We start from the raw sequence: 57,261 nt of genomic DNA, 5'->3' as shown, positions 1-57,261 counted from the left end.
ACCGAAATGCGCACCGAACGCTGGCCGGTATCGACCGAACCTGCCGGGTCGACATTGTTCTGGCCCCTGATCGCATTCTGCAGGTCGGTCAGCGTCAGGCCGCGTTCGGCAAGTACCTTGGATGAAACATCGATGTAGAGCTTTTCCGGCTGGTCGCCGATGATCACGGCCTTCTCGACGCCGGGCGTCGTCAGCAGCATGTCGCGTGCCTGGATGGCGAATTTCTTCAGCTCGGGATAGCTGTAGCCGTCGCCGCTGATCGAATGCAGGGTGATGAATGTGTCGCCGAATTCGTCGTTGAAGTAGGGCCCGAGCAAGCCCTGCGGCAGTTCATTGGCGATATCGCCGACCTTCTTGCGCACCTGATAGAACGCATCCGCGACCTGCGCCGGATTGGTGTCGCCCTTGACCTGCAAGGTGATGATGGCGCTGCCGGCGCGGGTGTAGGAGCGGACGAAATCGAGATGCGGCGTTTCCTGCAGCTTGCGCTCGATCTTATTGACGACCTGGTCCTCCATCTCCTTGATCGAGGAGCCTGGCCAGATCGCCTGGACGACCATGACGCGGAAGGTGAAATCGGGATCTTCCTTCTGGCCCATGCGCATCAGGCCGAGCGCACCGGCGACGATGATCAGCCCGAACAGGAAGCGGGCAATGCTCGGATGACCGATTGCCCAGCGCGAAAGATTGAAAGACCGCTTTTCATTGGTGTCGATGGTCATCGGCGTCAGTCCATTTCAATTTGATCAACAGCGCACGCGCTTGGCATGCCTACGGAACTTCCGATGTGGGCTTCCGGACGGCGAGGCCTTACCGAGTTGAGAGATCTACATCGCGGTGGGACGCGAGGACCGACGTGGGGGTTACATCGACCTGAGATCTCGAAAATCGGGGGCGCTTGCCGCCCGGAAACCGTGAATTGCCTGGCCGTCAGCGCAAGCGCCTTGCAGCGTCGTCATCGGCCGACGCCGACTGTTGCGCTGCATCACCGGTCAGCTTGACTTTCAGATTCTCGGTCATGAACTGCGTCCCGGCGGCGACGACGACGTCGCCCGGCTTTAGCCCATCGGCGACACTGACGCCGTCTGGGGTGAAGGCGGCAACCTTGACCGGATGCGCATGGACGGTCCCGCCATTGCGATCCACCGTCCAGACGATCGATTGGCTGTCCTTTTGCGCCAACGCGGCCAGCGGGATCGACACCAGCTGCTGCCGGTTGTCCGCCGCGGCTTCGATGGAGGCGGTCATGCCTAGCAGCACGCGAGGATCGTTGGGCAGGCTGACGCGAACGGCAAAGGTGCGCGACTGCGGATCGGCGCTGCCGGCGACTTCGCGGACCTTGCCGTCGAGCGTCAGCGCCTCATCGGACCAGAAGCCGGCCTTGACGGTCTTGCCCGGCTTGAATTCGGCGATATCGGTTTCCGGAACAGCGATCAGCACTTCCTTCTCGCCGTCGATGGCAACGGTCACCACCGGCGTGCCGGAGCCGACGACCTGGCCGACATCGGCGGCAACGGCAGTGACGATCCCATTCTTGTCCGCCTTGAGATCGGTATAGCGAACCTGGTTCTGTGCCTGGGCAAGCTGCGAGCGGGCGGAGTCTCGCGTGGCGACCGCCTGATTATAGGCGAGCGTCGCCTGCTCGAGCTGCGACTTCGGCGCGAAATTCTTGGCGTAGAGCTGTTCGGCGCGCTTGCGCGTAAGCTCGACTGTCTCGACCTGACGGTCGGCAGCATCGAGGCTGGCCTGAGCGCTTCTCACCGAAAGCTCGTAGTCGGTGGGATCGATGCGGGCGAGAACGTCGCCCGGCTTGACGCGGTCACCGATGTCGACAAGGCGCTCGGTGATCTTGCCGTTGATGCGAAAACCGAGATTCATCTCGGTGCGGGCACGCACCGATCCGGAATAGGAAAGCTGACGGGTATCGCTCGCCTTAGCGATCTCGACCACCTTGACCGGGCGGATGATCTCGGTGACCTCGGCTTTCTCCTGCGAGCAGCCGGCGAGGCCGAGAGCGGCAACGATAATCAGTGCCAGGCCGGCGGCCGGTCGCCTGTAGGTGATGGACTTGGACAAAGACACTTTTCGTACTCCCGAACTGTGGGGATGAATTGCCGACATCACCGCCCGACGGGCGGCAACGGTCATTTCTTCAAGGCTCTGATGGCAAACTCGGTAAGCTCGTCCGGTGTCGCCCGGTTCTTCTTGGCGAGGCACTGGGCCATCATCTGCGGATGACAGAGGCTGATAATAGCAGCACCGAAACACCGGGACGCGATCACCGGATCCTGATCGACGAACTCGCCGGTGGCGATGCCCTCGCGGATCACTTCCGCAACCAGTTCGTGGATGCTGTCGATGTGCTTTTCGATGACATGCCAGTCGCGCTCGATGGCGACGATGACCATCTCGTGCACCTTCTCCTGGTCGATCATGGTCTCGAGCGTCCACTGATAGTGCGTATGCACGTAGCGGCGGAGCTTTTCGCTAGCGGTGCCGGGACTATGGCAGGCTTCGTAGGTCAACCGGTAGCAGGTCTCAAGCATACGGCCGCAAACCGCCTGGTGGATTTCCACCTTGGAGGCGAAGAAGCGGTAAATGTTGGCGGTCGACATGCCAAGTTCGCGCGCTATGTCGGCGACGTTGGTCTTGCCGTAGCCGTAGTGGCGGAACAATCGCTCCGCGCAATCCAGGATGCGCGTGACATTTTCCTGGCGGGCGGAATCGGCGGTGGTGTCTAGGGTTTCAAGCATCTCGTTGGCCAAATTTACGACTGACGAATTTAGAATTTCGTCACTCGTAAATTGAAAACCATCACCTGTCAAGACGCGATTTTGACCAGCTGGCGCCGCTGATGACAGATGGTGACATCTCTGGACGGAGTTGGCCCATGAAGCGCATGTGGTTCCCGCCGGGCGCGCCTGCAACACCGCGCGTCTTTTGGACGCAAGGGATTTTGCAAATGATGCTTTCCGAAATCGGTTCCGATTTCAGATCAGATGTTAAGGCTGCTTCGTCATCTCCCGCAGCCGGAACTTCTGGATCTTGCCCGTCGAAGTCTTCGGGATTTCGGCGAAGATCACCGCTTTCGGCACCTTGAAGCGGGCGAGCAGCGCGCGGCAGTGCTCGATTACCTCCGCCTCGGTCGCCGCCTTGCCCGGCTTCAGCTCGACATAGGCGACCGGCACCTCGCCCCATTTGTCGTCGGATCGGGCGACAACGCCGCAGGAGCCGACGGCGGGATGCTTGTACAGTGCCTCCTCGACCTCGATCGAGGAGATGTTTTCGCCGCCGGAGATGATGATGTCCTTGGAACGGTCCTTGAGCTGGATGTAGCCGTCCGGATACATGACGCCGAGGTCGCCCGAATGGAACCAGCCTCCGGCAAAAGCCTCGTCGCTCGCCTTGCGGTTCTTGAGATAGCCTTTCATGACGATGTTGCCGCGGAACATAACCTCGCCGATGGTCTCGCCGTCGGCCGGTGTCTCTTGCATCGTCTGCGGGTCCATCACCGTCAGGCCTTCGAGCGCGGCGTAGCGTACGCCTTGCCTGGCCTTCTTCGCCGCCCTCGCCCCCTTCTCCAGCCGGTCCCACTCGCCGTGCCATTCGTTGACGACGGCCGGGCCATAGGTCTCGGTCAGGCCGTAGAGATGGGTGACGGCAAAGCCCGCATCGGCCATGCCCGACAGCACCGCCTCAGGCGGCGGCGCCGCGGCGGTGTTGAAGCTTACGGTCTGCGGGAACTGCCGCTTGTCCTCGTCCCTGGCGTTGATCAGCACCGACATGACGATCGGTGCACCGCAGAGATGGGTGACGCCGTGATCGGCTATGGCGTCGTAGATCGGCTTCGGCCGCACCCAGCGCAGGCAGACATGCGTGCCGGCCTGCACGGCAAGCGTCCAGGGAAAGCACCAGCCGTTGCAGTGGAACATCGGCAACGTCCACAGATAGACCGGGTGCTTGCCCATCCCGGCATGGATGGTGTTGGCATAGGCCATGAGTGCCGCACCGCGATGGTGACAGACGACGCCCTTCGGATTGCCTGTCGTGCCGGAGGTGTAGTTGAGCGAGATAGCATCCCATTCATCGTCCGGCATCGACCAGGCGAAATCCTCGTCGCCGTCGGCGACAAACGCCTCATAGTCCAGCGTGCCGATCCGCTCCCCCTTGGGATAGGGCGCATCGGCGGCATAGTCGGGATCGTCGTAATCGATCAGCAGCGGCTTGACCTTGGCCAGCGTCAGCGCTTGCCGAACCACGCCGGCGAATTCGCGGTCGACGATCAGCACCTTGCTTTCGGCGTGATCGAGCTGGAAGGCAATGACCGCAGCGTCGAGGCGGGTGTTGAGCGAATGCAGCACCGCCCTGGTCATCGGCACGCCGAAATGCGCTTCCAGCATCGGCGGTGTGTTGGACAGCATGACGGTGACGGTGTCGCCCTTGCCGATATCGCGCTTCGCCAGCGCCGAGGCAAGCCTCAGCGAGCGCTTCCAGAAATCGCGATAGGTCGTGCGGTGGGGGCCATGGATGATGGCGGTCTGATCGGGAAAGGTTTTTGCCGCCCGCTCAAAATAGGTCAGCGGCGTCAGCGGCTGATGGTTGGCCGCGTTCCTGTCGAGGTCCTGTTCGTAGGGATTGTCCATCCCGTCCTCCGCAATGTCTTATCAAGCCTTCTTACCACCTGGCTTTAAACATGTTGTAGGATTCGTGCTCCGCCGGTCTGTTGCGACCGTCTTAGCGCGATGCAAGCGCCCGCTGTTGGTGAATATCTTATCGAGGCCACCTCAGCGGTATGCAGCTTCGCCTGTTTACCTGAGCGCCCCTTCACCCTCTGGCCACAAACCATCGATGTCCCGATGCCTTCCACAATGTTCGCCACCTCGAAGAAATCGCCATTGTAACGGAAGAAAATCACGTATCCCCTGAAAGCGAAACTCCGGACGTCCGGCCGGAGTTCGGGACGAGCACGACCGATCGTCGCCGGCAAGCTCGCCAGATCGCGGCATTTCTGGCGCAGCGCATCCACAAAGCGACGGCCAATCAACAGGCTGCCGCTTTGGCCGGTGATGTATTCAAGGATATCGACCAAATCTGTCTGTACCGACGGCAGCATGCGCAGCCGCGGCACTCCTAAAAACCTTCCTTTGCGAGCTGCTTGGCCTTGGCTTCCAAGGCCGCGTCGATATCTTGCTCCGAGGCTTCGCCGCCTTCGGCAAACGACTTGTCCACCATGGCACGCAGCGCCTTCAACTTTTCCTCGCGCTCTTCGACCAGGCGCAGGCCCTCACGCACGACTTCGCTGGCAGAGCCGTAGCGGCCGCGTTTGACAATATTGGACACGAAGGTTTCCCATCGCTCTCCCAATGATACATTCATTCTCGGATTTCCTGTCCCGACCAATGGTACCCATAATAACAACAAATGCACAATTACTGACATCGGCAATGCTCCCCACGCCAACTATCTCGCTTCCTCCCAATTTGACTTTTGTCGAGAGCCGTGAATAATGTCAGCGAGGAGATGGCATGGCGATCCGACCGGCAGAACAGCTTATCCACAAGGCCGCCTGGCTTTACTACGCACACGGCCTGCGCCAGGACCAGGTGGCCAGCCAGCTCAAGATTTCCCGTGCCTCGGTGGCGATGTATCTGCGCAAGGCGCGCGAGACCGGCATCGTCAACATCTCGACCTCGACCCAGCTTTTCACCGACGACGTGCTGGCACGCAAGCTGGAAGACGCGCTGAGGCTCGACGCGGTCTGGATCGCGCCGGAAAACGGCTATATCGCCGACCCCTCGACCGATATCGCGGTGCTCGCGGCAAGCGTCTTTCTCGAGCTGATCAGGAAGGGCGACCGCATCGGCGTCGCCTGGGGACGGACGATCTACACCATCGCCGACATCATGTCCTATGCCGATCTGCAGGACGTCACTGTGGTGCAGCTCTGCGGCAATCTGGGCGCCCCCTATTCGTACCGGCCGGACCAATGTACGATGGAAATCGCACGCCGGCTCAATGCCAAGGGGCTGAATTTTTACGCGCCGCTGGTGCTGACGACGGAAGAACTGGCTCGCGGCCTGCGCGCCGAGCCGGTGATCCGCGAGCAGTTGTCGGGCATCGGCGAATGCGACCTGGCGCTGTATTCGGTAGGCTCGGTGGACACCGACAGCCATCTGGTCAAATGCGGCGCGCTGACGCCAAGCGAAATGGCTGTATTGCGTAAATCGGGTGCGGCCGGCGTCATTGCCGGGCAGATCATCGACGCCCAAGGCCAGGCGCTCGACTGCAGCTACAACCGCCGGCTGATTTCGGCAGAGCTGTCATCGCTGCGCCAGATCGAAAAGCGCCTTGTGGTGGTGCAGGAAGAGAGCAAGTTCGAACCGCTCGTCGCGGCCATCGCCGGCGGGCTCTGCACCCATCTCGTCGTCGGCGCGCGCATGGCGCGACGGCTGCTCGACAATGCCGGAGCGGCAGCAGAAAAGGTCGCCTGATAGTTAATTCCAGCCGCCGGTGCATTGTCATCAAAGCGTCGCGGCATTCCTGTTCACAACAAAGAGAAATCGGACGAAGCTGACATGAAGAACCTGTGGAATGACGGCGACGCGGAGAAGCTGGTCGCCGACTATGCAAAGAAGGACTATGCAAAGAAGGGTGTGGCCCGCGACCTGGCGCTGCGCGTCTACACGACCAGGCTGCTGGGCGGCGAGCCGCGGCTCGTCCTGCATGGCGGCGGCAACACCTCGTGCAAGACCAGGGCCACCGATCTTGTCGGCGACGAATGGGACGTGCTCTGCGTCAAGGGCAGCGGCTGGGACATGGGCGTCATCGAGCCGCAGGGCCTGCCGGCGGTCAAGCTCGGCGCGCTGTTGAAGGCGCGGTCGCTCAAGAAGCTCTCCGACGAGGACATGGTCGCGCTGCAGCGGGCGAACCTCATCGATCCGTCCTCGCCCAATCCGTCGGTCGAGACGCTGCTGCACGCCTTTCTGCCGCACAAATTCGTCGACCACACGCATTCGACCGCAATCCTCGCCATCGTCGACCAGGAGGACAGTGAGGTGCTGAGCCGGAAGGTGTTCGGCGAAAAGATGGGCTTTGTGCCTTACATCATGCCGGGCTTCGATCTGGCGAAGGCGGCCGCTGATGTTTTCGACGCCGATCCGACGGTCGAAGGCCTGATCCTCGACAAGCATGGCATTTTCACCTTCGGCGACGATGCCAGGCAGGCCTACGACCGGATGATCCATTACGTGAACGTCGCCGAGGATTTCATCGCCAGCCACGGCAAGCCGCGCACCGAAAAGGTGGCACTGCCGGCCAGGCTGGCGAAGCCCGCGGAGATTGCTCCGATGCTGCGCGGCGCGGTGGCAGTGGCGCGCGGTGAAGGCCGCTTCGACCGCATGATCAGCGATTTCCGGACCTCGGATGCGATCATCGATTTCATCAATTCGGCAAAAATTGCCGACTATGCCGGGCGCGGCGTGTCGACACCCGACCTGTCGATCCGCATCAAGACCGGACCGATGGCACTGCCGGCGCCCGACGCTGACAAGGTCGGCGACTACAAATCCGTCATCCGCCAGCATGTCGAGAAATTCGCCAAGGACTATCGCGCCTATTTCGAGACCAACGACGCGCTCGACGATGTGAAGCGCACCATGCTCGACCCGATGCCGCGGCTGACGCTGGTGCCCGGCCTTGGCATGTTCGGCCACGGCCGCACGCTCAAGGACGCGAAGATCGCCTCCGACGTTGGCGAAATGTGGATCGAGGCGGTGCGCGGCGCCGAAGCCGTCGGCGATTTCCGCCCGCTCTCCAAAGCCGACCTGTTCCCGCTCGAATACTGGTCGCTGGAACAGGCCAAGCTCGCCGCCAACAAGCCGAAGCCGCTGACCGGCCAGGTGGTGCTGGTCACCGGCGGCGCCGGCGCAATTGGTGCTGCCACGGCAAAGCTGTTCGCCGACAACGGTGCCCATGCCATCGTCGTGGATCTCGATGCGGCAAGGGCTGCCGAGGCGGCAAAAAAAGCCGGCAACAATTCGATCGGCATTGGTGCCGACATCACCGATCCGGCGCAGATGCGCGCCGCCTTCGACAAGGCGGTCGCCGTCTACGGCGGCCTCGACATTCTCGTCTCCAATGCCGGTGCTGCCTGGGAGGGCCGGATCGGCGAGCTCGACGACGTCACCTTGCGCAAAAGCTTCGAACTCAATTTCTTCGCCCACCAGTCGGCGGCGCAGAATGCCGTGCGCATTATGCTGGAACAGGGCACCGGCGGCGTGCTGTTGTTCAACACCTCCAAGCAGGCGGTCAATCCGGGGCCGAAGTTCGGCGCTTATGGCATTCCCAAGGCGGCAACGCTGTTTTTGTCCAGGCAATATGCGCTCGACTACGGCGCGAATGGCATCCGCTCCAATGCCGTCAACGCCGATCGCATCCGTTCTGGGCTGTTGACCGACGCCATGATCGCCAGCCGCTCGGGCGCGCGCGGCGTGTCGGAGAAGGACTACATGTCCGGCAACCTGCTCGGGCAGGAAGTGACGGCCGAAGACGTCGCCCAGGCCTTTCTGCATCAAGCGCTGGCCGAGCGGACAACCGCCGATGTGACGACGGTCGACGGCGGCAACATCGCGGCGGCGTTGAGGTAGATCTAAACACCGGACCAACAAAAAGAGCGGCCCGCGAGCCGCTCTTTTCTTTGCCGATAGCGAAAGACTACTTCGCGTTCGGGTTCGGCATCCAGGCCGGCATCGCGACGTCGGCATGGGCGAATTGCGGCAGCTTGGCCGAGAGGTCCTCCATGTTCTTGATGTTCTTGTCGATCAGATCCTTCTGAGTGATCAGCGTCGGCGGCACGATGACGTTGTGGCCCGGGTCTTCGCCGGCCAAGAGCTGCGCCAGCGCACGCACCGAGACCTGGCCGACGACGGCCGGGTTGGTGGCGGCGGTTGCCGCCCAGGCGCTGTCCGGCTCGCGCATCGCGGCGATGTCCGAGGTCGAGATGTCGGCCGAATAGATCTTGATGTCCTTGTTCAGCCCGGCCTCGTCGACGGCGATCTTCACGCCCTTGGCGAATTCGTCATAGGGCGCGAACATCACCTTGATGTCGGGGTGGGCCGACAACACCGAGCGGGCCTGGTTGGCGACCGAATTGGCGATCGGGTTGTCGAGCGTGCCGAACATGGCAACTTCGTCGATGCCTGCATACTTCTTCTTGAATTCGACCCAGGTCTCGTTGCGGCGGTCGAGCGGCGCGATGCCGGCGACATAGACATAGCCGGCCTTCCAGCTCTCGCCATTGTCCTTGACCGCCTGTTCGAGCGCCAGGCGCGCGAGGTCGCGGTCGGATTGCTCGATCTGCGGGATCTTGGGGTTTTCGACATTGACGTCGAAGGCGACGACCTTGATGCCGGCGTCGACCGCGCGCTGGGCGGCGTCCTTCATCGATTCCGTCAAGCCGTGCTGGATGATGATGCCCTGGACGCCGAGCGCGATGGCCTGGTCGACCATGTCCGCCTGAAGCGCCGCGTCCTGGCGGCTGTCGAGCACGCGCAGGTCGACGCCGAGTGCCTTGGCCTGCGCCTCGACGCCGGACAAATACGCCTGGAAGAAGTCGCCGGTCGAGAGATAGCGGACCAGCGCTATCTTGACGGCGCCCGGCTTGTCGAACGGCGCCGGCCTGTCCTGCGCCATCGCCGGCAACTGCATCAGCAATGTTGCGCCGGCAAGCCCGAGCGCTGCCTTCCCCAAAAGTCTTCTTGTGATGTTCACGTTGCTTCCTCCACTTGTTGAACCCAAAATGTAACCGGTCGAAACCTATCTCCTGCCCCTGCCGGACAGGGCGAAGGTGAAGACAAGGGCGACCACGAGAACCACGCCCTTGACGAAATCCTGCGTGTAGTAAGGCGCGTTCATCATCGTCAGGCCCTGCAGCAGCACGCCGACAAACACCGCGCCGACGGCCGTGCCGAAGGCGTTCGGCTTGGCGGCGCCGAGAACCGCGTAACCGATGAGTGCCGCAGCCACCGCGTCGAGCAACAGATTATTACCCGAGGCGATGTCGCCGCGTCCAAGCCGGGCAGCGAGCAAAATGCCGCCGATCGAGGCAAAAACTCCCGAAATCACATAGGCCCAGATTTTGTATGCCTTGACAGGCGCGCCGGCGAGTTCCGCGGCGCGTTCGTTGCTGCCGACCGCATACATCATGCGCCCGAAACGGGTGTATTCGAGAAAGAACCAGATCAGCACCGCCAGCACGAGCAGGACGACGACCGACACCGGAATGAGGTTCGGGATGAAGAAATCGAAGCGATGACGGCCAAGCGCCAGGAACGCGGCGCCGAAGCTGCCGTTGGCGACCGAGCCGTCGGGCATGGTCATTCCGGTGGCGATCGAACGGCCCTCGGTCGGTATGCGCTGCAGACCGACAAGCAGGAACATCATGCCGAGCGTCGCCAAAAGATCCGGCACCCGCATATAAACGATCAGCCAGCCATTGATCAGGCCGACCACGGCGCCGATCACAAGACAGACGACGACCGCCACGACGGCGTTCTGTTCCAGCACCACCATGACATAGGCAGCCGCCATCATGGCGCTGGTGGCGACAGAGCCGATCGACAGGTCGAAGCCGCCGACGACCAGAGTGGCGGTGACGCCGAGGGCCAGAACGCCGGTGATGGCGACCGACTGGAAGATGAAGACAGCACTTTGCGGCGAGACGAAGCCATCGGCGGCGACGGCGAAATAGGCGATCAACCCGAACAACAGGACGATGAAGCCATAGCGGATGGCATTGTCGCGCAGGATCATTCAGCGCTCCCGCATGCTGGCACCGTCTTTACCCAACCTGAACTCATGCCCTCTCCATTCCAATTCTCATCGTCTTCCCGCCCTCAGGCTGCGCTGTGCAACGGCCCGCCCGCCACTTCGGCCAGCAGACGCTCGAGATCGATATCGGTGTTGCGGTGCTCGCCGACGATCGTCTGCTCCGACATCACCAGAATGCGGTCGGCCGTCTCCAGGGCCTCATCGAGTTCGGTGACGAACAGCAGCGTCGCGCGGCCGCTGGCGCTGGCCCGCAGCTTGCCGGCGATGTCGCGCCTGGCCGAAATGTCGACGCCCTGAAACGGCTCGTCGAGGATGAAAAGCCTTGCGCCCTGCGACATCCAGCGGGCGACCATCACCTTCTGCTGATTGCCGCCGGAAAGCGACGACATTTCGTCCTTCTCCGAGCGGCAGACGATGCCGAGCTCCTGGATCTGCTGGCGGGCAATAGCGCGTTCGATACGGCGTTTGAGAACACCGAGACGCGACATGCGGCTGTGGAACGGCAGGCTGATGTTTTCCTGGATATTGAAGTCGCCGACGATGCCGTTTTCGCCCCGGTCCTTGGCGACGAGAAACACGCCGGCGGCAATCGCTTCGCCGGTCGACGCCGGCGCATAGGGTTTCCCGTTCAGCATCATGGTCCCGGACAGCGGCTTGCGCAGGCCGAACAGCGTCTCGGCGAGCGCGGTCTTGCCGACGCCGACGAGGCCGGTGATGGCGACGACCTCGCCGTCGCCGAGCGTCAGCGAAATCGGCCTGGCGCCTTCAGCAATCCGCAAGCCGTCGGCAGTAAAAATTGCTTTGGCCGAATTCCTGGCGACGATGCGCTCGAGCTGGATCTTGCGGCCGAGCATGGCGTTGACCGCACCTTCGTAATCCAGCGGCTTCTTGTCGAAGATGCCTGAGATGACCCCATCGCGCATCGAAATGATGCGATCGGCAAGCCGCCTGATGTCAGACATACGGTGCGAAATGTAGAGAATGGCCACGCCTTGCTGGCGGAGCCGGTCGAGCAATGCGAACAGCCGGTCGGCTTCGGCACTGGACAGTGAGGAGGTCGGCTCGTCTAGGATCAGCACTTTCGGCCGGTGCGCCATGGCGCGGGCGATCGCCACCATCTGGCGGTCGGCCAGAGAGAGATCGCTGATCCGGGCCTTGAGGTCGATGGCCAGTCCCATGCGGCCGGCCACCGCCTTGGCCTCGCGACGTACCCGGCCTGGATTGAACAGGGTCGGCACGCCGCTGCCGCTCAACCTGTCGAGGGTAAGATTGGTGGCGACGTCAAGGTCTGCGACGACACCGTCATTGATGTTCTGGTGGACGGTAACGACACCGGCGCGGATCGCCTCCGCCGGCGTTTTCGGGTCGAAGTCATGACCGGCAAGCGACATCGAGCCGCCGCCATGGTCGTAGACGCCACTGATGATCTTGACGAGGGTGGATTTGCCGGCACCGTTGGCGCCCATCAGCACGGTCACTTCGCCGGCATGCAATTCGAGCGAGACGCCGCCAAGCACCTCGATATGGCCAAAGGATTTCCTCAGGCCGTCGACGCGGAACACGGCATCATTGCCCATTCGTTCCTCCCTGACCGTGACGCTATGGGCTATATCGGCAATTGTCAACACGATTGACAATTGCCAGAAGGCTTCCTAGCTTGGCCCGACCGCGTTGGCTCCGCTATCATCGGAGCACATGAGCGGGAGGTGAGGATGACTGGGAAATCGCCGTTCGAAGCACTGTCGGTCGAGACGCTGGCGGGCCGTCTCGGTGCCAACGGGTCCCTGTGTTCGCAGATCGGCAAGAATACGAGCCAGTGGAAGGTTCGCGAAGTCGGCGACGGCAATCTAAACCTTGTGTTCATTGTCGAGGGTGCTGAGGGTGCGGCCGTGGTCAAGCAGGCCCTGCCCTACGTCCGGCTGGTCGGCGACAGCTGGCCGCTGCCGTTGAAGCGTTCCTTCTTCGAATATCATGCGCTGACGCGGCAACAGGCACGGGCGCCGGGTTCGGTGCCTGAGATCTACCACTTCGATGAAGGCCAGGCGCTGATCATCATGGAGTATCTGTCGCCGCATATTATCTTGCGGCGGGCGCTGATCGAGGGCCGGCAACTGCCCAACATCGCGAGAGACATCGGCTTGTTCATGGCCCGCACGTTGTTTCGCGGCTCCGACCTCAGCATGGCGACCAAGGACCGCAAGGCCGATCTGGCGCTATTCGCCGACAACGTCGAACTCTGCGACATCACCGAGAACCTGGTTTTCTCGGATCCGTATTTCGATGCCAAGATGAACCGGCACACCAGCCCACAGCTCGATGACATCGTCGCCGAGCTGCGCGCCGACCGCGACCTCAAGGTCGAGGCGCAGCGCATGAAGCACATCTTCGCCGCCAATGCCGAGACGCTGCTGCATGGCGACCTGCATTCCGGCTCGATCATGGTCACCGACACCGAAACGCGGATGATCGACCCCGAATTCGCCTTCTACGGGCCGATCGCCTTCGACGTCGGCATGCTGCTCGCCAATTTCTGGATGGCGTTCTTCTCGCAGCGCGGCCATGAACAGGGCGGCAGCCGCGACGCCATGCGCGACTATCTGCTCGGCGTTACGGTCGAGACATGGTCGGTGTTTCGCGCCGAGTTCTCGCATCTGTGGCGGACCGAGCGTACCGGCATGCTCTACCAGAAGAGCCTGTTCGAAGATCAGGACGACAGGCTTGGCGCCGAGCAGGCGCTAGACCACATGCTGCAGTCGATCTGGACCGATCTGCTCGGCTTTGCCGGCGTCGAGGTTCACCGGCGCATTCTCGGCCTTGCCCATAATGCTGATTTCGAGACCATTGCCGATCCGGATCTGCGCGCCAGATGTGAAGCAAAGGCGCTGAAATTCGGCCGTCACCTCGCCGTCAACCGGCGCCAGATCCACAGCATCGACGAGGTCAACCAGTTGGCCGCGCTGATCGAACGGGAGAGCAAGACTTGAACGTCGGCGACCGCCACTACCGCACCATCTGGCCGAGTGACGACGGGCGTTCGGTGGAGATCATCGACCAGCGTTGGCTGCCGCATGATTTCCGCATCGAAAAGATCGATACCGTCGCCGGCATCGCCACGGCAATCCGCGACATGTGGGTGCGCGGAGCACCACTGATCGGCGTCACCGCCGCCTATGGCGTCGCCATGCAGATGGCCGACGATCCGTCGGATGCAGCACTCGACGCGGTCTGGGCAACCTTGCACGAAACGCGCCCGACGGCGATCAATTTGCGCTGGGCGCTGAACGAAATGCAGCGCTTCCTGCTGACGCTTCCCCTGGCAGAACGTGCCGCGGCTGCCTATCGACGTGCCGGCGAGATCGCCGACGAGGATGTCGGTCTCAACCGCGCCATCGGCGCCCATGGGCTCGAAATCATCAAGGCGATCGCGGCGCGCAAGCAGCCGGGCGAACCGGTCAATATCCTGACCCACTGCAACGCCGGCTGGCTGGCCACCGTCGACTACGGCACCGCCACCGCGCCGATTTATCTGGCGACGGAAGCCGGCATTCCAGTCCATGTCTATGTCGACGAAACGCGACCCCGCAACCAGGGTGCCCAATTGACCGCCTGGGAGATGGCCGGCCACGGCGTGCCGCATACGCTGATCGTCGACAATGCCGGCGGCCATCTGATGCAGCGCGGCCAGATCGACATGGTCGTCGTCGGCACCGACAGGACCACCGCCGACGGCGATGTCTGCAACAAGATCGGTACCTATCTCAAGGCACTGGCCGCCGCCGACAACGACGTGCCGTTCTATGTCGCGCTGCCGTCGCCGACGATCGACTGGACGGTGGGCGACGGGCTGGCCGAAATTCCGATCGAACAGCGCTCGCCCGACGAGGTCTCGCTGGTCTGGGGCAAGACCGCCTCCGGCGAGATCGCCCAGGTCCGCGTGTCGCCGGAAGCGACGCCGGCGGCCAATCCGGCCTTCGATGTGACGCCGGCGCGGCTGGTCACCGGCTTGATTACCGAACGCGGTGTCGCTACGGCCTCGCGCGAAGGCCTGAAGGCGATGTTTCCCGAGCGCGGATGATCCGCTTTGCCGGGAGGGCGCTGGATTTGCCTGATCTCACGATTTCTTGAACACGGCACGGTTAAAAACGCCCGTTGCCTGTCCCACATGGACGGCCGTATGCGTAGCGGCGGGGCGGCGCCCAGCGCTCGAAGCCGGGGTCGACCACGGCCCGGCGAGTGAACCAGCGGGTTACCGCGATGTCATTCAGACCGTTGCTTGGTGACGGACGGGTTCGGAGCCAGGACGAGAAGTCGGAGCCCCTGCAAACCGCGTCATGGGTCAGCTCCTCGATCGTCTTCGACAACCGGCGGTGGGCGTGCCGGGAGGCGGAGCTCCGCTGGACAGCCCCTCATCATCTGATCGTGCTGACCGAAGAAGGCGGCACGTCCCATACATCCATCCGACACGAGGCACGATCCCTTTGCGACGGAATGGACCGTCCCGGAGCCCTCACCTTCGTCCCGGCAGGCGCGGAACGACAGGGCTTCTATCGCGATGTAAACCTCTCCTACTCAGCCCTGTGGATCGATCCCGATATCAGGCTTCCCGGATGCGAACGCCTGAGGAACCTGCCGATCCTGGTGAACAAGAAGGACGCGGTCGTCGCCACGCTGCTGAGTTCGCTTCGCGACGAAATGGCACTCGGCCACAAGCCAGACACTGCCTATGTCGAGCATCTGGTCACCCTCGTCAGCCTCCGCGTGGCCAATCTGAGCCGGGAGCAACAGCGGTTTGTACGTCACGGCTGCCTCAGCCGCCGGGCACTTGGTCGCGTTCGGGATTACATCGATGCGCATATGAATTCCGACATTTCGCTAAGCGAGCTGGCAGCCGTCGCGGGCATGGCCGTCGACAGTTTTGCGCGCCGATTCAAGGCGACGACCGGCCTTGCACCCTATGCCTATGTGATCGAGGAACGGGTGCGGCGAGCGGAGATGCTGCTGCGCGAAACGGGTTTGTCGATCGGTACCATTGCCTTTCGGCTCGGCTTTTCAAGCCAGAGCCACTTCACCACGACCTTCCGGCGTCTAAGGGGCATGACGCCTCGTGCCTATCGGGTGAATTCTTCTCCAGAATCCTGATAGTGCCGCCGGTTTCTTGAAAGAAAGCCGCCACGCGCACTCCCACCTCCAGTGTCGTTAGGTGACAGAACCCGAGGGTTCGCTATCGGGTCAAGTTGCCGTCTGTGTTCTTCATTACGACTGGGAGATCATGCATGGCCAAAACGGACAACAGGAGCGGGCCGACGCGTCGGATGGTGTTGGAGGGCGGTGTTGCGACCGGGGTGCTCCTTGCTACGGGGATACCGGTTGGCGCCGAGCCGGCCGAGACCGTCACGGTGGCTGCGTCGTCCTCACCGCTACCGACGATGCCGATATCGTTGCGGATCAACGCGAAGGATCTTACCGTCGAGCTCGACCCGCGGACGACGCTGCTCGACGCTCTGCGCAACCATCTTGGCCTCACCGGCTCGAAGAAGGGCTGCGACCACGGCCAGTGCGGCGCATGCACGGTGCTCGTCGATGGGCGCCGGATCAATTCCTGCCTGACGCTTGCCGCAATGCATGAAGGCGACGAGATCACCACGATCGAGGGCCTTGCCGAGGGCGACCGGCTGCATCCGGTCCAGGCCGCCTTCATCGCCCGCGACGGTTTCCAGTGCGGCTACTGTACGCCAGGCCAGATCTGCTCGGCGGTTGGTATGCTGGGCGAGGCGCGGGCCGGCTGGCCAAGCCATGCGAGCGCCGACGTGGCAGCGGCTTCCGTCGCTCTCACCGATGCCGAGATCCGCGAGCGGATGAGCGGCAACATCTGCCGTTGTGCCGCCTATCCGAACATTGTCGCTGCAATCCGCGACGCGGCAGAGGAGGCATGAGCAATGCAGTCCTTCACTTATGAACGTGCGACGAGTGCCCAGCAGGCGGCCGCCGCGGTCGCGGCCCGGCCGGACGCCAAGTTCATCAGCGGCGGCACCAACCTGCTCGACCTGATGAAGCTCGAGATCGAGCGCCCAGCGCATCTCATCGACATCAGCCGGCTGCCGCTCGATCGGATCGAGGATACGGCGGAAGGCGGGCTCCGGGTCGGCGCCCAGGTCCGCAACAGCGATCTCGCCGCCGATCCGCGGGCGAGGTCGCGTTATCCGATGCTCACGCAAGCGCTGTTGGCGGGAGCGTCCGGCCAGATACGCAACAAGGCCTCGACCAGCGGCAATCTCCTGCAGCGGACGCGCTGCCCCTACTTCTATGACCGCAACATGCCCTGCAACAAGCGCCAGCCGGGTTCGGGCTGCGCGGCACTTCAGGGCTTCAACCGTATGCACGCCGTACTCGGCGCGAGCGAAGCCTGCATCGCGGTCCATCCTTCGGACATGGCGGTCGCCATGTCCGGGCTCGACGCCAGGATCGAGACCGTCTCGCCCGGCGGCGAGACCCGCACGATCCCGATCGGCGATTTCCATCGATTGCCCGAGACGATGCCCCATGTGGAGACCGTGCTCGGCCACGGCGAAATGGTCGTCGCGGTTGCCCTGCCGCCGCCACCGCCCGGCCGGCAGGTTTACCGCAAGGTGCGCGACCGTGCTTCCTACGCCTTCGCGCTAGTGTCGGTGGCAGCAATCGTCGAGAAAAGCGGCGACCGTATCCGAAGTGCTCGGATCGCCATGGGCGGCGTGGCAGCGAAGCCCTGGCGCGCGACGGAGGCGGAGCGCACGCTCGCAGGAGCGTCGGCGTCCGACGGTGCCTTTACCGACGCGGCCGAAGCCGCGCTCGCAGGGGCGGTCGGGCATGGCGGCAATGATTTCAAGATCCCGCTGGCGAAACGGACGATACGGCAGACGCTCGCTGCTGCCGTCGAGAGTGCGTGAGGTGACACGATGACGGAGACGAAGACCCGCGAGAACCGTGCGTCCGAACCACGCAATGGCATCATCGGGCGGCCGATCGACCGCATCGACGGTCCGCTCAAAGTGACGGGCGGCGCCACCTACGCTTACGAGAATGAGCTGGATGGTACAGCCTATGGCTACATTCTCGGCGCCGCCGTCGCCAAAGGCCGCATCGCCGAGATCGACACGACCGAAGCCGAACGGGCGCCGGCGGTGTTGCTCGTCATGACGCACCGCAATGCGCCGGCCCAGCCGGATTTCGGCCCATCGGTCACGCCGACGGTGCCGGAGGTCTTCACCCGCGCCCGGCCCGCGCTCAACAGCGATCGGGTGCGGTATTACGACGAGCCGGTCGCGCTGATCGTTGCGGAGACGTTCGAGGCGGCACGCGCTGCAGCGGGCCTCATCAAAGTGCGTTACGACGAGGAGCCGGGCGTCTACGATCTACCGGGACATATCGCCGACGCCTACGCGCCAAAGCGGACCAATGCCGGCTTCGAGACCGACAGCGTGGTCGGCGACTTCGAGCGCGCCTTTGCGACGGCGCCGATCAAGATCGATGCCACTTACGGGACCCCCTTCGAACATCACAATCCGATGGAGCCGCATGCGACGCTTGCTGCCTGGTCAGGCAACGAGCTGACGATCCGTACATCGGCGCAGACCCTCGCGAACTTCCGGGCCGGGGTCGCCAGCACGCTTCGCATCCCGCCCGAGCGGGTACGCATCGTGAGCCCCTTCATCGGCGGAGGCTTCGGCTCCAAGCTGATTGCCCATGCCGACACGATCCTGGCCGCACTTGCAGCGCGGGTGCTGCAGCGCCCCGTGAAGATCGCGCTGACGCGGCAACAGATGTTCGCCAATGCCGGTCACCGCGCAGAGATGGTCCAACAGGTACGTCTCGGCGCGGACACCGACGGGCGGCTCACCGGGATCGCGCACGATGTCTGGTCCGCAACGTCCAGCTTCGAGGAGTACTGCGAACAAACGGCAGTTTTTGCGCGCTCGCTCTATGCGGCGCCGAACCGTCTCACTCGCCATCGCCTGGTTCCGCTGGACATCAACCGCGGCGAATGGATGCGCTCGCCCGGCGAAGCGCCCGGCATGCTGGCTTTCGAATGCGCCATGGATGAGCTCGCCGAGCAGGTCGGTCTGGACCCGATCGAACTCAGGATCCGCAACGAACCGGCACAGGATCCCGAGCGCGGCGTGCCGTTCTCCACCCGTAATCTCGTCGCCTGCATGGTGGAAGGCGCCCGCCGTTTCGGCTGGGAGCGGAGAAACCCGACACCGGGCCGAACCCGGGAGGGCCGCAAGCTTATCGGCCACGGCATGGCGGCAGCGATCCGTCCGAACTACATCGGCGCGGCGACGGCACGAGTTGCGATCGACCGGGACGCTCGCGTTACGGCGCGGCTCGACATGACCGATATCGGGACCGGCACCTATACGATCCTGACCCAGATTGCCGCCGAGAGCCTCGGCCTGCCGATCTCGTCCGTCAAGGTGGAGCTCGGCGACAGCCGCTTCCCGCGTACCGCTGGCTCCGGCGGGTCCTGGGGCGCAGCAAGCGCGGGTTCGGCCTTGTATAATGCGTGCAACGTCCTCAAGAAACAGATCCTGGAGGCGGCGCAGTCGAGCGAGGCCTCGCCGTTGCGCGGCGCGAACGCCACCGAGGCAAGCTTTGCCGACAGCGAGGTCAGGATCGGCCAGCGATCGGCGAGCCTGGCCGATCTCATAGGGAGGGTCTCTCCCGACGGGTTCGAGGCCGAAGGCTCCGTAGCCGCGGGCGCCACCACCCAGTCATACAAGACTTATTCGCAGCATTCCTATGGCGCGCATTTCGCCGAGGTCGCTGTCGATTGCGATACCGGTGAAATCCGCATGCGCCGGATGCTGGCAGTGATCGGCGCGGGGCGTATCCTCAACGCCAAGACCGCGCGCTCGCAAATCATCGGCGGCATGACCTGGGGGATCGGTGCAGCGCTGATGGAGCAGACGGTGCTCGACCCGGGCTACGGCCACTTCGTCAATCACGATCTTGCCGAGTATCATGTGCCGGTCAATGGCGACGTCCCCGCGATGGAGGTCGTCTTCCTCGAGGAAGACGACGACAAGGCCAATCCGCTTGGCGCGAAGGGTCTCGGCGAGCTCGGCGTGTGCGGTGCGGGGGCTGCTGTCGCCAACGCCGTTTACAACGCGACCGGCGTGCGAGTGCGTGAATTTCCCATCACCCTGGACAAGGTGCTGCCGGCCTTGCCGGTGATCGCCATTTGACGCTGCAACTTATCAGCGCCTCCCTTGCCCTCAAAGGCGGACAGGTCGGAACGGATCGCTATTTCTGCGCCATCCGCGACGACGTCGGTGGTTGACAGCGCTATCCGGCCCTTCCATACAAACGCCGTCAATGTTCTCAGGGCGGGGTGAAAGTCCCCACCGGCGGTAAGGGTCTCGGCCCAAGCCCGCGAGCGCTTTCCGGTTAGCCGGAGGGGTCAGCAGATCCGGTGTGATTCCGGAGCCGACGGTCAAAGTCCGGATGGAAGAGAACGAATGGAAGACGATCCGCTTTCGCGGTTCGAACTCCGTATCGTGCGTCCTGATTCTGGTTCGAAACGGAAGGATGGACCCATGAATCAGCATTCCCACAACGACTATGAAACGATCCGCGTTGCCGTCATTCGGGCGCGCTGGCACGCCGATATCGTCGACCAATGCGTTGAAGCATTCGAGGCGGAACTGGCGGTTCTCGGAGAGAAACGCTTTGCCGTCGATGTCTTCGATGTGCCGGGCGCCTTTGAGATTCCCCTGCATGCAAAAACGCTTGCCGAGACCGGCCGCTATGCCGCTATCCTCGGCGCCGCGTTCGTCGTCAATGGCGGCATCTACCGGCATGAGTTCGTGGCGAGCGCGGTCATCGACGGCATGATGAACGTGCAATTGTCAACTGGCGTGCCGGTGCTGTCGGCGGTGCTGACGCCGCACAACTACCATGACAGCGCTGACCATCACCGCTTCTTTTTCGAGCATTTCAGGGTCAAGGGCAAAGAGGCGGCCAGCGCCTGCGTGCAACTGCTCGCGACACGCGAACGCATCGCGGCGTGAAATCTCCGTCGCCGGGTGGAAATCCCGGTAAGGCGCTGTAGTATCTCACGAAAACCAGGGAGGATGCCGGTGCAGACCAAGAAGATCATCAATGACGGCAACCGCTCCGTCGACGAGATGCTGGAGGGCATTCTGGCCGCGCATCCGCGCCATCTCAGAAGTGCGGACGGCAGCCCCCGCTCCATCATCGCCCGCGACGGGCCACGCCCCGGCAAGGTCGGCCTCGTCATCGGTGGTGGCTCGGGCCACGAGCCGACCTTCCTCGGCTTTGTCGGCAACGGGCTTGCCGACGCGGCCGCGATCGGCAATGTCTTCGCCTCGCCGCCGCCGGACCCGATCCTCGAATGCGCCAAAGCGGCCAGCGGCGGTACCGGTGTGCTGTTCATGTACGGCAACTATGCCGGCGACGTTATGAATTTCGACATGGCCGCCGAAATGGCGGCGATGGACGATATCGAGGTGCGCACCGTGCTGACCACCGACGATGTCGCCTCGGCGCCCCGCGACCAGAGGCAGAAGCGGCGCGGCGTCGCCGGCAATTTCTTCATCTTCAAGGCTGTCGGTGCCGCATGCGACCGGATGCTGACATTCGATGAATGCGAGCGTATCGCCAGGAAGGCCAACGATCAGACCTTCACTATGGGCGTGGCGCTTTCGCCCTGTTCGCTGCCGCAGACCCGCCGGCCGAATTTCGAGATCGGACCGGACGAGATGGAGATCGGCATGGGCATCCATGGCGAGCCGGGCATCGCACGCGGAAAACTAAAGACGGCCGACGAGATCACCGACGAGATGCTGGACAAGATCCTAGACGAGATGGCGCCGACGCGCAGCGACAAGGTCGCCGTGCTGGTCAATTCGCTCGGTTCGACGCCGCTGATGGAGCTCTACATCATGAACCGGCGGGTCAAGCAGAGGCTCGACGACATCGGCGTTTCCGTCCACGCGACCTGGGTCGGCAATTATTGCACCTCGCTCGAAATGGCCGGCGCCTCAGTGACGCTGATGCATCTCGACGGCGAATTGCAGGAGATGCTCGACCACCCTTGCGACTGCGCCATGTTCCGCGCCGGCTGAGAAAGCATCATGACCTCGATCGACTCAGCCGGCTTGAAAAGAATGTTCGATGAGATCGCGGCGGCGATCGACGCCGACAAGGACAGGCTCTGCCAACTCGACGGCGTCATCGGCGACGCCGACCACGGCATCGCCATGGCGCTCGGCTTCGGCGCGGTACGCGAGGCGCTGGCGCAACTCGACCTCGCGGCGACCGGACCGACGGCGCTGCTCAATACCGCGGCAAAGTCGTTCCTCAACGCCGTCGGCGCGTCGTCAGGCCCACTCTATGCGACCGCCTTCATGCGCGCTGCCGCCGCCGTCAAAGGCAAGGCAATTCTGGAGGATGCTGACATCATCGCCATGCTCCGGGCGATGGCGCAAGGTATCCAGGATCGCGGCAAGGCCGAGCTCGGCGAAAAGACCATGGTCGACGCCTGGCTGCCGGCAGCACAGGCAGCGGGCGCCGCGCAGGAAGCCGGCAAGACCCTGTTGGAGAGCTTGGAAACTGCACTCGCCGCAGCCGAACGGGGCGCCGAGGCAACCAAGAACATGATCGCCGCCAAGGGCCGCTCCTCGCGGCTCGGCGAACGATCGCTCGGGCATATGGATCCCGGCGCCGCGTCGGCCGTGACGATCATCAATGCGATGTGGAAAAGCCTGGCGTAGAGCGGGATACATTTAAATTGAATCGGGCATCCGCTCTATTTGATTTATCCGTATTTGTGCGACGCCAAGTGAATCCACTTGGCTGCAAAATGCTCTGGATCTAAGATGCCTGAGTCTGTGTGGTTTATGAGTTTGCGGTAAATTGGCATTGGCTGCTTTCCACCCATTGCAGCCATGCGTCACTTTTCGCGTAGTGCCTGCTTCAACTGAGCTAGCGGTGCAGTTGGGAAGGGGTATTTCCACTGTTTCATATAGCCCTCTTCGCCGTGGGCAATAAGAAGTTGTTGACCGGCTGCTAGCACCGCTCCGGCGAACGTGCGCAGGCGGCAGTCCGCATCGAAGGATAGATAGCCACTCGGATCTTTTTCTCGCGCAAAAGGATCGTCATAGGTGGTGATCTTGATGTTGAGGAACTCGCCCGAAGGCGTCAGGCGCCAACGGTATGTGCCCGGCTCGTCGTTAAAGACGGCGGTTTCAATGGTTCCGTGGGTGAGCGCGCTTAACGCAGCTCGAACAAGATCGTCAAAAGCGTCGGAGAGGTAGGAGACTTGCATGAGCATTTCGGCTCCATCTACTTCGATCGAGCAATCTGCCCAGCCTCTGCCTGCGAGAACGTAAGAGAAGGCAAGGCTCATGCAGGACCCGCGATTCTGAAACTATGTGCGTATAAAGCAGAATCGAAGACCGCTTTCCACCATCTCGGCCATTGGCGGCAGCCAGCTGATTGAGTTTCGACCTAAAGCTGCTTCGCCGCGTCGAGCCTATCGATGGCCTGGACATTGCCGGCCGACGGTCCCTTCTCGTCGAATTCCGATGCGAGCCATGCATCGACGATCGACTTGGCCAATTCCGGGCCGATGACGCGCGCGCCCATGGTGATGATCTGGGCGTTGTTGGATTTTGCAGCGCGCTCGGCCGAATAGGTGTCATGGGTGAGTGCGGCACGAATGCCGGGCACCTTGTTGGCGGAAATGGATACGCCGATGCCGGTGCCGCAAAACAGGATGCCGCGATCGTTCTCGCCGTCCAGGATGGTCTGGGCGAGCTTCTGCGACAGGTCGGCGTAGTAGCCCGCCTGGCTGAGGTCGCTGACCGTGAGGCCGGGCTTGGTGGCGAGGTGAGCGGCAATGACGTCGAGCAGCGGCTTGCCGGCGCTGTCGGCTCCAATGGCTATTTTCATGTTCGGTTTCCTTCCTGTTCGATGCTTCAGATCGCCGCCGAGGCGCATTTGAGAATGTCTATATAGCCGTCCGCCTGCCAGGCGGAACGGCCGATGAACAAGCCGTCGATATGAGACTGTCCGATCAGTTCGGCGGCATTTTGCGGATTGACGCTGCCGCCATAAAGCACCGGCGGCACTGCCGGCAGCAGTTCGCGGGCGATTTTCTTGATCAACGCCTGCTGTCTGCCGGCATAGTCCGAGCTTGCCGGAATTCCCTTGTCACCGATCGCCCAGACCGGCTCATAGGCGAACAGGATAGTCGCCGCCTTGGCCGCGCCTTCGAGAAACTGCAGCGCGCCGTGCACCTGCAAGGCCAGCACCGCATCCGCCTGCCCGCTGTCGCGTTGAGCCAAGGTCTCGCCGACGCAGATGAGTGGCACGAGACCGTGCTTCACCGCCGCCGCAGTCTTCAGCCCGACAGCCTTGTCGGTCTCGCCGAAATGCTCGCGCCGTTCGCTGTGGCCCAACTCTACCATATCAAGTTCGCAGTCTTTCAGCATGACCGGCGAGATCTCGCCGGTCCAGGCGCCGGCGTCGACCCAGTGCATGTTTTGGGCGCCGACCTTGATGCGCGTCGGCGATAGCGCTTTCTTGACCTCGCGGACTGCCGTGAAGGGTGGGATGACGAAGGGCTGGATGCGCTCGTCGAAACCGGGGACGAACTCGGCCAATGCCTCGGCGAAAGCCATCGCCTCGGCGAGCGTCTTGTTCATTTTCCAGCTGGTGCCGACCCAGTAAACCATGCGTGCTCTCCTACTCTGCGATCACTGTCAGCGAAACGCCAGCGCCATCTAGCGCCGCGCGCATCTGCGGCTGCGGCTCGCGGCCGGTGAAGACGGTATCGAAAGCCTTGAGATCGGTCAGGAAATGCAAGGCGGTGCGGCCGAATTTGCCATGATCGACCAGCAGATATTTGCGCGCGGCTGCGGCCATCATCAGCCGTTTGGTCTGGACCACTTCCTGATCCTGATGGAAGGCAGAGGCACCATGTATGGCCGATGACGACAGGAAAGCGACATCGGCGCGCAATGATTTCAGCGTGTCCTCGGCGAGCAGGCCGAAGAAGCCGTGGAACTTCTTGCTGTACTGGCCGCCGAGCGCAATCAGGTTAATCCCGGCAACGCCCGCCAAATCCTGGATGACAGCCAGGTTGTTCGAGATCACCGTCAGCGGACGCAGATCGGCAAGGTGCCGAGCAACGCCGCCCGCGGTTGAGCCGTCGTCGATGATCACTGTCTGACCCGGTTCGATCATCGTCACGGCGGCGGCAGCGATGCGCTGCTTTTCATCGCCGGCCAGCCGCTGGCGGTAACGGAAATCGCTCTCGAAAAGGCTGCTCGGCTGGATCGAGGCGCCGCCGCGCACCTTGCGCAGAAAACCGCTTTCCTCGAGCTCGTCGAGATCACGGTGGACAGTCATCTTGGAGACGCCGAAGCGCGAGGCAAGATCGTCGACACTGGCGGTGCCGGTGTCCATCAGAAAATCCATGATGCCTTGCCGGCGGCCGTCGCTCTTCATTTCCGCGGCTTCCTCGTGCAACCCGAACGCACGTTCCGAGATATAACAGAAAACGTCGCACAGCCACCAAATTTTTTGTGATAATGTTATATATCTATGAGATATCATGACGCTTCTGGTCGCGTGCTGTAACAAGAATTGCTGCCGGCCGAGCGCCCAGCGGTTGCGGTGCCGCGGAAATCCGGCCAGAAGCATCAGGGGCTCGACGACAACCGAACAGCCCGCAAACACTGGCTCGAAACCGGATACGGGAGACTACTGAGTGGCTCGCATCACACTGAGACAATTGCTCGATCATGCCGCCGAATACGGATATGGCGTGCCTGCCTTCAACATGAACAATATGGAACAGGGCCTCGCTATCATGGAGGCCGCCGAGGAGACCAAATCGCCGGTTATCCTGCAGGCGAGCCGCGGCGCGCGGGCCTACGCCAACGATGTCGTGCTGGCCAAGCTGATCGATGCGCTGGTCGAAATCCATCCCGATATCCCGGTCTGCATGCATCTCGACCACGGCAACAACGAAGCCACTTGCGTCACCGCGATCCAGCACGGCTTCACTTCGGTGATGATGGACGGATCGCTGAAGGAGGACGGCAAGACGCCCGCCGACTACGCCTATAATTCCGGCATCACCCGCCGCGTCGTCGACATGGCGCATTGGGGCGGCGTGTCGGTGGAGGGCGAGATCGGCGTTCTCGGATCGCTGGAGATGGGCGGCGGCGAACAGGAAGACGGCCATGGCGTCGAGGGCGTCATCAGCCACGACCAGCTGCTGACCGATCCGGTGCAGGCTGAACAATTCGTGCGCGACACCCGTGTCGATGCGCTGGCAGTCGCCATGGGCACCAGCCACGGCGCCTACAAGTTCAGCCGCAAGCCGGACGGCGCTGTACTGGCCATGAACGTCATCGAGGAAATCCACCGCCGCTTGCCTAACATGCATCTCGTCATGCACGGCTCGTCCTCGGTGCCGGAGGAGTTGCAGGAGATCATCAATAAATATGGCGGCCAGATGAAGCCGACATGGGGCGTGCCGGTCGAGGAGATCCAGCGCGGCATCAAGCATGGCGTGCGCAAGATCAATATCGATACCGACAACCGCATGGCGCTGACCGGCGCGATCCGCAAGGTGCTGACCGAGAACCCGAGCGAATTCGATCCGCGCAAATATCTGACGCCGGCAATGGCAGCCATGCGGAAGCTGTGCAAGGAGCGCTTCGAGCAATTCGGCACCGCCGGCAACGCTCCCAAGATCAAGCCGCTGCCGCTGCCGGAAATGGCCAAACGCTACAAGTCCGGAAGCCTCGATCCGAAATTTGGCTGACATATTCCGGTTCTGAGCAGGAGCCGCCTCGGCTCCTGCTCATCCCATCATGCTCGCGGCAACAGATCGGCCCTGCCGGTCTCGATGAAGGGCGCCCAATAGTCGACCGACTCGCGGATCATGGCGACGACCTGATGGTCGACCGGCTCGCGCTCGCGGAACGACAGTTCGAGGCAGATCTCGTTGTCGATGCCGCCGCCCCGGCGAATCGTCTCCAGCAGCTTTTCCGGCGTGATGCGGCCGTCTTTGTTGTGGGCGGCAATGAACGGCCAATGGCCACCCTTGTTCATCGACGATTGCTTGATGTGGATGATCGGCGATTCCTTTGGAAAAGCTTCGGCCCAGGCATAAGGGTCGATGTCGTCCGGATTGCTCGACGTCACGTCGCCATGGTCGATGTCGACCATCATCTTCATGGGGACGGCCATGCCGGCCGCCTCGATCTCGCGCTGCAGTGCCCGGCAGCTCTCGATCGTATGGCCGAATTCGCGGCCGACCGACATCGGCTCCCAGAACAGGTAGGTCAAGCCTGCTGCTTTGGCATGCTCGGCGACCTCGCGCCAGCATTCCAGCGCGATCTCGAAAAGCCGCGCGCGACGCTCGGGATCGTCGTAGTCACGATGGGTGAAGATCGCGAATTGCGTGCCCATGCCGGCAGCGCTGAGTTCGGCCGAAATTTCGGCAAAGGTCTTGAACCAGTCGACGTAGTAGCGGCGCACCTCGGCATCGGGATGGCCGAAATGATTGAGCCGGCCGTAAGGGCCGGTCATCGCGGAGGTCACGCGCACGCCGGTTCGGTTGAGAGCGGAGCGGAACAGGCGGATGAATTTGGCGATCGTCGCCGCCGGCCAGCCGGGATTGACGAACTCGTGCGTGAGCTGCACGTCGCGGATGCCGATGTCGTAGGCGATCGTATCGATCAGGTGGTCCGGCTCGGCAAAACGGTTGACCAGCGGATTGGTGTTGAGGGACAGCGTAAAATCCATCAGCCGGCCTTCGCCAGCCGGCTCGAGCACCAGTCCTCGAAGGCGGTTCTTTCCGCGGCGGACAGATGCAGGCCGTGCTTGGTGCGCCTGTCGAGAATATCGGCGGCGGTCTCGGCCCATTCGCGCTCGAGCAGGTAGTTGGCTTCGCGCTCGAAAAAATCCTTGCCGAAGCGCCGGCCCAGTTCGGCGAGCGAACCGGCCGCGCCGACCAGATCACGCGTCCTTGTGCCGTAGAGTCGGCCGTAATGCTTAGCCAGCGATGCCGGCATCCAGGGATATTCGTGGCCGAGGTCACCGAGGAACTGCTCGAAATCGGCATTGGCGATATCGCCGCCCGGCAGATGCCCTTTCGACGTCCACGGCTTGCCCATCTTGGGAAAGAACGGGGCGACGCGGTCCAGCGCGTGCTCGGCCAATTTGCGGAAGGTGGTGATCTTGCCGCCAAAGACGGAGAGCAGCGGCGCCTGCCCTGCCGAAGCGTCGAGTTCGAAAATGTAATCGCGGGTCACCGCGCTCGGATTGTCGGCATTGTCGTCATAGAGCGGCCTGACGCCGGAAAACGAGTAGACGACGTCGCTTCGTGCGAGCTGGCGCTTGAAGTAGCGATTGACTGCCTTGATCAGGTAATCGATCTCGCTCGCATCGGCGGTCACGTCCTCCGGCCGCCCTTCATAGGGAATGTCGGTGGTGCCGATCAGCGCGAGGTCGTTCTGATAGGGATTGATGAAGATCACCCGCTTGTCGCTGTTCTGAACGAGATAGGCCTGCCGCCCTTCCCAGAATTTCGGCACGACGATGTGGCTGCCCTTGACCAGGCGCACGTTGCGCCTGGAGTTCTGGCCAGCGACGCGGTTGATGACGTCATTGACCCAAGGACCGGCGGCATTGATCAGCGCCCGTGCCCGGACTGTGGTCCTGACGCCGGTTCGACCTTCGCGCATCTCCACCGACCACAGGCCGTTTTCGCGACGGGCGGCTATGCAGGCGGTGCGGGTGAATATCCTGGCACCGCGCTCGGCGGCGTCGAGCGCGGTGATGACGACCAGGCGGGCGTCGTCGACCCAGCAGTCGGAATATTCGAAGCCGCGCTTGAAGGCGTCCTTGATCGGCGCGCCTTCGGGTGCGGTGCGCAGGTCGAGCGTACGCGTGGGCGGCAGTCGCTTGCGGCCGCCAAGATGGTCGTAGAGGAACAGGCCGAGCCGGACCAGCCAGGCCGGCCGGTCATCGGGGCTGTGTGGCAGCACGAAGCGCATCGGCCAGATGATGTGTGGCGCGGATTCGAGCAGCACCTCGCGCTCGATCAGTGCCTCCCGTACCAGGCGGAACTCGTAATACTCGAGATAGCGCAAACCGCCATGAACGAGCTTTCCCGATCGTGAACTGGTGCCCTCGGCGAGATCGTCCTTTTCGCAGAGGATGACCGACAGCCCCCGGCCCGCCGCATCGCGCGCGATGCCGGCGCCATTGACGCCGCCGCCGATGACGAACAGATCGACGATTTCGGTGTCGCCGCTCATCTCGCTCTATGCCCTGCGGTCAGCATGGGTTGACCGGCGGCAGGCCGGCGATGAAGCGGCGCACTTCCTCGGCCGCCTGCTCGGCCGCGTAGGTCACGGTGCGTACCGACGCGCCGGCGATATGCGGCGTCAGCGTCACGTTCGGCAGCTGCAACAGCGGCCAGTCGGCAGGCACCGGCTCGACGGCGAACGTCTCCAGCATGGCACTGCCGATGTGTCCCGAGACGAGCGCCTCATAAAGCGCATCGTAGTCGACCAGCGGTCCGCGCGCGGTGTTGACGAAGATTACCCCGGGTTTCATCCGGGCGATGGCGTCCTTGCCGATCAGACCGCGCGTCTCTTCGGTGACCCGGGAGTGCAGCGTGACCACATCGGAGCGCGACAGCAGATCGTCCAGCGCAACCAGCTCGACGCCGGCATTGCGGTCCTCGGCGCTCAATTGCACATAGGGATCGCAAACCAGGATGCGGCAGCCGAACGCGCGCAGCAGCCGAACCAGCCTGGTGCCGATATTGCCGTAGCCGATGACGCCGACGGTCATTTCGTTGAGCTCGCGGCCGGTGCGGTCGGCGCGGTAGAGATCGCCGCGCCACTCGCCCTTGCGCAAGGCTTCGTGGCCGACGCGGATCAGCCGCGTCTCGGCGAGAATGGCGCCGATGGTGAACTCGGCCACGGCGCTGGCATTGCGACCGGGCACATTGACCACCGTGATGCCATGGGCCTTGGCGGCCGCCATGTCGATGTTGATCGGCCCGCCGCGCGATACCGCAACCAGCTTGAGCGTCGGCAGGCGCCGCATCATGCTTTCGGAGAGCGGTGCAAGCTGGGTAACGAAAATTTCGGCATCGCCGATGAAATCCACCACCTCGTCCGGATCACCGAAATATTCCTTTACCTTGTCGAGGCCGAGCGCAGGGTTGCCGAATTGCATCGGCTCGTCGGGCCAAGCGGTCTCAACGGTGCGGATGTCGAGATTGTCGCCGCAGGCCGCCTCGATTTTCTCGCGAAACACGTCCGGAAGCATGAAGCGGTCACCGATGATCGCAATTTTTTTGCGCATGCTCTTCTCAATTCACGTCAGTTTGTCTGGTCACGTCAGTTTGCCTGGATGCGGCCATCGAACGCCAGACCGGCCGCAGCGCCTCATGCGCCAATGCGTAGGACGGAGCAATCGCCTCATAGGCGGCGGCAAGTTTCCGGTCGCTGGGCTCGGCCGCACGGAGCAAAGGCGTGACCCATTCACTGACGCAATCGTCCATCGATGCGTACTGGCCGACGCAGACCGCAGAAATCATTGCAGCGCCCGCAGCACCGGCCTCCTCGCGCTCGCTGGTGCGAATGTCCGCGCCGACCGCAGCACCCAGGATCTTGCGCAGCGCCGGGCTCCTGGCCGCTCCGCCGGTCAGGCGAATTTCCTTGGGCAGCGGCCCCATGGCGGCGTAGCAATCGCGTGCCGCGAAAGCCAGCCCCTCGAACACCGCACGAACCATGTCGGCATAGCCGTGCCTGGACGAAATGCCAACGAAGCCGGCCCTGGCATTGGCATCGACGAACGGGCCGCGCTCGCCGGCCTCCGAGACATAGGGCTGGTAGAGCAGCGAGCCTGGCTCGGACGACGATATCCACTGGTCGACCAGCGCGATCATCTCGCCATTGGTCCGCGTGATACCTTGCGAGGCGAGAATGCCGGAGGCGAGGCCAAGGACCCAGTCGATATTGAGCGTTGCCGCCATGTTCGACTGCATCTGCGCAAAAACGCCCGGTGCCGGCATCGTCATCGTGTAGCCGGTTGCAGCCTCGTTGAGCAGCACCTCGTCCGGCGTTTCGGCAAGCCGCATATGCATTCCGGTGGAGCCGATGATCGAGCATCCCGGCTTGCGCTCGCGATCGAACAGGCCGGCGCCGAGTGCCGTGCAGGCGACATCGACATAGGCCAGAACGACCGGTGTGCCGGCGAGCAGGCCGGTTGCATCGGCTGCTGCCGCCGACAGTGCGGTGCTTTGCCTGGTGCCATCGACGATGGGCGGCAGTAGATGCCGGAGATCGGTGACGCCGAGTACCTCGAGCACATCATCGCAATAGCCGCGCGTGCGGAAGTCGCCGAAGGTGAAGGTTCCCTCGGACGGGTCGGTGGCGCGGTGACCGGTCAACTTGAAATAGAGCCAGTCCTTGCAGTGGAAGGCCGTCGCTGCATTGGCAAGCATCGCGGGCATGTGGCGCTTCATGAACACGAACTGCGATCCCTGCTGGCAGGCAGCGAGCCCGCTGCCGGTCTTTTCGAAGCGCAGCCGGTCCTCTGGCCGCGCGCGGATCTCCTCGACGACCGCGGCAGCGCGCGCGTCGAGCCACAGCCAGCCCTTGGCTACCGGCTCGCCATCCTTGTCGATCAGCCAGGTACCGTCGCCCTGACCGGTCACGGCGATGGCAATGGTCCGGCTGGCGAGATCCGGCACCTTGTCGGCAAGCTGGCGCAAGGTCGTCGCGGTATCGGCCCAGGTGCGTGTCAGGTCCTGCTCGGCGCCGCCGCCCGGCAGTGTCTCGTATTTATTGGGCAGCGCGGCGGACGCGATCTGCCTGCCCGCCGTGTCGAAGGCGACGGATTTTATGACAGACGTGCCGGCGTCGATGCCGATCAGCACATCCTGCATCAAGCAAGCTCCGTGCCGTGCGAAATGGCATTGCCGCTCGCCTGATCGAAGACGTGAAGGTTTTTCGGATCGATGCTGATCTTGATCGGTGCACCGAGCTCCAAGCGGGTTCGGTCATGTTCGACCAGGACCAGCGAACCGCCGGCGAAATCGGCGGCGATATGGGTCTGGTCGCCGAGCCATTGATTGGCCGAAACCGTCGCCGGCACACCATCCTTCGAGCGGCGGACCGCATAGGGCCTGACGCCGATGACGACGCGCTGGCGGTTGAGCAATTCGTCGCGAACCGGGCCGCTGAACGCATCCTTGTCGTAGTCGAGCGAAAGCCCGTCGGGCAGCTTGAGACTGATCTTGCCGTCAGCTGTGCCGACATAGGCCTCGAAGACATTCATCGGCGGCTCGCCGACGAAGGTGCCGGTAAACAGGTTTGCCGGCCGCTCCTTGAGCCTGTCAGGCGTGTCGAACTGCTGCAGCACGCCGCCCTCCATGACGGCGATGCGGTCGGCAAGCGCATTGGCCTCAGTCTGGTCGTGGGTGACCAGGATCGCGGTCAGGCCGCGCTCCTTGATGAAATGCTTGATGCGGCCGCGCAGCACGGCACGAAGCTGCGGCTCGAGCTGGCCCATCGGCTCGTCCAAAAGATGCAGGTCGGCCTTGCGGATCAGCGCCCGGCCGAGGCTGGCGCGCTGCTGCTGGCCACCGGAGATGGAGCTGGGGTAGCGTTCCAGAATGTCCTCGATCTCGAGCAGCTTGGCGATGCTGGCAACTTTCGCATCTACTTCGCTCTTCGGCAGCCTTGCCGCCTTGAGGGCGAAGGCCATGTTTTCGCGCACCGTCAGCGGCGGATAGAGCGAATAGCCCTCGAAGGCCATCGCGACGTTGCGCTTGACCGGCGGCAGCATGTGCACCTTGCGGCCGGCGACCGAAATCGTGCCTCGCGAGACCTCTTCGAAGCCTGCGATCATGCGCAATGTCGAAGTCTTGCCGCAGCCGGACGAGCCGAGCAGCGCCACGATCTCGCCCTTGGCGATTTCCATCGTCACGTTCTTGACGGCGTGCACGCCCCTGTCGATCGGTCCGTAGAACTTGTCGACGCCTGAGAGGGTGATTGCGCTCGGGCTCATGCCGCTTCTCCACTGCGCAAATTGACGACGTTTTTCGAGCCAATACGCTCGCCGCTTGTCCGATCGAACAGCAGGGCGCTTTTGCTATCGACGGCGATATGCGCCCTGCCCTCGGATTGGCCCGGTGTCCCGGACGGACGCGAGACCAGGATTTCACGGCCGCGCACGGTGCGCACCAGCGTGACGATCTTCTCGTTGAGCGGAGTCTCTGCCTCGACCGTCACCGGAATGGCGCCCTGAGTGCCTTCCTCGACGAAGGCCAGCGCCTCCGGCCGCAAGCCTATCACGCAGTCGCGGCCGACCGCCGCCTCATGCGCCCCGGCCAGATGGACCTGGACATTGGAGAGGCCGACATAGATGCCCTTGGCGTCCCGGGACGGCTTGACGTCGAGCAGGTTGATGGTCGGGTCGCCGAACAGCCGGGCGATCTCGACGTTGGCCGGCTCGCGATAGATCTGCTCGGGCGTGCCGAGCTGTTTGACGACGCCCTGCGACATCACCGCGATGCGGTCGCCGAGCGCCATCGCTTCCTTGTAGTCCTGGGTGACGTAGATGACGGTCGCGCCGCGATCGGCGAGCAGCCTTGGCAGTTCGAGGCGCATCTCGAAGCGCAATTTGGCATCGACGTTGCGCAAGGGGTCATCGAGCAGCAGAAGCGGCGGCGAGCCGACCAGCGCGCGGGCAAGCGCGGTGCGTTGCTTCTGGCCGTTGGACAGCGCCCGCGGCTTGTGGCTGAGCACATGGCCGATTTTCAACAACTTGGCGACGCTCTCGACGCCGGTCTTTATCGTTCCTTGCGACGAGTGCTTCGCCTGCAGCGGCGTCGCAATGTTGTCGAACGCCGTCATATGCGGGAACAGCGCGAAGTTCTGGAATGCCATGCCGACGCCGCGGAACTCGGCGTCGAGATCGGTCATGTCCTCGCCGCCGATGAGGATCTTTCCCTCGTCGGGGTCGATGACGCCGGCGACCAGCCGCAATAGCACCGTCTTGCCGGCGCCGGACGGTCCGAACAGGACCAGCGTTTCGCCGTCGGCGACGGTCAGCGACAGATTGTCGAGAACGGTCTGGCTTTTATAGCGCTTGACGATGTTTCGCAGTTCGAGGCTTGCCATCGGACTATCCTTTCACCGCGCCAAGCGACAGGCCTTCGACGAGATAGCGTTGCGCATAGAGCGCGAGCGCCAGCGTCGGCGTGATCGACAGCACGATCGCCGCCGAGATCTGCCCATACTGGATGCCCGAGGACGTGATGAAGGCGAGTGCGCCGACCGTGACCGGCTGCTTGTCGGCCGAGGCGAGCACCAATGCAAAAACGAAGTTGTTCCAGGCAAAGATGAAGGCGAGCAGACCGGCAGCGGCGATTCCCGGACCGGCGAGCGGGAGCGCGATCTTGCGAAAGGTGGCAAACCAGGAATGTCCGGCAATGCGGTAGGCGTATTCGATGTCGGCCGGGATATCCTCGAAATAGCCGCGCACGATCCACAGGATCAACGGCAGGCAGATCAGCTGATAGACCCAGATCAGCCCGATATAGGTGTTGGCCAGCCCGAGCTTCTGGAAATAGAGGGTGAGCGGCAGGAGCACCAGCAGCGCCGGCGCGAACCGGAACGACAGCAGCGTGAAGGCAATGTCCTCCGAGCCGCGGAATTTGTGCCGCGCAAAGGCGTAGGCCGCCGGAACGCCGAGCAGCAACGCGACGGCAACCGAGGTGACCGACAGAAAGACGGAATTCCACAGATTGCGCATGAAGGCGATGTCGAGCGTGCCGGCTGCCGTCATCAGCTTGCCGGTGATCAAGGCAGTGTAGTTGGCGAGCGTCGGCTCGAAGACAAGCTGCGGCGGAATCCGCAGGATTGTCTCGTTGGTCTGGAACGACATCATCAGGATCCAGACGATCGGGAACATGAAGAAGATCACGACCAGCGCCAGGGCAATGCCGCGCAGGATGCGTTCGAGAAGGGAGGTGTGTTCCATGCCAGCCTCCTATGCCTGTCCGCGGGCGCGTTCGCGGAGCCGCAGCCAGTTCTTGATGAAAATATTCGAGAGGAAATAGGTGATCGCCCACAGAATGATCATCAGCGCTGCCGAGCGGCCGACATTGGTCGACTGGAAGAAGTTGAGATAAGCCTCAACCTGGAACACGGTCAGCGTATCGCCCGGACCGCCCTGCGTCATGGCATAGATGATGTCGAACTGCTGGATGGAATCGAGCAGGCGGAACAATGTCGCCGTCAGGATATAGGGGGTCAGCATCGGCAGGGTGATGCGGAAGAAAACGAAGCTCCTCGGCACGCCGTCGAGTGCTGCCGCCTCGAATGGCTGCGTGGGCAGGCTGCGCAGGCCAGCAAGCAGCAGGATCATGATGAACGGCGTGTAGACCCAGATGTCGACAAGCACGACGGTGAGCAGTGCCGTCGACGGGGACGAGGCCCAGCGGAAATCCTGCAGCCCGATCAGGCTGGCGAGATAGCTGAGCACGCCAAAGCCGGGATTGGTCATCAGCTTCCACATCAGCGCGGCGAGCGCCGGCGCGGTCATCAGCGGCATCAACAGCATGATCGAGATAAAGTTGTTCAGCGTCGAGCGCTTTTGCAGCAGCATGGCGATGCCGAGACCGAGAAGCAGCTCGAGCCCAACGGTGATGCCGGCGTAGAGCAGCGACACCTGCAGCGTGTTCCAGAACTTCGGGTCAGTGAAGAACGAGATGTAGTTGTCGCCCCAGTTGAACTGCCGCGCCCAAGGCTGGCTCAATCGGTAGCGCTGGAAAGAATAGACCACCGATGTGAAGAACGGGATCAGGATGCCGATGCAGACCAGCAGGGCCGGCAAGCTGAGGAGATAGGGCAGCACCCGCTTGCTGATCCTGAAGCCCGACGGCCTGTTTCTTTGTGTTGTCGCCGCAGTCATCTGCTGCTCCGTCATCCTGTTGCTTCGCCGTCCCGGCCGCCCAAGGGAGCAAGGCGGCCGGTCGGGCGAGCAGGCGGTACCGCTCGGCACCGCTTCGCAAACGTGTCACATCCTAAAGGCTGGCCCGCGGGACGGGCCAGCCCTGGCCGCGGCTTAGCCGAGCCCGGCTTCCTTGAGCTGGCCGTTGATGCTCTCGGCCAACTTGTCGAGGCCCTCGTCGACTGGCACTTCCTTGGCCACCATCTTCTGCAGCGTCGCCGCCCATTCGGTGGTGAGATCGAAGAACAGCGGCTGCGGAGTGAACTTGATGCTGGCGCCTGGCGCCGACACGTCGAACATCTCGACATAACCCGGATAGCTCTTGTTCAGTTTGTCGCGGAACATCTGGTCGTTCCAGACCGACTGACGGACCGGATTGACGAAGTCCATCTTGGTCGCACCGAACAGACCGTGCTCGGGTCCGGATGCCCATTGCATGAAGTACCAGGTGGCGTCCTTGTCCTTCGAGAAATTGGACATCGACAGCGACCAGATCCAGATATTGGGCGTCGGTGCCTTGGCGGCGGGATTGGCCTTGAAAGCGGAAAAGGCGAGCTTGCCGGCCATTTTGTTGTCGCCGCCATTCATGAAGTAGCCGAGGATATCGGCGTCGAAAATCATCGCCGAGGCGCCGGCACCGAGATCGGTGCCGACTTGGTACCAGGTGTAGGTCGACCAGTCCTTGGGGCCGCTCTCCTGGATCATCTGGACCCACTGTTTGTGGAAAGCCTTGGATTCGGCGGTGCTCATCGCGGCCGACAATTTGCCGTCGGCCGAGACGTTCAGGTCCTTCTGGTCGAAATTGGCGTAAGCCGACAGGAAGCCTGGGTGGATCGTCGCCCAGGAGCGCGAGCCCCGCACGCCGATGCCGTAGACACCGCCACCGACGTCCTTGGTGAGCTTCGCTGCCGTAGCTACCATCTCATCCATATTGCCGGGAACGCTGACGCCGACTTTGTCGAACATGCCCTTGTTGTAGGTGATGTTGTTCTGCTCGAAGCCCCACGGAATGCACCATTGCTTGGCGTCTTCCGACCCGAGCACGCCGCCGGGCTGCCCGTTCCAGGCGCAAGAACTCCTGACGCCAGGCAGGAAGTCGTCCCAGGCATATTTCGGGTTGGTCTTGGCCGGATCCTTGATCCATTCGTTGAGGTCGGTGATCCAGCCGGCCGGACCGTAGGTCCAGGTCATGTAGGCGCCGGTCATGAAGGCATCGTATTCGGGCGAGCTGGCCGACAGTGCCGCGGTGACCTTGTCGAAATAGACATCTTCCGGAAATACGTCGTAGACGACTTCCATGCCGGTCAGCTGCTTGAAGTTGTCGAGGTCGGCAATCATCGCATCGGCGTAGGGATGCTTGTTGAGCAGCAGCTTGATGGTCTTGCCCTTATGGGCCTGCCAGTCGAAATCAGCCGCCAGGGCGCGGGTCTGCCCGAGGTTGAGCAGGGTGCCGGCGGTGCTGGCGGCAAGGCCCATTGCACCGAGGCCCTTGATCAGCCCACGGCGGTCGACTTGTCCACGCAGGAACGCGTCGATGAGGTCTTTCTCTTTCTCATGCATTTCTCTTCTCCTCCACAGGGTAGTTTCAACGAAATGGTTGCCGGCTACCCGACCGGCGTCTGTTCTACGAGCGATCGCGCCGTCCGCTCGTCGGTTATCAAGCCTTTGAGATAGCGGCCCTCCAGCACTGACTTGATGGCGCGAACCTTCACCTTGCCGCCGGCGACGGCGACAATCCTGCGGTTGCTGATGTCTTCGCGCGCCAGTGCCAGCGCCCGGTCGGAAAGCGTCGTCGCAACAGCCTTTCCGGCATCGTCGAAGAAATGGCCGAGCAGTTCGCCGACGCCGCCATTGCGGCGGATCTCCTCCATCTCGCCCTTCTCGATCATACCGGTGGCGACAAGCGAGGCCTCACGCTCGGCGGTGCCGATGCCGGCGATGAGCAAGTCGGCGGACTTGGCGAGGTCGAAGACATCGCTGACGCCTTTCTGCCCGAGCAACACGGTTCGATCCTCGACCGTGTTGGCGAACATCGGTACGGGCATCACATAGGCCTCCGCACCAGTCCGCTCGGCGACGCGGTGGATGACGTCATGCGGATTGGCCGAGAACTTGCGCGTCAGGCCGCCAAGCAGCGAGACGAAACGGATCCTGCCGGCCGATATGCGCGGCAGATATTCCACGCAGGCGGCAAGCGTGCGGCCGTGGCCGACGCCGATCAGCGCCTCTTCGCCGCGTTCGATCTCGCGCTTGAGAAACTGCGCGCCGGCGATGCCGAGCGCCTTGAGCGGCAGGTCTTCGGCATCGAAGTCCGGAACTACCTCGCAATAGTCGAGACCGTAACGGCCGGACAACTCGTCCTCGAGTTCCACGCATTCTGAGACTTCGCCGTCGATGTAGACTTTGACCAGGCCTTCCTGATTGGCCTTCGTGATGAGGCGATGCGCCTTGAGGCTGGTCAGGCCGAGCCGCTTGGCGACCTCCGACTGGGTCAGGCCGCCGGCATAGTGAAGCCAGGCGGCACGGGCCGCCATGCCTGTCTCATCGTCGCGCAGCAGGCCGTTGCCAAAACCAACCATTTCCGCCCTTTGATATTTTTATCAGTTGCTGCAAAATTTTTCACAAGGTATCGCCCGAGTCAAGCAACCGCTGCGTTTAAATCGCTGTCCGGGAGCCAGCCGGTCGGGGCCGAACAGGAGCCACGCGAGCCAACGGGCAAGAAACAATACCGACCATGCGCATTTAAAACGTTTGCAATTTCGCTTGGGCATATTACAAACGTTTCAAACTCCGTTCGGGAGGAACGATGCCGCCCCGCGTTACCACCCTCAAGGAACTTGCTGCGCAGCTCGACCTGTCGATTACCACCGTTTCGCGCGCGCTTGCCGGCCACGAGCAGATCGCCTTGAGAACGCGCCAACGCGTCGCCGAGGCCGCGCGCCAGGCCGGCTATGTGCCGAACACGGCAGCCCGCACGCTGGTCTCCGGCCGCAGCGGTTTTGTCGGCATGGTGCTGCCGATCCGCGGCCCCAATCTGGTCGATTCCTTCCTCGGCGAATTCGTCACCGGGCTCGGCGAAGGGTTGGTTCCGCACGGCTCCGACCTGATCCTGGCCGCAGCGGCGCAGGGCCAGTCAGAACTTTCCGTGCTTCGCCATGTTGTCGAATCCGGCCGCGCCGATGGCGTTGTCGTCACCCGCATCGCCGAGGTCGACGAGCGGCTCGCCTATCTGCGCCAACGCAATTTCCCGTTCGTCGCGCATGGCCGGCTGCTCGACGGCGACTTTGCCTACCATTGGCTCGATACCGATGGCGCGCACGCATTCGGCGAGGCCTTCGACATGCTCTACGATCTCGGACACCGCCATTTCGCTCTGGTGACGATTTCCGAGCCGATGACATTTCGCCATCTCAGACAGGACGGGCTCGCTGCCGCGATTGCGCGCCGGGGCGATCAGTCCGTCAGGCTCGATGTGGCGACGGCGCCGCGTTTCGATCGCGGTGCCCGCATCCAGGCAATCAACCGGCTTCTGCACGCCACCGAGCGGCCGACGGCGATTATCGCGCTGTTCGACGAGCTGGCGCTGACGGTGATGGAAGAGGCGAGGCGCGCCGGACTTGCCATTCCTCGCGACCTTTCGGTGATCGGCTTCGACAACATAGCCGCCTCCGCCTATGCGCCGCCGGGGTTGACCACTTTCGACGCTTCGATCCGGCAGTGCGCGCGCGAGATCGGCGAAATGCTGCTGACTGTCATCGGCAACAGGCCGGCGGCGCCGCTGACGCGACTGGTCCGGCCGACACTCGTGTCGCGGGCAAGCCATGGCTCGGTACCCACAGGACAGAACTGATGCCCGCTTCGCGGCGCAACCCAGGGAGGAAGATGACGATGAATGCTTTGAGGATATTGGCAGGCGCCGTGCTGGCGCTGTCGCTTGCTGCCGGCGCAGCACAAGCCCAGCAGGTGTTGTTCTGGTCGACACAGGCGCGACCCGTGGAAGAGACGCAGAAAATGCGCGGCGAAGTGCTGAAGGGGTTTGACGGCCAGGTCGACTATCAGGTCGCCGAGGACGGGCCTTGGCTCACCCGACTGCAAGCCGAGCTGCAGGCGGGCTCCGGCAGCATCGGCGTGCTCGGCGGCCTGCACGGAGATTTCTCCATCGTCGGCGCCAACCTTGTCGATCTGTCCGGCATAGATCTCGGCGGCGTCAAGGTGAACGATGCCTACAAGAAGCTCGGCATGCTCGGCACGGGCGAGCAGAAGTACCTGCCATGGATGCAGGCCACCTTTCTGATGGTGGCCAACAAGCAGGCGCTGCAATATCTGCCGGCCGGCACCGATCTCAACGCCATCACTTATGACCAGCTGATCGAGTGGGCGAAAAACATCGCTGAAAAGACCGGCTCACCCAAATTCGGTTTTCCGGCCGGTCCAAAAGGGCTGAAGCACCGTTTCTTCGAGGGTTTTCTCCTTCCATCGTATACCGGCTCGATGGTGACCAAGTTCCGCTCGGCGGAGGCCGAGACGGCGTGGAACAAGTTCAAGGAACTGTGGCAATACACCAACCCGAACTCGACCAACTATGCCTTCATGCAGGAGCCGCTGCTGACCGGCGAAGTCTGGGTGGCATTCGACCACGTGGCGCGCCTCGCCGACGCCTTCAACCAGAAACCCGACGAGTTCGTCGCCTTCCCGGCGCCGGCCGGCCCGGCAGGCCGCGGCTACATGCCGGTGGTGGCCGGCGTCGCTATCCCGAAGACCTCGCCTGACATGGACAAGGCCAAGGCACTGGTCGCCTATATGCTGAAACCGGAAACTCAGATCGCGACGCTGAAGGCGACAAACTTCTTCCCCATCGTCGACGTCAAGCTGCCCGATGACATGCCGGCCTCGGTGAAGGCCTTCAGCCCAGTGATCGCCACCATGACCGGAGCTCCCGATGCGTTGCCGGCGCTGCTGCCGATGGGACTTGGCGGCCTCGGCGGCAAGTTCAATCAGATCTACACCGACAGCTTCGAGCGCATCGTGCTCGGCGGCGAGGATGTGCACGGCGTGCTCGACGAACAGGCGACGGCGCTGAAGACGATCATCGACCAGGTGAAGGCGCCATGCTGGGCGCCCGACAAGCCCTCGCAAGGCGCCTGCCCGGTCGATTAAGAATCCTCCCCGGGCGTCCGGACTTTTCAGCGCGCCGGGCGCCCACCCCTTTTCAAGCATCGAATAGAGAGCGCTCCATGCATGGCAAGGCCCTGCCCTATCTGCTGCTGATGCCGGCGACGCTGTTCCTCTGTGTCTTTTTCCTCTATCCGTTCGTGTTGGTCGGCTTCGAGGCGTTCACCCGCGACGGCGGCTTTACGCTCGACAATTTCCGCACCATGGCGGGCAGCTGGAAGTTTCCGGTCACTGTTCGCAACACGCTGCTTCTCAGCGCCGTCGTCGTGCCCATCCAGCTGGTCATGGCGCTGCTGATGGCAACGGTGGTGTCGCGGCTTGAAACCGGGCGCAGCGCCGCGCTTTACATCTTCGCTATTCCGCTCGGCATCTCCGATCTCGCCGCCGGGCTGATCTGGCTCGCCATCTTCGACCAGTCCGGCTTCCTGAACACCTTGCTCTCCAATCTCGGCGTCATCGACAGGCCGGTCATGTTCCTCGGTTACCAGAGCAAGCTGACGATCTTCATTGCCGTGGCGCTGGCCGAGATCTGGCGCGCGACCGCCATCATGATGGTCATTCTGGTCGCCGGCATGGGGCTGATCCCCCGGGAATATTACGAGGCAGCCGAGGTCTTCGGCGCTAGCCCGTGGAAGCGCCTCATCAAGATCACGCTGCCTCTGTTGCGCCCAAGCCTGCAGACGGCGATCATCCTGCGCGTCATCCTTGCCTTTGAGGTCTTTGCCGTGGTTGCAGCACTCGGCGGCACCAATCTGCCGGTGCTGATGGGCGAGACCTACAATTGGCAGTTCACGCTGCAGGACCGCAATGTCGCCGCCGCCATGGCGCTGTTCATCCTCGCCATCTCGATCGGCTTCACGCTGTTCTTCCTGCGGGTGCTGCGTGTGCCGAAGGAGGCTCGCATATGAGCACCGTCGCGGAGCTCTCGATCGCCGCGCCTGAGGCCCGCAAAGCCGGCAACTGGTTGCTGGTCGCAACCGTCATCCTGCTTTGCGTCTGGGTCCTGCTGCCGATCTATCTGTTGATCGTCAACGCGCTGTCGTCGCCGGAAGAGGTGACCGCCTTTCCCAAGCGCTTCTTCCCGTCATTCGATTTCGGCAGCCTTTCTTTCTTCATCAATTTCGCCGGTGTCGCCAAGGCGCTGTGGAACTCCGTTCTCGTCGCCACGCTGACGATGCTCCTCTCGATCGGCTTCGGCGCACCCGCGGGCTACGCGCTGTCGCGCTTCGAATTCCCGGGTAAGGAAGCGTTCCGTTTCCTCGTGCTGATGACCCGCGCCTTCCCACTGCCGCTGCTGGCGCTACCGCTGGCGGTGATGTTCATCCGCACCGGCTTCGACGACACCGCCATCGGGCTGGCGCTGGTCCACACCACGCTGGCGCTGCCCTTCGCGGTGCTGATAACCTTTTCGCTGTTCTCAGGCATTCCAGTAGAGCTCGAGGAAGCGGCGTGGACGCTCGGCTGCACCCGCCTGCAGGCGTTTCGCAAGGTCATCCTGCCGCTGGCACTGCCCGGCATCGCGGCCTCGGCGGTCTTTGCCTTCACCATCTCCTGGAACGAGGTGTTTGCCGCCGCCGTGCTCACCATCGAGAACCGGACGCTGACCGCCTTCCTGCTGCAGAGCCTCGGCGAATCGCCGCTCTATCTCAAATTCGCCGGTGGCGCGGCACTGGTCATTCCGGCGCTGATCTTCATCTTCGCCGTTCGCAAATATCTGTTCGCCATGTGGGGGATCGCCAACCGATGACGCGCACAAAAGAGAACGCCGATGGCTGAGATCGCCATCAAGCAGGTCGCAAAACGTTTCGGCGGCTTCACCGCGCTGCATTCGATCGACCTGACCATCGCCGACCAGGAATTCATGGTGCTGCTTGGCGCCTCGGGCTGCGGCAAGACGACGTTGCTCAGGATCGTCGCCGGCTTGGAGACGCCGAGCCAGGGTGAGGTCTGGATCGGCGGCCGCCGCGTCGACCATCTGCCGCCGCGCGAGCGCGGCATCGCCATGGTGTTCCAGAATTACGCCGTCTTTCCGCACCTGACCGTATTCGAGAACATCGCCTTCGGCCTGCGCATGAAGAAGCTGCCGCAGCAGGAGGTCGAGGGGCGCGTCAACCGCACCGCGGAGCTCATGCATATCGAGCAGCTTTTGAAGCGCTATTCGGGCCAGCTTTCCGGCGGCCAGCGCCAGCGCGTGGCAGTCGCTCGGGCACTTGCGATGGAGCCGGACGTGATCCTGATGGACGAGCCGCTGTCGAACCTCGATGCGCTGCTGCGGCTCGAAATGCGCGCCGAGCTCAAGGGCGTGCTGGCGGCGTCAAAGACCACCACCATCTACGTCACCCACGACCAGGTCGAGGCGATGAGCCTAGCCGACCGCATCGCCGTCATGCATCAGGGCCATATCGTCCAGGCCGCCTCGCCGGTAGAGGTCTATCGCAATCCGGCCGCACGCTTCGTCGGCTCCTTCATCGGCAACCCGCCGATGAATTTCATCCCGGCGACGAAGGCGGCAGATGGCAGTTGGACCGTCGCCGGGCTGACGCTGCCTGGCCCCAAATCCGACAAGCCGACGATAGAATTCGCCATTCGCCCCGAGGATGTCGACGCCGGCAGCGAAGGGCTGCACGCCACCGTGCGCGTTGTCGAGCCGCTCGGACCGCACACGCTGGTCACCTGCGATGTCGAGGGCGGCCTGTTCCGCGCCATCCTCGAATCGAATGCCACGGTCGCCGTCGGCGATCACTTGCGGCTTTCGCCCAAACCCGACCGCATCCGCTGGTTCGATCCCGAAACCACCAAAGCTCTTTGATCCCCCACGCCCCTTCGATCCTGAAAGTACGAATGCTCCCATGATATCTCTTGCTGTCGACGAAACCATCGCCCGCGCCGTCGAGGTGCTCAGGGAAAACGACCACGGCACCTACACCATACCGACCAAGGGCCTCTACCCGTTCCAGTGGAACTGGGATTCCTGCCTGACCGCGCTCGGTCTTGCCCACTACGATGAGGCTCGGGCCTGGACCGAGATCGACACGCTGTTCGCCCACCAGTGGCCTGACGGCATGGTGCCGCACATCGTGTTCCATGTCTGGAGCGACGGCTATTTCCCCGGACCGGAGGTCTGGCGAACGGACCGCCCGACCGCCACCTCGGGCATCACCCAGCCGGCGGTCGCCGGCTTTGCCGTGCGCCGCCTGTTCGACCGGGCAAAGGACAAGAAACTGGCGGCCGAGCGCGCCCGTGCGCTCTTGCCAAAAATCGATACCTGGCACCGCTGGTTCTACGAAAATCGCGACCCGAACGGCGAAGGGCTGGTCGCCATAATCCACCCATGGGAGTCCGGCCGCGACAACTCGATCGACTGGGACGAGGCGTTCGAGCGCGTGCCGACCGAAGGCGTCGAGCCCTACACCCGCCGCGACATCCTGCACGCCGATCCGGCGCATCGTCCAACCAAGCCACAGTATGACCGCTATATCTGGCTGCTGCAGCATTTCCGCGGGCTTGGCTGGGACAACGCCCGGCTGCACGATGCCTCGCCATTCCAGGTCGTCGATCCCGGCTTCAACGCCATCCTGATCCGTTCCGCCGCCGATCTTGCCGATCTCGCCGAGGCACTTGGCGAAACCGAAATCGCAGAAGCCAACCGCGCCCGTGCCGAAAAGGGGCTTTCGACGATGGAACGGCTGTGGAGCGACACACATGGCCAGTACATTTGTTTCGACCGAGTGGCCGGAAAGCACGTTGACAGCGCATCGGTCGGCGGCATTCTGCCGGTGTTTTCGGCCATTCCGGAAAGCCGGGCAGCGGCCATCGCTGCAACGATCGAGCGCATCGCTGGCAAAGCCCGTTACATCGTCCCCTCGCATGAGCTCGATGATCCCCGCTTCGATGCCAAGCGCTACTGGCGCGGCCCAGTCTGGCTGGTGGTCAACTACATGATCGCCGACGGCCTTGCCGCCGCCGGCCACAGCCAAATCGCACAACGGATCACCCAGTCCAGTCTCGACCTGATCGCCAAGAGCGGCTTTGCCGAATATTACGATCCGCTCAGCGGCGAGCCGCTCGGCGGCAGCCGCTTCACCTGGACCGCGGCAATGGTGATCGAGTTCCTGACGGGCAGAGCCTGAACGCTTCCGCCTAGGCCGCCGGCTATCAAAGCCCGTTCTGTCTGCCGAATAACAGTCGATACTATATTGCGTCTGAGGCATGTCCTGGCCCATCAAACAGGGCCAAGGCATGCCGATCTTCACCATGCCAGAGCTATAATAATTCTTTACAAACCGCTATCTATACTGTGTCGGGGCGGGGGGAAACGCGGCTTGGAATTCGATCCGAAAACCATTGAGGCGCTTGCTCCCGATCAGGCGTCGCTGAGCGCCGCCTCCAAGCTCACCAAACGAACGAACTGGCCGCGGCTCGAAAAGCATGAGCAGCAGGCGCTCATCTGGGGCGAATGCCAGGGCTCCGGCTCCAATCCTTATCGAGTGGTGGTCGACACGGGTGATCACGGCTACAAATGCACCTGTCCCTCGCGCAAATTCCCATGCAAGCACACGCTGGCCCTGATGTGGATTGCCGCCACCGCGCCAGCCAGTTTTGCCGCTGCCAATAGCACGCCGGAATGGGTGAATGACTGGCTTGGCCGACGCAGGAAGACAACGCCACAGCCGGCGCAACCGGTACCCGGCGCGGAAGCCAAGCGCATTGGCGAAGCCGCACAAGCCGACGAGAGCACCGCCGTTGAAGACATCGCGGCGCTCGAGCGTCGCGAGGCGGCGCAGCGCAAGCGGGCGGAAAGCACACGAGAAGCAGTGTCGGCTGGGCTCGATGAGCTTGACCAGTGGATTGCCGACCAGTTACGGCTCGGTCTGTCCGGGTTTGTCGACGCCAGCAGCGACCGTTGCCGGCGGATTGCTGGGCGGCTGGTCGATATGAAGGCAGCCGCGCTCGCCGGCCGTATCGACGAGATTCCGTCGCGGCTGATGGGGCTGCGCAGCGAGGAACGGTCTGATGCGGCAATCCGCGAGCTCGGCAAGCTCGTGCTGCTGGCCAAGGCGTGGCGGGCGGCGCCCGACGACCCCGAGCTGAAGCGCCTCGTATCGACGTCTGAACCCCGCGAACTGGTTCTCAGCAGTCCGGATGCAAGACAGGTTGAAAGCCTCTGGGAAGTTCTCGGCGAGAAGATCGAGAGCCGCCGCAATGGTCTGGTCAGCCATTCGACCTGGCTGCTCGATTTGAAGAGCGCCACCCCGCAATTTGCCTTGCTGCTCGACTTTTTCCCGGCTTCGGCCGGGCGCCGGTCCAACGCGTTTGCACCAGGCGACCGTTTCAATGCCCGACTGGTGTTTTATCCATCACGCATGCCGCTCCGCGCCCTGGTGGCGGAGCACACTGGGGAAGTTGCGCCCGGCGCGTGGCCCGATTTTGCTTTTGGCACCGCGAAGGATCCGCTCGCCACGCATGCTTCCCATCAGGACGCCGCGCCCTGGATCGCCGATTGTCCCCTCATGCTGCCGCCCGGCGCTATCCTGCTCGACGATCGGGGCACGGCATGGTGGCAGGCGGAGGATGAACCGCAGGGGATCGCCTTGCCGATCGCCGGCGCGGTAGATCAAACCTTGCTCGGCCTCGACCTTGCGGCCACGGCAGCGCTCTGGAATGGCGCCCGGCTTGAGCTTCTGGCGGCGCAAAGCGAGTTTGGGAGGCTTGATCTGGCGTGAACGAAAGCGAGCAAACAGGCCTGGCGGCAATGCGCGATTGCTGGATCGCCGGCGGTGCTACGTTCGATCTGGCTCCGGCCGGATGGAAGGCAATCGCCGGCGGTGCAAGTCCCGACGAACAGGAGCGCCGGCTGCTGGCTATCGCAGCACAAGCGCTCGACGTCGCGCTGCGGCCGGCCGCGCCGACGACACTCAAGCGTCGTCCGCCGCTACCCAGACTTGCCCTGCCCATTCTGCCGGCACGATTTCGCCCGTTGTTGAGAGCCGCTCTGAAGCACGCCGCCGACGCGAGGCGAAAGACACGCGTGGCGGCGCTCGTCGCCAGCCGCAGTTTTGTGCTCCATCCCATGGACTGGATGCCCTCGGATCAGAACTGTCCTGACGTCTACGCACCATGGGTAGACTGGCAAGCAAGCATGGACGGGGAAAGACATGCCCCACGAGAGAAACTGACTGCAGAAAACTGGGATGAGTTCTATCCCGCCGCGCGACGCTTGGCCCTTGCCGATATGCGCCGTACCGACCCGACATCGGCTCGAATGTTGATCGAAGCCAAGGCGTCGGGCGAACCGGCGGAAGTCAGGCTTGCGCTGGTCGAGCTTATGCGCTTCGGCCTGAGTGCCGAGGACGCGCCTTTCCTGAAAAGCCTTTCCGCCGACAGGTCCGGCAAGGTGCGCGAACTGGCTGGCCGGCTGCTGGCAAGATTAGGAGAGCACGTTCGCCCGAGCGACGGTGGACCGGACGATCCCGTAGCCGAGCTCGCCGCCCTTATCACTGAAGGCAGATCGGGCTTCATCCGCCGCCGGACGATCTACACTCCGGCAAAACTAAAATCCCAAGCGCAGGAGCAACGCCGCGCCGAACTGTTCGAGATATGCAACCTCGTCGACCTTACCGAACGGTTCAACACTACGGAAGCCGAATTCATAGGAGGCTGGCAATTCGGCGCCGACAATAAAGCCGACATCCTGATCGCACGAATGGTCGCCGCTTCAGGGAGCGAAGCCGCCCTTACGCAGATGGCGGATACGCTTATCGCCGAAGGCGGCAAACCGGCGCTGTTCGTGCTTCACCTCATGCCGCGCCTGGACAGCCGCAGAAAGCGTGTCCTCATCAGGCTGATCCTCAAGGAGACGACTTATCTTGGCATGATCAACCTGGCGGAAGACATTGATGCCGACTGGCTGGAATGGGACGACCTGACGAATGGACAGGCGCTCGCCGCACTGCGTTCCGCCGCCGGCGGAAAAGACGACGCCGCGCGGCGGGGTCTCGACGATGTACTGGAGACGATCGGCTTCCTTGCCACCGCGACCACGGCAGCGAAATTGATCGACGACATGGTCGAGGCGGGCGTGCCGCCCGCGGCTCCTTCACTCGGGCTTCTACGTCTCAACGCATCACTGGCGGGGCCTGGAACCAACACATGACCAATCCGGAGAACCGCAAAATGAACGCAGCCATCCGCCTCCCGGTCGAGCAGGCCTACGCTTCGGAATTGCAGGCGCTGGCGCGCGATGACGACCGGCAGAGGCCTGCCGGCTGGAGCCTGTCGCCACAGGCTGTGCTGACCTATCTGCTAGGCGGGAAGGCCGGTGACGGCACCTTGGTAACGCCAAAATATGTCGGTCGCCGCCGGTTGATGGAAACCGCGGTAGCGACGCTCGCCACCGACCGAGCACTCTTGCTGCTCGGCGTTCCCGGAACCGCCAAGTCCTGGGTCTCGGAACATCTTGCCGCCGCCATCATGGGCGACTCGACGCTGATCGTGCAGTGCACGGCCGGCACCGACGAGAACCAGATCCGCTATGGCTGGAACTATGCGCAGCTACTGGCAAAGGGCCCGAGCCAGGAAGCGTTGGTGCCGACGCCGCTCTACCGAGCCATGCAGAACGGCAAGCTCTGCCGGCTGGAGGAACTGACCCGCATGGGCTCGGACGTGCAGGACACGCTGATCACCGTGCTTTCCGAAAAGATGATGCCGATCCCGGAATTGAACACCTCGATCTACGCCCAGCGCGGCTTCAACATTATCGCCACGGCAAACAACCGCGACAAAGGTGTCAACGAGCTCTCCTCGGCGCTCAAGCGTCGCTTCAATGTCGTGGTGCTGCCATTGCCGGAAGACATGGCCGAAGAGGTGGCTATCGTCTCCAAACGGGTCGATGAGATGGCTGGCGGCCTCGACCTGCCGGTACCGAAAAACGTCGGCGAGGAGATCGCCCGTGTGCTGACCATCTTCCGCGAATTGCGCTCCGGCGCGACTGCCGACGGCAAGGTGACGCTGAAGACGCCTTCCGGCTCGCTGTCGACCGCAGAAGCGATCGCCACCATGGTTGGCGGGCTCAGCCAGGCGGCGTGGTTCGACAGCGGCAAGCTCGGCGCCGAAGGTCTCGCCGCCAGCCTTGTCGGCGCGATCGTGAAGGATCCGGTGCAGGACAAGGTGGTGCTGGAGGAATATCTGGAAACGGTGCTCAAGAAGCGGCCCGACTATGCCGGCTATTACGCGGCGCTGAACGCAGCGATCTGACGCCATGGGCCACGGCGACATTGCCTATTTCGGGATACGCCATCACGGGCCGGGTTCCGCCGACAGCCTGGTGCAGGCACTGCAGGATTTGAACCCGGTCGCCGTGCTGATCGAGGGGCCGATCGACGCCTCTGAGCTTCTGCCCATGCTGGCCCGCCCCGAAATGCAGCCGCCGGTGGCGCTCCTTTGCTATCCGGAGGAGGATCCGGCTTCGACAAGCTTCTGGCCTTTCGCCGAGTTCTCGCCCGAATACCAGGCGGCGCTTTGGGCTGTGGGCAATAAGGCGACGTTGCAGTTTATCGACCTGCCGTCATCGGCACGATTCACCACTGCTGCGATCGGTGGCGCGGAGGACGCCGATGCGACCGAAGCTATCCAAGCCCCCGAGAATGGTGACGCGGCTCCGCTACCGCGTGATCCGATAGCCATGCTGGCGCACGCCGCCGGTTATGAGGATGGCGAAAGCTGGTGGTCGGACATCATTGAACAGAACCCGGAACCCGGCCCCATATTTGCCGCCATCGCCGATGCGATGACGACACTGCGGGATGGCGAGGGTCCGATCGCGCAGCTCGAAGCAAAACGCGAGGCGCATATGCGGCTCGAAATCGCCGCGGCGCGCAAGGAGTTCGACGGGCCGATCGCCGTCGTCTGCGGGGCATGGCATGTGCCGGCGCTGCAGACCACCCACACGCAAAAAAACGATCAGGTCCTGATCAAGGGAATTGCGCGGCGCAAGACCACAATGACATGGGCGCCATGGACGGGACCGCGTCTGGCGCTGGAATACGGCTATGGCGCGGGCGTCGTCGCACCGGGCTGGTGCAAGCATCTCTGGCGCACGCGCGGCCGGCGCGATGCGGCGACCCTGTGGCTTGCGACGATCGCCGCCGTGCTGCGGGCGAAAGGTCACCTGATCTCGACCGCCTCGCTGATCGAAGCGGAGCGGCTCGCCCGGACGCTTGCCGCGATTCGCGAACGACCGAAACCCGGATTTGAGGAATTGCGCGACGCCGCGACCGCCGCCCTCTTCAATGGCGAAGCGTTGCTGTGGGGGCTGGTCGAGGCCGAGCTGCTTCTGGGTTCGGACGTCGGGGAAATTCCGCCCGACACACCGCTGGCGCCGCTGATCGAGGATCTCCAGCGTAACCAGAGGGCGGCGCGCCTGAAGCCTGAGGCGCTGGAACGGGAACTGTCGGTCGACCTGCGAAGCGAAAGCGGGCTGTTCCGCTCGACATTGCTGCATCGGCTGAACGTGCTCGGTGTGCATTGGGGCAGACTGACCGATGCCGGTCGCAGCCGTGGCACCTTCCGCGAGCGGTGGACCCTAGCGTGGGAACCGGAATATGCCGTTCGTCTGGTCGAGAACCTGATTTACGGTCCGACCATCGAAAAGGCTGCCAACGGTCGCCTGATCCAGATGATCAATGCTGCGGCGACGCTCGATACGCTTGCGGCACTGGTCCAGAGCGCCATCACGGCAAACTTGCCGGAAGCATCTACTGCCGGCCTCACGGCGTTGGAGGCACGCGCGGCGCGCCGCAGTGAATGCCTGGAGATCCTGGCGTCGGTGCCGCCGCTCGCCGACATTGTCCGCTACGGCGAGGCCCGCAAAACGCAAACGGACCGGCTGTCCGGCCTCATGGAGCGGCTGATCGTCGAAGGTGCGATCGCGCTTCCCTATGCTGCGCGCGATCTGGATGAGCAGGCCGCCGCGACACTGGTTGGTGCGATGCGCAAGGCCAGTGAGGCGATCAGGCTGGTCGAACCCGGCCAAGACGTGCTGGACGGATGGCGCAACGGGCTGGCGGCCGTGCTGGAGGCGTCACGGTCGACGGCGCTGCTGGCCGGGTGCGCCGCACACCTGCTGTATGAAGCCGGTCGCCTGTCCGCCGAAGCCGCTGCCGGGCTGCTCGGGCGACGCCTGTCACCGGGGACGCCTGTCACTGAAGCGGCCGGGTTCTTCGAAGGCTTCTTCAGCACAGCCGGTCAACGGCTGATTTATGACGAGGGTCTGCGCGGTGCGGTCGATGGGTGGCTCAGATCCCTGGACGAAGATGCTTTCATCGCGCACCTGCCGTTGCTGCGCCGGGTCTTTTCCAATCTGGACAGCATGGAACGCCGCCGGCTGATCGAAGCGGTCCTCGGCCGCGCCGCGCGCTTGCCGGCTGGCCTGACGCCGACGCCGGATGGCGGCGAGGCATGGCGCCGGCACCTGGGGCTGCTTGGACCATTGCTCAACGGAGAAACCGGCAATGGATGACGAGGCCGAAATGAACGAACCCGGCCCGCTCACTGCCGATGGCGGAAGGGAGCGCCGTTGGCGACTGGCGATCGGCGCCGATGACGAAACGTCTGGGGCACTTTCCAGCGACGACAAACGGCTTTCGGCGGCACTCGACGCTCTCTATGGCGACGGCGTTAGCGCCGCTTCTGCCGACCCGCGCAAGCGGCGTGGCGGCCTTGGCCGGTCGGCGCCGCGCGTCGCGCAATGGATGGGCGACATCCGCTCCTTCTTTCCGGCGCAGGTCGTCCAGATCGTCCAGAAGGACGCCTTCGAACGGCTGGACTTGAAGCAGATGCTGATGGAACCGGAATTCCTCAAGGCGATCGAGGCGGACGTCAATCTCGTCGCCGACCTGATTTCGCTGCGCTCGGTCATGCCGGCCAAGACCAAGGACATTGCCCGGACGATCATTGCCGATATCGTCGCCAAGCTGATGCAGAAGCTGGAGCAGAAGACTGCCGAGGCGATACGCGGCGCGCTCGATCGATCGAGACGAACCAACCGCCCGCGTGCACGCGATATCGACTGGCAGCGCACTATTTCGGCGAACCTTCGCCACTATCAACCCGAGCACAAGACCATTGTGCCGGAGAAACTGGTCGGCTTCATGCGCAAGCAGCGCCGGCTTGTCGATCTGGATGAGGTCGTTCTCTGCGTCGACCAGTCCGGCTCGATGGCAAGCTCGGTGGTCTACGCCTCGATCTTCGCGGCGATGATGGCCTCGCTGCCGGTTGTGCGCACGAAGCTTGTCTGCTTCGATACGGCGATCGTCGACCTGACCGAAGAGCTCAGCGATCCCGTCGAGGTGCTGTTCGGCGTGCAACTTGGCGGCGGCACCGACATCAATCAGGCGGTCGCCTATTGCGCCGACCGTATCGAACGGCCCACCAAGTCGCATCTGGTGCTGATCACCGACCTCTATGAAGGCGGTGATGGCCAGGAACTGCTGAGGCGACTGGCAGCGCTGGTTCGATCCGGCGTAAATGTCGTCGTGCTTCTGGCGCTGACTGATCAGGGCCGGCCCGGCTACGATCCCACAATGGCAGGCTCGGTAGCAGCCCTTGGTATTCCCGTCTTCGCCTGCACGCCGGATCTGTTTCCGGACATGATGGCTGCGGCCTTGCGCCGTGCGGATATCGGAGTATGGGCGGCGACCGCCGATATCAAGCTGGTCCGCGCCGAGGCGGAGGCGTCGAGCCACCCGTCACCAACTGCCATAGTTTGACAAAACGCGGTCCGCGCCTATGGTCGACCTGTTACAGGAGCGGCGCATGGCGACAGCAACTGACTGTATTTTTGGCGGGTTTTCCGCACTTTTTCTTTCCAGCGAAATTCGCGTCAAGCCGCTCCTGCAATCCTCGCCGGTCTTCGCGTGCGTCGCATCGCTATCTGCGCGCCAATAGCATCCGTGAGCGCCCTCTCCTCGCGAACCGCCGAGCTTCTGTCGCGACTTGAGGGTCGGCTGGTCCGGTCGGCGATCGTCTCGGCCGATGAGGCCGGGCCGCGTTACAGGGAAGACCCCGACGGCAAGACCGGTGCGCGGCCGGAGGTCGTGCTGCGACCGCGCACTGCCGGCGAGGTGTCGGACATACTGCGCCTCTGCAATGAGGCGGGGCAGAGGCTTGTGATCCAGGGTGGCCGGACCGGGCTCGCCGGCGGCGCTCGCATCCAACCCGGCGAAGCTGTGCTGTCGCTGGAGCGCATGACTTCCGTTGAAGCTCTCGACCGCGAGGCGGCGACCATCATCGCCGAGGCCGGCGCGCCGCTGCAAACGGTGCAGGACGCCGCCGATGAGGCCGGCTTGCTGTTCGGCGTCGACATCGGAGCGCGCGGCACGGCGACCGTCGGCGGCAATGTCGCCACCAATGCCGGCGGCATGCGCGTGCTGCGCTACGGCATGTACCGGGCGCAGGTGCTTGGCCTGGAAGCGGTGCTTGCCGACGGCAGTATCCTGACCTCGCTCAAGGGTTTGGCGAAGGACAACTCCGGCTACGACCTCAGCCAATTGTTCATCGGCAGCGAGGGCACGCTCGGCGTGGTCACGCGCGCATGCCTGCGGCTGCATCCGAAGCCAGCCACCGAGATCAACGCCTTCTGCGCGCTTGCTTCGCTGGACGCAGCGATCACGTTGCTTGCGCTGCTCATGCGGAAGCTCGGGCCCTTGCTGTCGGCCTATGAGGTGAATTTCGCACCGCTCTATGGCGCCATGATCACCGGAATGGAGGCGCCGGCGCCGCTGCCCGCCGGCTCGCCCGTCTATGTGCTTGCCGAGATACAGGGCAGCGAGCCCGACCGCGACGGCGAACGTTTTGCCGCGGTGCTGATGCAGGCGGTTGAAGATGGCGTGATCGACGATGTGGTCGTCTCGCAATCGCCGCGCGAATTCCGGGCGCTCTGGGCGGTGCGAGAAGAGGCCAACCGTTTCCTGTTTTCGATGGCAGGCCTGATTGGCGTCGATGTCAGCATCCCGCTGGCGAAAATGGGGACTTTCCTGCGCGAAACAGAAGTCGCCATCAAGGCCATCGACTGGGGCGCAGACATCTACGTCTTCGGCCATCTCGGCGACGGCAATCTGCATTATCAGGTCCGCACCGTGGATCCGGCGGCCGCATACAGCGTCGTCTACCGCGGTGTCGCCGGCGCTGGCGGTGGCGTTTCGGCCGAACATGGCATCGGCCTCGACAAGAAGGAATGGCTGCATCTGGTGCGCAGCGATGCCGAGATCGCAGCCATGCGCCGCTTGAAAGCAGCCTTCGACCCGAACAACATCCTCAATGCCGGGCGCATCTTCGACCTCGCGCCGGGCTGAAATCGAAGGCCGGTAGCGCTGGCCGGGTACTGCGTCTATCTGGTCGCGCTCTTCAATTCCGCATGCGCCACCGCGATGCGGGCGGCGAGCGCGGCGTTGTTGCGGACCAGCGCGATGTTGGCCCTCAGGCTGCGGCCTTGCGAAAGCTCGTTGATGCGGGCGAGCAGAAACGGCGTTAGTTCCTTGCGCCCGATGCCGCGCTTCTCGGCCTCAGCCACGGCCGCTGCGATCGTGCCGTCGATGAACGCCGGATCGAGCGCATCCGCTTCGGGGATAGGGTTGGCGACGAGGATGCCGGTGCCGGATTCCATCACGTCATGCAGCAGCATGGCTCGCGCGATCTCGTCGGGCGTGTCGAGGCGATGATCGGCCTTGAGCCCGCTGGAGCGGGTATAGAAGGCCGGAAAATCGTCGCTCCGGTATGCGATAACCGGTACACGCTGGGTCTCCAGGTATTCCAGCGTCTTCGCAATATCGAGGATCGACTTAACTCCGGCGCAGACGACGGTCGTGCCGGTTTGGCCGAGTTCGGTCAGGTCTGCGGAGATATCGAAAGTGGCTTCGGCGCCGCGATGCACGCCGCCGACACCGCCGGTCGCAAAAATGCCGATGCCGGCTAAAGCGGCGATCCGCATCGTCGCCGAGACGGTGGTTCCGGCCGAGCCGCCACGCACCATGATGGCGGCGAGATCGCGCCCGGACGCCTTGACCACGCCCTTTGCCGCCGCCAGCCGCTCCAGTTCACGATCATCGAGCCCGACCTTAATCTTGCCGGCGACCACCGCGATCGTGGCGGGCACGGCGCCGTTTTCACGCACCACCGTCTCGACACCACGGGCAGTTTCCAGATTGGCCGGATAGGGCATGCCATGGGTGATGATAGTCGATTCCAGTGCCACCACCGCGCGGCCTTCATCAAGCGCGGTAGCGACTTCGTCGTTCAAGTGGACAAGGGAAGGTTTCATATCATCTCGCTTTCAGGCAGGAATGCGGTACATGCCGGCGGCAAGGAAGCGCGGCGACAGATCAGGATGGACGCTGGATTCGCTCTCGGTAGTCAGCGTGGCAAGCAGCGCGCCGGTGCGCACGGCATGAGCGAGCGGCTCACCCGAAAGCACCTTGTACAGAGTGCCGGCGATCATCGCGTCACCGGCGCCGGTGATGTCGACGGGCTGGGCCGGGACGGAGTGCATGGTCGTCACACCGCTCTCGGTCGCAACGGCAAATCCATGCGCGCCTACGGTCACGATCACCTCGCCAGCGCCGGCCGCGCGCAGCGCTGCCGCTGCCTCCTCCGGCGTCAGCCGCTTGTCGGCATCCGTCATGCCGAGCATCGTACTGGCCTCGTCATGGTTGGTGAACAGAAGGTCGATGCCGGTCAGGTCCTTCGGCAGCCGCGCTGATTTCGGCGACGAGACCGTGTCGACGGCGAGCTTGAAGCGCGCGCCCTGCTTGCGCGAGATCAGTGCTGCGAGGGTCGCAGCCGGCAGATTGCAGTCGATGAACACCCATGTCGCTGATGCCAGATGCGGCCAGAAGCGGTCGAGATAGGGCGACGAAAACAGATCGAAGATCTCCATGTCGGCAATGCCGAGCACGAGATCATTGTTGCGGTTGAGGATGGCCGCATATTCGGCCGTCGGCCGTTCCGTGGTGGTGATGACCTGACTGACATCGGCGCCAAGATCGCGCAGGTGCCGCACCAGCGAGCGGCCGGTTTCATCGTCGCCGACGATCGAGACGAAGCTTATGTCGACGCCGAGGCGTGCAAGGTTTTCGGCGACGTTGCGGGCAACCCCGCCGAAGCTGCGATAGCCGTCGACCGGGTTCGACGTCTCGAAGATCAGATCCTTCTTGGCGTGGTATTTGCGGTCGAGCACCGCGCCGCCGACGCAGACCATGCGCTTGGACGTCGGCAAGACGTAACCACGGCCGAGAATGTAGCCCTTGTTGACGAGTTGCACGATGTGGGCCGCGACCGTCGAGCGGGCGATGCCGAGCACCGTTGCTATGTCCTGCTGGCCGGCGAATGGGTTCGCCGCAATGAGGTCGAGAACCGCTTGTTCCTGTGCTCCAAGGTCGTCCATTGTTTATCCGGCCCGTCAAATTCAAGGCTTTCAATATTCAGACAACAGATGCTGTTGTCAACATTTGTTTGTTCGCCGCATTGGCCACCGGCGCCCGCCAGCGGACTCCCTGGCCGCCTGACGAGGAGAGCGGTTGCGACGCATTGAAGAAAAGTACTTCACCAAAGAGGTCGAAACTTGCTCTTGGCGGCGTGCAGGGAGGACTGAGTGCCTTTACGCGAAACTGCGAAGGCCGCTAAGCCTTCAGCACCGAGACGGCCAGTTCGCTGTTGTGGACGTATTCGTTGGCGTCAGGCTGTTTCTGCACGAGCAGGATGAACAGCAGGTCGGTTAGCGTCAGTTGTGCATCACGCGCGGTTATCGATGACGAGCGCGCGCGCTCTTCATCGGCGATCGTGTGGAGGCGAATGTCGGCAGCCCGGCTCAGCGGATTGTCGCGAAGTCCGGTGACGGCGATAACGGTGGTGCCACGTTTGCGGGCAAGTTCAGCTATCCGCAGGGTTTCGATGCTCGCCCCGGAATAGGAGAGCGCGAACAGCACGTCACCTCGTCCAAGCGTCGAGACATTGGCCATTTGCACATGGCTGTCGCTGTCGTGCAGCACGTTGCGGCCGAGCTTCATCAGCTTGTAGGAAAAGTCGCGCGCCACCAGCGAGGATGCGCCGACGCCGGCCAAATGAATGCGGCGCGCACAATTCAATGCTTCGAGGGCCTTGCCGATTTCCTGCTCGGTGTTGGCGGCGACGGTCTGTTGCATCGACAAA

General features: G+C 63.2%; 51 protein-coding genes and 1 riboswitch (2 of these 52 cut by a window edge). Of the genes, 25 read left to right on the top strand and 26 right to left on the bottom strand.

All coding sequences use genetic code 11. The features are described from left to right. The 6 genes from NKJ40_RS10660 to NKJ40_RS10635 form a co-directional block, all read right to left on the bottom strand. On the bottom strand, positions 1-722 hold the beginning of the coding sequence (locus NKJ40_RS10660) for an efflux RND transporter permease subunit (RefSeq protein WP_352466060.1). The gene continues 2,413 nt to the left of window position 1, outside the view; 722 of the gene's 3,135 nt are visible here — the first part of the coding sequence; it begins with the start codon at positions 720-722; its stop codon lies off the left edge, out of view. A 208-nt stretch (positions 723-930) separates the two neighbouring features. Beyond that, positions 931-2,082 (bottom strand): efflux RND transporter periplasmic adaptor subunit, encoded by a 1,152-nt coding sequence (locus tag NKJ40_RS10655; protein ID WP_352466059.1) that lies wholly within the window; start codon positions 2,080-2,082, stop codon positions 931-933. A 62-nt stretch (positions 2,083-2,144) separates the two neighbouring features. Then, on the bottom strand, positions 2,145-2,753 hold the full coding sequence (locus NKJ40_RS10650) for a TetR/AcrR family transcriptional regulator (RefSeq protein WP_352466058.1): 609 nt from the start codon (positions 2,751-2,753) through the stop codon (positions 2,145-2,147). Positions 2,754-3,002: 249 nt separating this feature from the next. Then, positions 3,003-4,643 carry an acyl-CoA synthetase gene (locus tag NKJ40_RS10645; protein WP_352466057.1) on the bottom strand — a complete coding sequence of 547 codons (1,641 nt, stop codon included), beginning with the start codon at positions 4,641-4,643 and terminating at the stop codon, positions 3,003-3,005. 44 nt (positions 4,644-4,687) lie between these two features. Beyond that, positions 4,688-5,113, bottom strand: a complete 426-nt coding sequence (locus NKJ40_RS10640; protein ID WP_352466056.1) for a type II toxin-antitoxin system RelE/ParE family toxin — start codon at positions 5,111-5,113, stop codon at positions 4,688-4,690. A gap of 17 nt (positions 5,114-5,130) precedes the next feature. Then, positions 5,131-5,376, bottom strand: coding sequence for a type II toxin-antitoxin system ParD family antitoxin (locus tag NKJ40_RS10635; protein WP_352977862.1), 246 nt, complete (start codon positions 5,374-5,376; stop codon positions 5,131-5,133). A gap of 149 nt (positions 5,377-5,525) precedes the next feature. Here NKJ40_RS10635 and NKJ40_RS10630 point away from each other — a divergent pair, with 149 nt between their 5' ends. Together NKJ40_RS10630 and NKJ40_RS10625 are read left to right on the top strand one after the other, a co-directional pair. After that, a complete protein-coding gene (locus NKJ40_RS10630; RefSeq protein ID WP_352466054.1) occupies positions 5,526-6,491 on the top strand; it encodes a sugar-binding transcriptional regulator in 966 nt (321 codons plus the stop codon). 84 nt (positions 6,492-6,575) lie between these two features. Further along, a complete protein-coding gene (locus tag NKJ40_RS10625; RefSeq protein WP_352466053.1) occupies positions 6,576-8,645 on the top strand; it encodes a bifunctional aldolase/short-chain dehydrogenase in 2,070 nt (689 codons plus the stop codon). 67 nt (positions 8,646-8,712) lie between these two features. Here NKJ40_RS10625 and NKJ40_RS10620 read toward each other — a convergent pair whose 3' ends face one another. From NKJ40_RS10620 to NKJ40_RS10610, 3 genes are all read right to left on the bottom strand, one after another. Continuing rightward, positions 8,713-9,768: a substrate-binding domain-containing protein gene (locus tag NKJ40_RS10620; protein ID WP_352466052.1), complete on the bottom strand. Its 1,056-nt coding sequence runs from the start codon at positions 9,766-9,768 to the stop codon at positions 8,713-8,715. Between the two features lie 45 nt (positions 9,769-9,813). After that, positions 9,814-10,809, bottom strand: coding sequence for an ABC transporter permease (locus NKJ40_RS10615; RefSeq protein WP_352466051.1), 996 nt, complete (start codon positions 10,807-10,809; stop codon positions 9,814-9,816). Positions 10,810-10,892: 83 nt separating this feature from the next. Next, positions 10,893-12,404, bottom strand: coding sequence for a sugar ABC transporter ATP-binding protein (locus NKJ40_RS10610; RefSeq protein ID WP_352466050.1), 1,512 nt, complete (start codon positions 12,402-12,404; stop codon positions 10,893-10,895). A 135-nt stretch (positions 12,405-12,539) separates the two neighbouring features. Here NKJ40_RS10610 and mtnK point away from each other — a divergent pair, with 135 nt between their 5' ends. From mtnK to dhaL, 9 genes are all read left to right on the top strand, one after another. Beyond that, positions 12,540-13,811 carry an S-methyl-5-thioribose kinase gene (gene mtnK, locus NKJ40_RS10605; protein ID WP_352466049.1) on the top strand — a complete coding sequence of 424 codons (1,272 nt, stop codon included), beginning with the start codon at positions 12,540-12,542 and terminating at the stop codon, positions 13,809-13,811. Next, complete coding sequence (gene mtnA, locus NKJ40_RS10600) at positions 13,808-14,902, top strand: S-methyl-5-thioribose-1-phosphate isomerase (protein ID WP_352466048.1); 1,095 nt, start codon at positions 13,808-13,810, stop codon at positions 14,900-14,902. Before mtnK ends, mtnA begins: the two co-directional genes overlap by 4 nt. A 413-nt stretch (positions 14,903-15,315) precedes the next feature. Beyond that, on the top strand, positions 15,316-15,966 hold the full coding sequence (locus tag NKJ40_RS10595; RefSeq protein WP_352466047.1) for a helix-turn-helix domain-containing protein: 651 nt from the start codon (positions 15,316-15,318) through the stop codon (positions 15,964-15,966). A 134-nt stretch (positions 15,967-16,100) separates the two neighbouring features. Then, positions 16,101-16,760: a 2Fe-2S iron-sulfur cluster-binding protein gene (locus NKJ40_RS10590; protein ID WP_352466046.1), complete on the top strand. Its 660-nt coding sequence runs from the start codon at positions 16,101-16,103 to the stop codon at positions 16,758-16,760. Positions 16,761-16,763: 3 nt separating this feature from the next. Further along, on the top strand, positions 16,764-17,750 hold the full coding sequence (locus NKJ40_RS10585) for an FAD binding domain-containing protein (protein WP_352466045.1): 987 nt from the start codon (positions 16,764-16,766) through the stop codon (positions 17,748-17,750). 9 nt (positions 17,751-17,759) lie between these two features. After that, complete coding sequence (locus NKJ40_RS10580; RefSeq protein WP_352466044.1) at positions 17,760-20,048, top strand: xanthine dehydrogenase family protein molybdopterin-binding subunit; 2,289 nt, start codon at positions 17,760-17,762, stop codon at positions 20,046-20,048. 128 nt (positions 20,049-20,176) lie between these two features. Continuing rightward, positions 20,177-20,323, top strand: a riboswitch (FMN riboswitch). Positions 20,324-20,399: 76 nt separating this feature from the next. After that, positions 20,400-20,873, top strand: coding sequence for a 6,7-dimethyl-8-ribityllumazine synthase (locus NKJ40_RS10575; protein WP_352466043.1), 474 nt, complete (start codon positions 20,400-20,402; stop codon positions 20,871-20,873). Positions 20,874-20,942: 69 nt separating this feature from the next. After that, positions 20,943-21,950 carry a dihydroxyacetone kinase subunit DhaK gene (locus tag NKJ40_RS10570; protein WP_352466042.1) on the top strand — a complete coding sequence of 336 codons (1,008 nt, stop codon included), beginning with the start codon at positions 20,943-20,945 and terminating at the stop codon, positions 21,948-21,950. Positions 21,951-21,959: 9 nt separating this feature from the next. Continuing rightward, on the top strand, positions 21,960-22,598 hold the full coding sequence (gene dhaL / locus NKJ40_RS10565) for a dihydroxyacetone kinase subunit DhaL (RefSeq protein WP_352466041.1): 639 nt from the start codon (positions 21,960-21,962) through the stop codon (positions 22,596-22,598). Between the two features lie 179 nt (positions 22,599-22,777). Here the strand turns inward: dhaL and NKJ40_RS10560 are convergent, their stop codons facing one another. The 4 genes from NKJ40_RS10560 to NKJ40_RS10545 all read right to left on the bottom strand — a co-directional run bounded on the left by NKJ40_RS10560 (position 22,778) and on the right by NKJ40_RS10545 (position 25,338). Further along, entirely contained in the window at positions 22,778-23,158 is a 381-nt protein-coding gene (locus NKJ40_RS10560) for a hypothetical protein (RefSeq protein ID WP_352466040.1), read from the bottom strand. A gap of 176 nt (positions 23,159-23,334) precedes the next feature. Further along, entirely contained in the window at positions 23,335-23,778 is a 444-nt protein-coding gene (derI, locus tag NKJ40_RS10555; protein WP_352466039.1) for a D-erythrulose-4-phosphate isomerase, read from the bottom strand. 26 nt (positions 23,779-23,804) lie between these two features. Beyond that, complete coding sequence (locus NKJ40_RS10550) at positions 23,805-24,563, bottom strand: triose-phosphate isomerase (RefSeq protein WP_352466038.1); 759 nt, start codon at positions 24,561-24,563, stop codon at positions 23,805-23,807. Positions 24,564-24,573: 10 nt separating this feature from the next. Beyond that, a complete protein-coding gene (locus NKJ40_RS10545; protein ID WP_292653840.1) occupies positions 24,574-25,338 on the bottom strand; it encodes a DeoR/GlpR family DNA-binding transcription regulator in 765 nt (254 codons plus the stop codon). Between the two features lie 262 nt (positions 25,339-25,600). On the opposite strand from NKJ40_RS10545, the gene fba reads away from it, so the two are divergent. Next, entirely contained in the window at positions 25,601-26,665 is a 1,065-nt protein-coding gene (gene fba, locus NKJ40_RS10540) for a class II fructose-bisphosphate aldolase (protein ID WP_352466037.1), read from the top strand. A gap of 47 nt (positions 26,666-26,712) precedes the next feature. On the opposite strand, the gene NKJ40_RS10535 is transcribed toward fba, so the two are convergent. The 10 genes from NKJ40_RS10535 to NKJ40_RS10490 form a co-directional block, all read right to left on the bottom strand. Continuing rightward, positions 26,713-27,651 (bottom strand): sugar phosphate isomerase/epimerase family protein, encoded by a 939-nt coding sequence (locus NKJ40_RS10535; protein ID WP_352466141.1) that lies wholly within the window; start codon positions 27,649-27,651, stop codon positions 26,713-26,715. Then, the gene (locus NKJ40_RS10530) at positions 27,651-29,168 is read right to left on the bottom strand and encodes a glycerol-3-phosphate dehydrogenase (protein WP_352466036.1); all 1,518 of its coding nucleotides are present in this window, start codon (positions 29,166-29,168) and stop codon (positions 27,651-27,653) included. Before NKJ40_RS10530 ends, NKJ40_RS10535 begins: the two co-directional genes overlap by 1 nt. Positions 29,169-29,187: 19 nt before the next feature. Further along, entirely contained in the window at positions 29,188-30,228 is a 1,041-nt protein-coding gene (locus NKJ40_RS10525) for a 2-hydroxyacid dehydrogenase (RefSeq protein WP_352466035.1), read from the bottom strand. A 7-nt stretch (positions 30,229-30,235) separates the two neighbouring features. Continuing rightward, positions 30,236-31,816, bottom strand: coding sequence for an FGGY-family carbohydrate kinase (locus NKJ40_RS10520; protein ID WP_352466034.1), 1,581 nt, complete (start codon positions 31,814-31,816; stop codon positions 30,236-30,238). Then, a complete protein-coding gene (locus tag NKJ40_RS10515; protein ID WP_352466033.1) occupies positions 31,816-32,940 on the bottom strand; it encodes an ABC transporter ATP-binding protein in 1,125 nt (374 codons plus the stop codon). Before NKJ40_RS10515 ends, NKJ40_RS10520 begins: the two co-directional genes overlap by 1 nt. After that, the gene (locus tag NKJ40_RS10510) at positions 32,937-34,055 is read right to left on the bottom strand and encodes an ABC transporter ATP-binding protein (protein ID WP_352466032.1); all 1,119 of its coding nucleotides are present in this window, start codon (positions 34,053-34,055) and stop codon (positions 32,937-32,939) included. The genes NKJ40_RS10515 and NKJ40_RS10510 overlap by 4 nt, the downstream gene beginning before the upstream one ends. Positions 34,056-34,059: 4 nt before the next feature. Then, positions 34,060-34,917, bottom strand: a complete 858-nt coding sequence (locus NKJ40_RS10505; RefSeq protein WP_023676025.1) for a carbohydrate ABC transporter permease — start codon at positions 34,915-34,917, stop codon at positions 34,060-34,062. 9 nt (positions 34,918-34,926) lie between these two features. Continuing rightward, positions 34,927-35,850, bottom strand: coding sequence for a carbohydrate ABC transporter permease (locus tag NKJ40_RS10500; protein ID WP_352466031.1), 924 nt, complete (start codon positions 35,848-35,850; stop codon positions 34,927-34,929). A gap of 153 nt (positions 35,851-36,003) precedes the next feature. Next, positions 36,004-37,449, bottom strand: coding sequence for an ABC transporter substrate-binding protein (locus tag NKJ40_RS10495; RefSeq protein ID WP_352466030.1), 1,446 nt, complete (start codon positions 37,447-37,449; stop codon positions 36,004-36,006). A 44-nt stretch (positions 37,450-37,493) separates the two neighbouring features. Continuing rightward, entirely contained in the window at positions 37,494-38,468 is a 975-nt protein-coding gene (locus tag NKJ40_RS10490) for a sugar-binding transcriptional regulator (protein ID WP_023676028.1), read from the bottom strand. Between the two features lie 227 nt (positions 38,469-38,695). Between NKJ40_RS10490 and NKJ40_RS10485 the strand changes: the two genes are divergently transcribed. From NKJ40_RS10485 to NKJ40_RS10425, 13 genes are all read left to right on the top strand, one after another. Further along, positions 38,696-39,739, top strand: coding sequence for a substrate-binding domain-containing protein (locus tag NKJ40_RS10485; protein WP_352466029.1), 1,044 nt, complete (start codon positions 38,696-38,698; stop codon positions 39,737-39,739). Positions 39,740-39,777: 38 nt separating this feature from the next. Beyond that, positions 39,778-41,046, top strand: a complete 1,269-nt coding sequence (locus NKJ40_RS10480) for an ABC transporter substrate-binding protein (protein ID WP_352466028.1) — start codon at positions 39,778-39,780, stop codon at positions 41,044-41,046. Between the two features lie 77 nt (positions 41,047-41,123). Then, on the top strand, positions 41,124-41,969 hold the full coding sequence (locus tag NKJ40_RS10475; RefSeq protein WP_352466027.1) for a carbohydrate ABC transporter permease: 846 nt from the start codon (positions 41,124-41,126) through the stop codon (positions 41,967-41,969). Then, positions 41,966-42,808: a carbohydrate ABC transporter permease gene (locus NKJ40_RS10470; protein ID WP_352466026.1), complete on the top strand. Its 843-nt coding sequence runs from the start codon at positions 41,966-41,968 to the stop codon at positions 42,806-42,808. The genes NKJ40_RS10475 and NKJ40_RS10470 overlap by 4 nt, the downstream gene beginning before the upstream one ends. Positions 42,809-42,829: 21 nt before the next feature. Further along, on the top strand, positions 42,830-43,870 hold the full coding sequence (locus tag NKJ40_RS10465; RefSeq protein ID WP_352466024.1) for an ABC transporter ATP-binding protein: 1,041 nt from the start codon (positions 42,830-42,832) through the stop codon (positions 43,868-43,870). Positions 43,871-43,910: 40 nt separating this feature from the next. Further along, positions 43,911-45,191 (top strand): amylo-alpha-1,6-glucosidase, encoded by a 1,281-nt coding sequence (locus NKJ40_RS10460; RefSeq protein ID WP_352466023.1) that lies wholly within the window; start codon positions 43,911-43,913, stop codon positions 45,189-45,191. A gap of 192 nt (positions 45,192-45,383) precedes the next feature. After that, a complete protein-coding gene (locus tag NKJ40_RS10455; RefSeq protein ID WP_352466022.1) occupies positions 45,384-46,784 on the top strand; it encodes an SWIM zinc finger family protein in 1,401 nt (466 codons plus the stop codon). Further along, positions 46,781-48,214, top strand: coding sequence for a DUF5691 domain-containing protein (locus NKJ40_RS10450; RefSeq protein ID WP_352466021.1), 1,434 nt, complete (start codon positions 46,781-46,783; stop codon positions 48,212-48,214). The genes NKJ40_RS10455 and NKJ40_RS10450 overlap by 4 nt, the downstream gene beginning before the upstream one ends. Positions 48,215-48,234: 20 nt before the next feature. Next, a complete protein-coding gene (locus NKJ40_RS10445) occupies positions 48,235-49,314 on the top strand; it encodes an ATP-binding protein (RefSeq protein ID WP_352466020.1) in 1,080 nt (359 codons plus the stop codon). A 4-nt stretch (positions 49,315-49,318) separates the two neighbouring features. Continuing rightward, entirely contained in the window at positions 49,319-51,577 is a 2,259-nt protein-coding gene (locus tag NKJ40_RS10440; RefSeq protein ID WP_352466019.1) for a DUF5682 family protein, read from the top strand. Then, positions 51,570-52,826 carry a VWA domain-containing protein gene (locus NKJ40_RS10435; RefSeq protein ID WP_352466018.1) on the top strand — a complete coding sequence of 419 codons (1,257 nt, stop codon included), beginning with the start codon at positions 51,570-51,572 and terminating at the stop codon, positions 52,824-52,826. The genes NKJ40_RS10440 and NKJ40_RS10435 overlap by 8 nt, the downstream gene beginning before the upstream one ends. Positions 52,827-52,872: 46 nt before the next feature. After that, positions 52,873-53,004, top strand: a complete 132-nt coding sequence (locus tag NKJ40_RS10430) for a hypothetical protein (RefSeq protein ID WP_352466017.1) — start codon at positions 52,873-52,875, stop codon at positions 53,002-53,004. Positions 53,005-53,009: 5 nt separating this feature from the next. Beyond that, positions 53,010-54,410: an FAD-binding oxidoreductase gene (locus NKJ40_RS10425; RefSeq protein ID WP_502903699.1), complete on the top strand. Its 1,401-nt coding sequence runs from the start codon at positions 53,010-53,012 to the stop codon at positions 54,408-54,410. 35 nt (positions 54,411-54,445) lie between these two features. On the opposite strand, the gene NKJ40_RS10420 is transcribed toward NKJ40_RS10425, so the two are convergent. From NKJ40_RS10420 to NKJ40_RS10410, 3 genes are all read right to left on the bottom strand, one after another. After that, positions 54,446-55,375, bottom strand: a complete 930-nt coding sequence (locus NKJ40_RS10420) for a pseudouridine-5'-phosphate glycosidase (protein WP_352466016.1) — start codon at positions 55,373-55,375, stop codon at positions 54,446-54,448. A 12-nt stretch (positions 55,376-55,387) separates the two neighbouring features. Beyond that, entirely contained in the window at positions 55,388-56,497 is a 1,110-nt protein-coding gene (locus NKJ40_RS10415; RefSeq protein ID WP_352466015.1) for a carbohydrate kinase, read from the bottom strand. A gap of 235 nt (positions 56,498-56,732) precedes the next feature. Beyond that, positions 56,733-57,261, bottom strand: the 3' portion of a protein-coding gene (locus NKJ40_RS10410) for a MurR/RpiR family transcriptional regulator (RefSeq protein WP_352466014.1). The gene runs 320 nt beyond the window's last position; the window shows 529 of its 849 coding nt (coding positions 321-849); its start codon lies off the right edge, out of view — the gene reads right to left on this strand; its stop codon occupies positions 56,733-56,735.

The sequence above is a fragment of the Mesorhizobium sp. M0119 genome, from assembly GCF_040322615.1.
Lineage (GTDB): Bacteria > Pseudomonadota > Alphaproteobacteria > Rhizobiales > Rhizobiaceae > Mesorhizobium.
The sequence above is the reverse complement of the archived record's forward strand: the minus strand, read 5'-3'. Positions and strand labels throughout refer to the sequence as shown.

Bases quoted from the DNA above. Each gene is read 5' to 3' on its own strand.
- mtnK (WP_352466049.1), top strand. From the start codon at position 12,540: ATGACTGGGAAATCGCCGTTCGAAGCACTGTCGGTCGAGACGCTGGCG.
- NKJ40_RS10460 (WP_352466023.1), top strand. From the start codon at position 43,911: ATGATATCTCTTGCTGTCGACGAAACCATCGCCCGCGCCGTCGAGGTG.
- NKJ40_RS10635 (WP_352977862.1), bottom strand. From the start codon at position 5,376: ATGAATGTATCATTGGGAGAGCGATGGGAAACCTTCGTGTCCAATATT.
- NKJ40_RS10445 (WP_352466020.1), top strand. From the start codon at position 48,235: ATGAACGCAGCCATCCGCCTCCCGGTCGAGCAGGCCTACGCTTCGGAA.
- NKJ40_RS10515 (WP_352466033.1), bottom strand. From the start codon at position 32,940: ATGAGCCCGAGCGCAATCACCCTCTCAGGCGTCGACAAGTTCTACGGA.
- NKJ40_RS10415 (WP_352466015.1), bottom strand. From the start codon at position 56,497: ATGGACGACCTTGGAGCACAGGAACAAGCGGTTCTCGACCTCATTGCG.
- derI (WP_352466039.1), bottom strand. From the start codon at position 23,778: ATGAAAATAGCCATTGGAGCCGACAGCGCCGGCAAGCCGCTGCTCGAC.
- NKJ40_RS10430 (WP_352466017.1), top strand. From the start codon at position 52,873: ATGGCGACAGCAACTGACTGTATTTTTGGCGGGTTTTCCGCACTTTTT.
- NKJ40_RS10545 (WP_292653840.1), bottom strand. From the start codon at position 25,338: ATGAAGAGCGACGGCCGCCGGCAAGGCATCATGGATTTTCTGATGGAC.
- NKJ40_RS10420 (WP_352466016.1), bottom strand. From the start codon at position 55,375: ATGAAACCTTCCCTTGTCCACTTGAACGACGAAGTCGCTACCGCGCTT.
- NKJ40_RS10535 (WP_352466141.1), bottom strand. From the start codon at position 27,651: ATGGATTTTACGCTGTCCCTCAACACCAATCCGCTGGTCAACCGTTTT.
- NKJ40_RS10610 (WP_352466050.1), bottom strand. From the start codon at position 12,404: ATGGGCAATGATGCCGTGTTCCGCGTCGACGGCCTGAGGAAATCCTTT.
- NKJ40_RS10490 (WP_023676028.1), bottom strand. From the start codon at position 38,468: ATGGTTGGTTTTGGCAACGGCCTGCTGCGCGACGATGAGACAGGCATG.
- NKJ40_RS10520 (WP_352466034.1), bottom strand. From the start codon at position 31,816: ATGCAGGATGTGCTGATCGGCATCGACGCCGGCACGTCTGTCATAAAA.
- NKJ40_RS10465 (WP_352466024.1), top strand. From the start codon at position 42,830: ATGGCTGAGATCGCCATCAAGCAGGTCGCAAAACGTTTCGGCGGCTTC.
- NKJ40_RS10580 (WP_352466044.1), top strand. From the start codon at position 17,760: ATGACGGAGACGAAGACCCGCGAGAACCGTGCGTCCGAACCACGCAAT.
- NKJ40_RS10480 (WP_352466028.1), top strand. From the start codon at position 39,778: ATGAATGCTTTGAGGATATTGGCAGGCGCCGTGCTGGCGCTGTCGCTT.
- NKJ40_RS10585 (WP_352466045.1), top strand. From the start codon at position 16,764: ATGCAGTCCTTCACTTATGAACGTGCGACGAGTGCCCAGCAGGCGGCC.
- NKJ40_RS10575 (WP_352466043.1), top strand. From the start codon at position 20,400: ATGAATCAGCATTCCCACAACGACTATGAAACGATCCGCGTTGCCGTC.
- NKJ40_RS10615 (WP_352466051.1), bottom strand. From the start codon at position 10,809: ATGATCCTGCGCGACAATGCCATCCGCTATGGCTTCATCGTCCTGTTG.
- NKJ40_RS10470 (WP_352466026.1), top strand. From the start codon at position 41,966: ATGAGCACCGTCGCGGAGCTCTCGATCGCCGCGCCTGAGGCCCGCAAA.
- NKJ40_RS10590 (WP_352466046.1), top strand. From the start codon at position 16,101: ATGGCCAAAACGGACAACAGGAGCGGGCCGACGCGTCGGATGGTGTTG.
- NKJ40_RS10495 (WP_352466030.1), bottom strand. From the start codon at position 37,449: ATGCATGAGAAAGAGAAAGACCTCATCGACGCGTTCCTGCGTGGACAA.
- NKJ40_RS10505 (WP_023676025.1), bottom strand. From the start codon at position 34,917: ATGGAACACACCTCCCTTCTCGAACGCATCCTGCGCGGCATTGCCCTG.
- NKJ40_RS10475 (WP_352466027.1), top strand. From the start codon at position 41,124: ATGCATGGCAAGGCCCTGCCCTATCTGCTGCTGATGCCGGCGACGCTG.
- NKJ40_RS10530 (WP_352466036.1), bottom strand. From the start codon at position 29,168: ATGAGCGGCGACACCGAAATCGTCGATCTGTTCGTCATCGGCGGCGGC.
- dhaL (WP_352466041.1), top strand. From the start codon at position 21,960: ATGACCTCGATCGACTCAGCCGGCTTGAAAAGAATGTTCGATGAGATC.
- NKJ40_RS10485 (WP_352466029.1), top strand. From the start codon at position 38,696: ATGCCGCCCCGCGTTACCACCCTCAAGGAACTTGCTGCGCAGCTCGAC.
- NKJ40_RS10595 (WP_352466047.1), top strand. From the start codon at position 15,316: ATGGACCGTCCCGGAGCCCTCACCTTCGTCCCGGCAGGCGCGGAACGA.
- NKJ40_RS10560 (WP_352466040.1), bottom strand. From the start codon at position 23,158: ATGCTCATGCAAGTCTCCTACCTCTCCGACGCTTTTGACGATCTTGTT.
- NKJ40_RS10525 (WP_352466035.1), bottom strand. From the start codon at position 30,228: ATGCGCAAAAAAATTGCGATCATCGGTGACCGCTTCATGCTTCCGGAC.
- NKJ40_RS10440 (WP_352466019.1), top strand. From the start codon at position 49,319: ATGGGCCACGGCGACATTGCCTATTTCGGGATACGCCATCACGGGCCG.
- NKJ40_RS10500 (WP_352466031.1), bottom strand. From the start codon at position 35,850: ATGACTGCGGCGACAACACAAAGAAACAGGCCGTCGGGCTTCAGGATC.
- NKJ40_RS10510 (WP_352466032.1), bottom strand. From the start codon at position 34,055: ATGGCAAGCCTCGAACTGCGAAACATCGTCAAGCGCTATAAAAGCCAG.
- NKJ40_RS10625 (WP_352466053.1), top strand. From the start codon at position 6,576: ATGAAGAACCTGTGGAATGACGGCGACGCGGAGAAGCTGGTCGCCGAC.
- NKJ40_RS10645 (WP_352466057.1), bottom strand. From the start codon at position 4,643: ATGGACAATCCCTACGAACAGGACCTCGACAGGAACGCGGCCAACCAT.
- NKJ40_RS10650 (WP_352466058.1), bottom strand. From the start codon at position 2,753: ATGCTTGAAACCCTAGACACCACCGCCGATTCCGCCCGCCAGGAAAAT.
- NKJ40_RS10630 (WP_352466054.1), top strand. From the start codon at position 5,526: ATGGCGATCCGACCGGCAGAACAGCTTATCCACAAGGCCGCCTGGCTT.
- NKJ40_RS10640 (WP_352466056.1), bottom strand. From the start codon at position 5,113: ATGCTGCCGTCGGTACAGACAGATTTGGTCGATATCCTTGAATACATC.
- NKJ40_RS10435 (WP_352466018.1), top strand. From the start codon at position 51,570: ATGGATGACGAGGCCGAAATGAACGAACCCGGCCCGCTCACTGCCGAT.
- NKJ40_RS10550 (WP_352466038.1), bottom strand. From the start codon at position 24,563: ATGGTTTACTGGGTCGGCACCAGCTGGAAAATGAACAAGACGCTCGCC.